At 66.3% G+C, this 56898-nt stretch carries 51 protein-coding genes, 1 tRNA gene and 1 pseudogene (2 of these 53 only partly in view); 35 read left to right on the plus strand and 18 right to left on the minus strand.

Annotation, left to right across the window (positions count from 1 at the left end; all coding sequences use genetic code 11):
- The 4 genes in view from acnA to DXK93_RS12895 are tightly spaced (at most 33 nt apart) and all read left to right on the plus strand, a layout consistent with a single transcriptional unit that may run on beyond the window.
- Window positions 1–2389 carry the 3' portion of an aconitate hydratase AcnA gene (gene acnA, locus DXK93_RS12880; RefSeq protein WP_119450232.1) on the plus strand. It extends 311 nt beyond the left edge of the window, so only the last 2389 of its 2700 coding nucleotides appear in the window; its start codon lies beyond the left edge, outside the window; it ends in the stop codon at window positions 2387–2389.
- A 29-nt stretch (window positions 2390–2418) separates the two neighbouring features.
- Window positions 2419–3780, plus strand: a complete 1362-nt coding sequence (locus DXK93_RS12885; protein ID WP_119450233.1) for a dihydroorotase family protein — start codon at window positions 2419–2421, stop codon at window positions 3778–3780.
- A gap of 33 nt (window positions 3781–3813) precedes the next feature.
- Window positions 3814–4542, plus strand: a complete 729-nt coding sequence (locus DXK93_RS12890) for an isochorismatase family protein (RefSeq protein WP_054457667.1) — start codon at window positions 3814–3816, stop codon at window positions 4540–4542.
- A 7-nt stretch (window positions 4543–4549) separates the two neighbouring features.
- Entirely contained in the window at window positions 4550–5545 is a 996-nt protein-coding gene (locus tag DXK93_RS12895; protein ID WP_119450234.1) for a GTP-binding protein, read from the plus strand.
- A gap of 25 nt (window positions 5546–5570) precedes the next feature.
- Here DXK93_RS12895 and DXK93_RS12900 read toward each other — a convergent pair whose 3' ends face one another.
- From DXK93_RS12900 to DXK93_RS12935, 8 genes are all read right to left on the minus strand, one after another.
- Window positions 5571–6374 (minus strand): N-acyl homoserine lactonase family protein, encoded by an 804-nt coding sequence (locus tag DXK93_RS12900; protein WP_119450235.1) that lies wholly within the window; start codon window positions 6372–6374, stop codon window positions 5571–5573.
- The gene (locus DXK93_RS12905) at window positions 6371–7603 is read right to left on the minus strand and encodes an alpha/beta fold hydrolase (protein ID WP_119450236.1); all 1233 of its coding nucleotides are present in this window, start codon (window positions 7601–7603) and stop codon (window positions 6371–6373) included. Before DXK93_RS12905 ends, DXK93_RS12900 begins: the two co-directional genes overlap by 4 nt.
- Window positions 7548–8291 (minus strand): GntR family transcriptional regulator, encoded by a 744-nt coding sequence (locus DXK93_RS12910; RefSeq protein ID WP_119450237.1) that lies wholly within the window; start codon window positions 8289–8291, stop codon window positions 7548–7550. Before DXK93_RS12910 ends, DXK93_RS12905 begins: the two co-directional genes overlap by 56 nt.
- Window positions 8292–8408: 117 nt before the next feature.
- Window positions 8409–9122, minus strand: coding sequence for an ABC transporter ATP-binding protein (locus tag DXK93_RS12915; RefSeq protein ID WP_119450238.1), 714 nt, complete (start codon window positions 9120–9122; stop codon window positions 8409–8411).
- Window positions 9119–9859 carry an ABC transporter ATP-binding protein gene (locus DXK93_RS12920; protein WP_119450239.1) on the minus strand — a complete coding sequence of 247 codons (741 nt, stop codon included), beginning with the start codon at window positions 9857–9859 and terminating at the stop codon, window positions 9119–9121. The genes DXK93_RS12915 and DXK93_RS12920 overlap by 4 nt, the downstream gene beginning before the upstream one ends.
- A complete protein-coding gene (locus tag DXK93_RS12925; RefSeq protein WP_119450240.1) occupies window positions 9852–10826 on the minus strand; it encodes a branched-chain amino acid ABC transporter permease in 975 nt (324 codons plus the stop codon). The genes DXK93_RS12920 and DXK93_RS12925 overlap by 8 nt, the downstream gene beginning before the upstream one ends.
- Window positions 10826–11686 (minus strand): branched-chain amino acid ABC transporter permease, encoded by an 861-nt coding sequence (locus tag DXK93_RS12930; protein ID WP_119450241.1) that lies wholly within the window; start codon window positions 11684–11686, stop codon window positions 10826–10828. Before DXK93_RS12930 ends, DXK93_RS12925 begins: the two co-directional genes overlap by 1 nt.
- A gap of 19 nt (window positions 11687–11705) precedes the next feature.
- Window positions 11706–12923 (minus strand): ABC transporter substrate-binding protein, encoded by a 1218-nt coding sequence (locus tag DXK93_RS12935; protein WP_119450242.1) that lies wholly within the window; start codon window positions 12921–12923, stop codon window positions 11706–11708.
- A gap of 205 nt (window positions 12924–13128) precedes the next feature.
- On the opposite strand from DXK93_RS12935, the gene DXK93_RS12940 reads away from it, so the two are divergent.
- The 7 genes and pseudogenes from DXK93_RS12940 to otnK all read left to right on the plus strand — a co-directional run bounded on the left by DXK93_RS12940 (window position 13129) and on the right by otnK (window position 19265).
- Window positions 13129–13542, plus strand: coding sequence for a carboxymuconolactone decarboxylase family protein (locus DXK93_RS12940; RefSeq protein WP_119450243.1), 414 nt, complete (start codon window positions 13129–13131; stop codon window positions 13540–13542).
- Window positions 13539–14456, plus strand: coding sequence for an NAD(P)-dependent oxidoreductase (locus DXK93_RS12945; RefSeq protein ID WP_054457662.1), 918 nt, complete (start codon window positions 13539–13541; stop codon window positions 14454–14456). The genes DXK93_RS12940 and DXK93_RS12945 overlap by 4 nt, the downstream gene beginning before the upstream one ends.
- 178 nt (window positions 14457–14634) lie before the next feature.
- The gene (locus DXK93_RS12950; RefSeq protein ID WP_119450244.1) at window positions 14635–15273 is read left to right on the plus strand and encodes an aldolase; all 639 of its coding nucleotides are present in this window, start codon (window positions 14635–14637) and stop codon (window positions 15271–15273) included.
- Between the two features lie 14 nt (window positions 15274–15287).
- Window positions 15288–16088, plus strand: a complete 801-nt coding sequence (gene otnI, locus DXK93_RS12955; protein WP_119450245.1) for a 2-oxo-tetronate isomerase — start codon at window positions 15288–15290, stop codon at window positions 16086–16088.
- Window positions 16085–17059, plus strand: coding sequence for a D-erythronate dehydrogenase (gene denD, locus DXK93_RS12960; RefSeq protein WP_119450246.1), 975 nt, complete (start codon window positions 16085–16087; stop codon window positions 17057–17059). Before otnI (DXK93_RS12955) ends, denD begins: the two co-directional genes overlap by 4 nt.
- 45 nt (window positions 17060–17104) lie before the next feature.
- Window positions 17105–18012: pseudogene (gene ltnD, locus DXK93_RS12965) on the plus strand (L-threonate dehydrogenase).
- The gene (gene otnK, locus DXK93_RS12970; protein ID WP_119450247.1) at window positions 18009–19265 is read left to right on the plus strand and encodes a 3-oxo-tetronate kinase; all 1257 of its coding nucleotides are present in this window, start codon (window positions 18009–18011) and stop codon (window positions 19263–19265) included. The pseudogene ltnD and the gene otnK overlap by 4 nt, the downstream one beginning before the upstream one ends.
- Before the next feature lie 36 nt (window positions 19266–19301).
- On the opposite strand, the gene DXK93_RS12975 is transcribed toward otnK, so the two are convergent.
- Complete coding sequence (locus DXK93_RS12975) at window positions 19302–20009, minus strand: FadR/GntR family transcriptional regulator (protein WP_054457656.1); 708 nt, start codon at window positions 20007–20009, stop codon at window positions 19302–19304.
- 242 nt (window positions 20010–20251) lie between these two features.
- Between DXK93_RS12975 and DXK93_RS12980 the strand changes: the two genes are divergently transcribed.
- From DXK93_RS12980 to DXK93_RS13010, 7 genes are all read left to right on the plus strand, one after another.
- On the plus strand, window positions 20252–22276 hold the full coding sequence (locus DXK93_RS12980) for a TonB-dependent receptor domain-containing protein (protein WP_370126687.1): 2025 nt from the start codon (window positions 20252–20254) through the stop codon (window positions 22274–22276).
- A gap of 171 nt (window positions 22277–22447) precedes the next feature.
- Entirely contained in the window at window positions 22448–23221 is a 774-nt protein-coding gene (locus DXK93_RS12985; protein WP_119450248.1) for an SDR family NAD(P)-dependent oxidoreductase, read from the plus strand.
- A 39-nt stretch (window positions 23222–23260) separates the two neighbouring features.
- The gene (locus tag DXK93_RS12990; protein WP_119450249.1) at window positions 23261–25471 is read left to right on the plus strand and encodes a thiamine pyrophosphate-dependent enzyme; all 2211 of its coding nucleotides are present in this window, start codon (window positions 23261–23263) and stop codon (window positions 25469–25471) included.
- Entirely contained in the window at window positions 25455–26177 is a 723-nt protein-coding gene (locus DXK93_RS12995) for an SDR family NAD(P)-dependent oxidoreductase (RefSeq protein ID WP_054457654.1), read from the plus strand. The genes DXK93_RS12990 and DXK93_RS12995 overlap by 17 nt, the downstream gene beginning before the upstream one ends.
- Window positions 26178–26183: 6 nt before the next feature.
- The gene (locus DXK93_RS13000) at window positions 26184–26885 is read left to right on the plus strand and encodes a GntR family transcriptional regulator (protein ID WP_054457653.1); all 702 of its coding nucleotides are present in this window, start codon (window positions 26184–26186) and stop codon (window positions 26883–26885) included.
- A gap of 12 nt (window positions 26886–26897) precedes the next feature.
- Window positions 26898–28130, plus strand: a complete 1233-nt coding sequence (locus DXK93_RS13005; protein WP_119450250.1) for a dihydrolipoamide acetyltransferase family protein — start codon at window positions 26898–26900, stop codon at window positions 28128–28130.
- Window positions 28131–28252: 122 nt separating this feature from the next.
- A complete protein-coding gene (locus tag DXK93_RS13010; protein WP_054457651.1) occupies window positions 28253–29449 on the plus strand; it encodes an ABC transporter substrate-binding protein in 1197 nt (398 codons plus the stop codon).
- Between the two features lie 26 nt (window positions 29450–29475).
- Here DXK93_RS13010 and DXK93_RS13015 read toward each other — a convergent pair whose 3' ends face one another.
- Window positions 29476–30366, minus strand: a complete 891-nt coding sequence (locus tag DXK93_RS13015; RefSeq protein ID WP_054457650.1) for a LysR substrate-binding domain-containing protein — start codon at window positions 30364–30366, stop codon at window positions 29476–29478.
- 191 nt (window positions 30367–30557) lie between these two features.
- Here DXK93_RS13015 and DXK93_RS13020 point away from each other — a divergent pair, with 191 nt between their 5' ends.
- From DXK93_RS13020 to DXK93_RS13070, 11 genes are all read left to right on the plus strand, one after another.
- Complete coding sequence (locus DXK93_RS13020; protein ID WP_119450251.1) at window positions 30558–32027, plus strand: NAD-dependent succinate-semialdehyde dehydrogenase; 1470 nt, start codon at window positions 30558–30560, stop codon at window positions 32025–32027.
- Between the two features lie 17 nt (window positions 32028–32044).
- On the plus strand, window positions 32045–33676 hold the full coding sequence (locus DXK93_RS13025; protein WP_054457648.1) for a GMC family oxidoreductase: 1632 nt from the start codon (window positions 32045–32047) through the stop codon (window positions 33674–33676).
- A gap of 43 nt (window positions 33677–33719) precedes the next feature.
- Window positions 33720–34922, plus strand: coding sequence for an ABC transporter substrate-binding protein (locus tag DXK93_RS13030; RefSeq protein ID WP_054457647.1), 1203 nt, complete (start codon window positions 33720–33722; stop codon window positions 34920–34922).
- Window positions 34923–35000: 78 nt separating this feature from the next.
- Window positions 35001–35915, plus strand: a complete 915-nt coding sequence (locus DXK93_RS13035; protein WP_082401234.1) for a branched-chain amino acid ABC transporter permease — start codon at window positions 35001–35003, stop codon at window positions 35913–35915.
- Window positions 35912–37678 carry an ATP-binding cassette domain-containing protein gene (locus DXK93_RS13040; RefSeq protein ID WP_119450252.1) on the plus strand — a complete coding sequence of 589 codons (1767 nt, stop codon included), beginning with the start codon at window positions 35912–35914 and terminating at the stop codon, window positions 37676–37678. The genes DXK93_RS13035 and DXK93_RS13040 overlap by 4 nt, the downstream gene beginning before the upstream one ends.
- Window positions 37679–37687: 9 nt before the next feature.
- Window positions 37688–38410 (plus strand): ABC transporter ATP-binding protein, encoded by a 723-nt coding sequence (locus DXK93_RS13045; protein ID WP_054457644.1) that lies wholly within the window; start codon window positions 37688–37690, stop codon window positions 38408–38410.
- A gap of 10 nt (window positions 38411–38420) precedes the next feature.
- Window positions 38421–39611: a CaiB/BaiF CoA-transferase family protein gene (locus DXK93_RS13050; RefSeq protein ID WP_054457643.1), complete on the plus strand. Its 1191-nt coding sequence runs from the start codon at window positions 38421–38423 to the stop codon at window positions 39609–39611.
- Between the two features lie 11 nt (window positions 39612–39622).
- A complete protein-coding gene (locus DXK93_RS13055) occupies window positions 39623–40576 on the plus strand; it encodes a hydroxymethylglutaryl-CoA lyase (RefSeq protein WP_054457642.1) in 954 nt (317 codons plus the stop codon).
- 69 nt (window positions 40577–40645) lie between these two features.
- Window positions 40646–41431, plus strand: coding sequence for a 2-oxo-tetronate isomerase (gene otnI / locus DXK93_RS13060; protein ID WP_054457641.1), 786 nt, complete (start codon window positions 40646–40648; stop codon window positions 41429–41431).
- A 112-nt stretch (window positions 41432–41543) separates the two neighbouring features.
- On the plus strand, window positions 41544–42524 hold the full coding sequence (locus DXK93_RS13065) for a tripartite tricarboxylate transporter substrate binding protein (RefSeq protein ID WP_119450253.1): 981 nt from the start codon (window positions 41544–41546) through the stop codon (window positions 42522–42524).
- Window positions 42525–42636: 112 nt separating this feature from the next.
- Window positions 42637–43212 carry a hypothetical protein gene (locus tag DXK93_RS13070; RefSeq protein WP_119450254.1) on the plus strand — a complete coding sequence of 192 codons (576 nt, stop codon included), beginning with the start codon at window positions 42637–42639 and terminating at the stop codon, window positions 43210–43212.
- A gap of 31 nt (window positions 43213–43243) precedes the next feature.
- Here the strand turns inward: DXK93_RS13070 and DXK93_RS13075 are convergent, their stop codons facing one another.
- Together DXK93_RS13075 and DXK93_RS13080 are read right to left on the minus strand one after the other, a co-directional pair.
- Window positions 43244–44149, minus strand: a complete 906-nt coding sequence (locus DXK93_RS13075) for a DMT family transporter (RefSeq protein WP_082401233.1) — start codon at window positions 44147–44149, stop codon at window positions 43244–43246.
- Window positions 44150–44192: 43 nt separating this feature from the next.
- Window positions 44193–44837, minus strand: coding sequence for a LysE family translocator (locus tag DXK93_RS13080; RefSeq protein ID WP_082401232.1), 645 nt, complete (start codon window positions 44835–44837; stop codon window positions 44193–44195).
- A 192-nt stretch (window positions 44838–45029) separates the two neighbouring features.
- Between DXK93_RS13080 and DXK93_RS13085 the strand changes: the two genes are divergently transcribed.
- The 6 genes from DXK93_RS13085 to DXK93_RS13110 all read left to right on the plus strand — a co-directional run bounded on the left by DXK93_RS13085 (window position 45030) and on the right by DXK93_RS13110 (window position 48716).
- Entirely contained in the window at window positions 45030–45491 is a 462-nt protein-coding gene (locus DXK93_RS13085) for an Lrp/AsnC family transcriptional regulator (protein WP_054457638.1), read from the plus strand.
- A gap of 117 nt (window positions 45492–45608) precedes the next feature.
- Window positions 45609–46136 carry a DUF4142 domain-containing protein gene (locus DXK93_RS13090; protein ID WP_119450255.1) on the plus strand — a complete coding sequence of 176 codons (528 nt, stop codon included), beginning with the start codon at window positions 45609–45611 and terminating at the stop codon, window positions 46134–46136.
- Entirely contained in the window at window positions 46129–46503 is a 375-nt protein-coding gene (locus tag DXK93_RS13095; protein WP_255423448.1) for a cupredoxin family copper-binding protein, read from the plus strand. The genes DXK93_RS13090 and DXK93_RS13095 overlap by 8 nt, the downstream gene beginning before the upstream one ends.
- A gap of 21 nt (window positions 46504–46524) precedes the next feature.
- Window positions 46525–47229, plus strand: a complete 705-nt coding sequence (locus tag DXK93_RS13100; protein ID WP_054457635.1) for an RNA polymerase sigma factor — start codon at window positions 46525–46527, stop codon at window positions 47227–47229.
- A 39-nt stretch (window positions 47230–47268) separates the two neighbouring features.
- Window positions 47269–47868, plus strand: coding sequence for a type IV toxin-antitoxin system AbiEi family antitoxin domain-containing protein (locus DXK93_RS13105; protein WP_119450257.1), 600 nt, complete (start codon window positions 47269–47271; stop codon window positions 47866–47868).
- Entirely contained in the window at window positions 47865–48716 is an 852-nt protein-coding gene (locus DXK93_RS13110) for a nucleotidyl transferase AbiEii/AbiGii toxin family protein (protein WP_119450258.1), read from the plus strand. Before DXK93_RS13105 ends, DXK93_RS13110 begins: the two co-directional genes overlap by 4 nt.
- A gap of 36 nt (window positions 48717–48752) precedes the next feature.
- Here DXK93_RS13110 and DXK93_RS13115 read toward each other — a convergent pair whose 3' ends face one another.
- The 6 genes from DXK93_RS13115 to DXK93_RS13140 form a co-directional block, all read right to left on the minus strand.
- Entirely contained in the window at window positions 48753–51119 is a 2367-nt protein-coding gene (locus tag DXK93_RS13115; RefSeq protein ID WP_370126661.1) for a copper-translocating P-type ATPase, read from the minus strand.
- Between the two features lie 128 nt (window positions 51120–51247).
- Complete coding sequence (locus DXK93_RS13120) at window positions 51248–51643, minus strand: hypothetical protein (protein ID WP_119450260.1); 396 nt, start codon at window positions 51641–51643, stop codon at window positions 51248–51250.
- A gap of 135 nt (window positions 51644–51778) precedes the next feature.
- Window positions 51779–52546 (minus strand): hypothetical protein, encoded by a 768-nt coding sequence (locus tag DXK93_RS13125; RefSeq protein WP_147400241.1) that lies wholly within the window; start codon window positions 52544–52546, stop codon window positions 51779–51781.
- Window positions 52547–52586: 40 nt separating this feature from the next.
- Window positions 52587–54326: an ABC transporter ATP-binding protein gene (locus DXK93_RS13130; protein ID WP_225591442.1), complete on the minus strand. Its 1740-nt coding sequence runs from the start codon at window positions 54324–54326 to the stop codon at window positions 52587–52589.
- Between the two features lie 112 nt (window positions 54327–54438).
- Window positions 54439–54514 (minus strand) — tRNA-Phe (locus tag DXK93_RS13135).
- A gap of 35 nt (window positions 54515–54549) precedes the next feature.
- Window positions 54550–56898, minus strand: the 3' portion of a protein-coding gene (locus DXK93_RS13140; protein ID WP_119450263.1) for a mechanosensitive ion channel family protein. The gene runs 150 nt beyond the window's last position; 2349 of the gene's 2499 nt are visible here — the last part of the coding sequence; its start codon lies off the right edge, out of view; the stop codon is at window positions 54550–54552.

Here is a 56898-nt window from a genome sequence, read left to right on the forward strand (position 1 = left end):
GGACGCGGCGCGGGTGGACACCCGGATTCCGGTGGACCTGATCGTGGACCATTCCCTGCAGGTCGACCATTGGGGCGACGAAGGCGCGGTGCAGCGCAACCTGCGCCGCGAGTTCGAGCGCAACGACGAACGCTACCGGTTCCTGAAATGGGCGCAGCAGGCTTATAAGGGTCTGCGGGTCATCACGCCGGGCATCGGCATCATCCATCAGGTCAACCTGGAGTACCTGGCGCCGGTGGTCATACGCCAGTCACGACCGGACGGCGACTGGGCCTATCCCGATTTCGTCATCGGCGGCGACTCGCACACGCCGATGGTCAACGCCCTGGGCGTGCTGGGCTGGGGCGTGGGCGGCATCGACGCCGAGGCGGCCCTGCTGGGCCACGCCTACACGTTCCCGATCCCGGAGGTCGTGGGGGTGCGGCTGCGCGGCGCCATCGAGGCGCCCGCGCTCACCACCGACGCCGCCCTGCTGATCACGCAGCAATTGCGCGCGGCGGGCGTGGTGGGCTGCATGGTCGAATTCTTCGGCCCTGCGGCGCAGGCGCTAGGCGTGCCGGAACGCGCCACCATCGCCAACATGGCGCCCGAGTACGGCGCCACTTGCGGCTTTTTCCCGATAGACACCCGCACGCTGGACTATGCCCGCATGACGGGGCGCAGCGACGAGCAACTGGCGCTGATCGAAGCCTATGCCCGCGCCAACAGCCTGTGGCGCGATGCCGGCGACGCGGCGCCCGCATATAGCCGGGTGATAGAGATCGACCTGTCGGCGGCGCGTCCCAGCGTGGCGGGTCCGCGACGGCCGCAAGACCGCATGGACGTGGGCGAGGTCGGGGCGGATTTCCGCCGCCGCCTGGGTCAGTCCCTGACGGAAGGCGGGTTCGGCGTGGACGCCGCCGCGCTGGCCGCGCATCCGCCCAGCCGCGCTTCCTTGGGCCATGGCTCCGTGGCGCTGGCGGCCATCACCTCTTGCACCAATACGTCCAATCCTGGCGTGATGCTGGCCGCGGGCCTGGTCGCGAAAAAGGCGCTGGCGTTGGGGCTGACGCCGCCCGCCTGGGTCAAGCGTTCGCTGGCGCCGGGATCGCGCGCCGTCACGCGCTATTTGGAATCCGCCGGCCTCCTGCAGGCCTTGCAGGCGCAGGGATTTCACGTGATCGGCTATGGCTGCACGACTTGCGGCGGCAAGTCCGGCCCCCTGGACGCCGCGGCGGCAGACGCCATCGCCGAGGGCGGCCTGGTGGCCGCGGCGGTGCTGTCCGGCAACCGCAATTTCGAAGGCCGCATTCACAAGCTGCTGCGCGCCAACTACATCGGCTCTCCGGCCATGGTGGTGCTGTATGCGCTGGCCGGCAGGATAGACCTGGACTTCGAACGCGAACCGCTGGGGCTGGGCTCCGATGGCGCGCCGATCTATCTGCGCGACGTCTGGCCCAGCCAGGAAGAGATAGCGGCCCTGTTGCCGCTGGCCGCGGATCCTGCCTTGTTCGCCGAGGTCTATGACCCGGCGAGCCTGGACAGCGCGATCTGGCGCGACCTGCCGGCGCCCTCGGGGCTGCGCTTTCCCTGGGACCCGGAATCGCAATACCTGGTCGAGCCGCCATTCTTCAAGACCGAGCCCGGCCGCGATGCCCTGGCAGACCTGGAAGCCAGCCTGAAGCACGGCCGCGTGCTGGCGGCGTTCGGCGATTCGCTGACGACCGACCACATCTCGCCCAGCGGCGAGATCCCGGCGGATACGCCGGCTGGCGCGTACCTGATCGGCAAGGGCGTGGCGCCGCGCGACTTCAATACCTATGTGGCGCGCCGCTGCAATCACCATGTGATGACCCGCGCCACCTTTGCCAACATCCGCATCAAGAATGCGCTGGTGCCGGATGTGGAGGGCGGGGTGACCCGCCATTTTCCCAGCGGGCAGCGCATGGCGGTGGTCGACGCGGCCGAAGCCTACCGCGCCGAGGGTGTGGCCAGCGTGGTCCTGGGCGGCAAGGACTACGGCATGGGCAGCAGCCGCGACTGGGCCGCCAAGGGTTCGGCGCTGCTGGGCGTGCGCGCCGTGATCGCGGAATCGTTTGAACGCATCCACCGGGCGAATCTGGTGGGCATGGGCGTGTTGCCGCTGGCTTTCGCCCCGGGCGAGGGCTGGCGCCAGTTGGGCCTGACCGGGGCGGAAACCCTGCGTTTCGACAACGTGGCTGACGGTGTGCGCAAGGGCGAGCCCATCACCGTCGTCGCCGAAGACGGCGAGCGCCGCATCGTCTTCCAGGCCTACGCCCAGGTGCTCACTCGCGCCGAACGCAAACTCATGGCAGAGGGCGGCATTCCTGCCAGCGTCCTCAACGGCTTTTTGAACGACACGCAGGCCGCTGACGCGGCCCCTCGCTGAAAACACGCATCTATCGGGAAAACCACATCATGCTGGATCTGCTGCTTACCAATGCCAGACTGTACTTGCCCCAGCAGGGGCTGACCGAAGGCGTACTCGGCGTCATCGACGGTCGCATTGCCATCATCGCCGAGCCAGGCGCGCAGTTCGAGGCCCGCGAGACCATAGATTGCCAAGGGCTTTGGGTATTGCCGGGTCTGATCGATCCGCACGTGCATTTCGGATTCGGCTCGCCCGAGACCGACTTCGAAACCGAGTCGCGCTTCGCTGCCCTCGGCGGCACGACCTCCGTGCTGTCGTTTCATCGCTCGGCGGATATCCGCGAATCCTTCGACAAGGTGCGCGACCGCGCGCTGTCGCAGAGCTGCGTCGATTTCGGCTTCCATTTCGGCATCACCAGCAATCTGCACGTGGAGACGCTGGAGGAAATTTCGCGCCGCTTCAACGTGAATTCCTACAAGCTCTACATGATGTACAAGGGCGCAGCAGGGCTGTCCAAGGGCTTTACCGATATCGACGACGGCCTGCTGTATTCGGCGTTGCGCGCTACCGCCGCGATCCCGGGCGCGATCATGGGCGTGCATTGTGAAAACGTGGAAGTGATTCCCGTCCTGCGGGATCCGCTGCGCGCCGCTGGCCGCGACGACCTGAAGGCCTGGAATGAACAGAGCCCGGACTTCCTGGAAGCGGAGAACGTGCACCGCGTCTGCTACTTCGCATCCAAGACCGGAGCCGCGGTCAACATCGTGCACCTTAGCAGCCGCGAGGCGCTGGACGAGGCGCGGCGCCACCGGCGCACGCCGGACGCGCCGCCGATCTATGTCGAGACCTGCCCGCACTACCTGTTCCTGAACGACGAATCGCCCGCCGGGACTTATGCCAAGGTCAATCCGCCGGTGCGTGGCCAGGCCGACGTGGAGGCCATGTGGGAGGGCGTGCTGGATGGTTCCATTACCACCATCGGCACCGACCACGTGCCGCGCAAGCGTGCCACCAAGGACACCGACATCTGGGCAGCCAGCAACGGCTTTCCCGGCACCGGCTTGATGTTGCCGATCCTGCTGCACGAAGGCTATCACCGCCGCGGCGTGCCGCTGGAAACGTTGATGAAAGTCAGCGCGGAGAACTCTGCCCGCATCTACCGCATGCCTGCCAAGGGCAGCATCGAGATCGGCAAGGATGCCGACCTGGTGTTGGTGGATCCGGATCTGGAGCGCACCGTCGATCCCTCCACGCTCGAATCCAATTCCGACTACTCCCCTTACAAGGGCATGACCCTGAAGGGTTGGCCCGTGCGCACCCTGGTGCGCGGGCGCACCGTGGCGCTGGACGGCCGCATTACCGATGCCGCGCGCAGCAATCCCGGCGGCCGCTATCTCAAGCGTCTTTGAACTGAACCTACTCCTCTTCTGGCAGGCACTACCATGAGCGAAACCAAGCGAATCTGGGACGACTTTCTGACTGAACGCGACAAGCAGGTGCTGGCGCAGGCCGGCTACGGCAAGCGTGGCGGCTTCGGCAAGCGTCCGGCCCTGTTCATCATCGACGTGCAGTACAACTTCTGCGGCGATACGCCCCAGGACATCCTGGAAGGCCTGAAGCAGTACCGCACCCATTGCGGCCGGGAGGCCTGGGACGCGGTGGCGCATATCGTGCCGCTGCTGGAGCTGGCGCGCGACAAGAACATACCGGTCTTCTATACCGAAAGCGGCCGCCGCGCCGACCTTCTGGACAGCGGCGTGCAAGTGGGCAAGAACCATCGCGGCGGCGAGAAGACCGTGCTGGCCAACACCCATGCCACGCAGACCGTGGAGCCGTTGGCCCCGCGGCCGCAGGACATCCGCATCACCAAGCAGAAGCCGTCCTGCTTCTTCGGCACCATCTTCATGAGCCACCTGAACTTCCTGGACGTGGACACGCTGATCCTGGTGGGTTGCACGTCTTCGGGATGCCTGCGCGCCACCACGGTGGACGCCTATTCGTACAACTTCAAGGTCATCATTCCCGAAGAGGCTGCGTTCGACCGCTTCCAGGCCAGCCATGCGATGAGCCTGTTCGACCTGAACTGCAAGTACGCCGATGTGATCCCGTCGCGCGAAGTGCAGGATTACCTGCGCAACCTGCCCGCGCCGGCCGCGGCGGAACAGGCCTGAGCCGCCCATGTCCGCGACCGCCGCCGGACCGTTGCCGGTCTACCTGCTGACGGGTTTCCTGGGCAGCGGCAAGACCACGCTGCTGTCGCGGCTGGTGCGCGGCCCGCGCTTTGCCGATACGGCGGTGGTTATCAACGAGTTCGGCGAGATCGGCCTGGACCACATGCTGGTGGGCAAGGCCGATGACACCGACGTGGTGCTGCTGGATTCCGGCTGCCTGTGCTGCGCAGCCACCAGTTCGCTGCAGGACACGCTGGAGTCGCTCTATTACCGGCGCCAGCGCGGCGAGATTCCCGCGTTCACGCGCGTGGTGGTGGAGACTTCGGGGCTGGCGGATCCTTGCCCGGTCATCAATACGCTGGCGGCGGATCCGCTCATCGCCCGCCACTACCGCTTCGGCGGCGTGGTGGCGACGGCGGACGCGCTGCATGGCCTGTCGACGCTGGACGCCTACCGCGAAGCCAGTACCCAGATCGCCATCGCCGACCGCATCGCGCTGACCAAGGCCGATCTGGCCGATGAGGCTGCGATAGACACGATGCGCGCTGCGCTGCGCGGCTACAACGCCAGTGCGCCCATTCGCGCGGTGTCGCCGGACACCGTGGACGAAGACGCGCCGGCCTTGTTCGACGGCCTGCGCGCCGGGCATCTGGACGTGGCGGCGCTGACGGCGGTGCCGGCCTCGGGGCCGCTGGCGCATGTGCTGCGCTACGGCATCGTGTCCCACTCCTTTACGCAGAGCCGGCCGGTGGGCTGGGAGGACTATGCGCGCTGGACCCGGCACATGCAGCGCCAGGTCGGAGACCGGCTGTTGCGCGCGAAAGGGCTCTTGCGCTGGACGGACGGGACGCTGCGCGCCGTCCATGGCGTGCGGCATGTCTTTTCTGTGCCCGAGCCTGTCGAGGGAGTGGAAGGCTCGCAGCGGGCGGGCGCCATGGTCCTCATCGTGCAGGACATGTCGGCGGAAGAAGTGGACGAGGCGATTCGGCCGCTGGGATTGTGATGCCGCGCCGCTGGCGCGCTGGCGTTCAGGGGCGCGCGCCGTTGCCCAGGTGCAACGCCACCACTTCCGTATCCGCGCCGGCCAGTCCCGGGTACCGTGTCCTGACCAAAGGATCGTGCCCCGGCACGATGTGGTCGGGCGATTCCGCGAACTTCAGCAGGACCTCGTAGCCCGCCAGCATGTCAGCGACGTTGTCGACGATGGGAAACGGTGCGTCCAGGCCCATGTTGTCGTAGTAGTGGCTGGCGTCCGACGCCAACACCATCCAGCCGCGCGCGGTGTGCACGCGCACCGCCTGCAGTCCGCGGGTATGGCCGCCGATGTGCAGCAGTTGCAGGCCCGGTGCGATTTCGTCGTGGCCATGGTAGAACGCCACGCGTTTGTCGTACACGCCCCGTACCACGTCGACCACGTCTTCCACTGCATAGGCGTGGCGCAGCATGTCGAAGCGCATGTTGCAGCCGCAGGCATAGTGCAGCTCGCTTTCCTGCAGATGCAGGCGGGCCTGCGGCAGCTTGCGGATGTTGCCTGCGTGGTCGTAATGCAGATGTGTGACGATGACATCGCGGATGTCCGCGGGCGCGATACCCAGCTTTTCCAATGCTTCAATCGGGCAGCGCAAGAACTCGCGGCCGCGGGCCCGGGCTGCGGCCTCGTTGAAGCCCGTATCCACCAGGTAGACGCGCTGGCCGTCGCGGATGACCCAGACGAAGTAATCCATCGGCATCGGGCCGTCGTGCGGATCCGGGGGCGTGATGAAGTTCTGGCTACGCTGCCGCGCTACCGTGGCGTAGCGCAGGGCGTAGACCTCGTAGTGGGGCAGTGTCATGCGATGGCTCCGGTTGCGCGCAGGCGGTCCAGTTCGGGGCGCAGATATTCCAGCAGGCGTTGCGGGTTCTCCACCATGGGGAAGTGGCCCAGTTCGGGCATGGCCTGAAACCGCGCGCCGGGAATCAGGGCCGCCACCCGCCTGGAATCCTCCGGGCTGGCCGAGTAGTCGTAGGCGCCGGTCAGCAACGATATGCCGAAGGCGTCGGCGTTCAGGCCCGTCAGATGGCGGGCCGCGTCGAAGTCCTCGCTGTAGAACCAGAGGTCATTGGCGTAGACATTGAAACCGCCTTGCGAATAGATCCAGGCTGCGTCGCGCCGGGCTTGCAGCGTGGCGGCGGGGCCCATCAATCCGCGCACGTAGGCGGGGTTGTGCGCGGCCTGGTTGACCTGAGGATGGCACAGCATCGGGGTGCGGCGTCCGGCCGCTTGGTACGGCGCCTCCAGCGCGACGACGCCTGCCACGTCGGCTGGGCTGTGCGCCGCCACCACCAGCGCCATTGCCGCGCCCATCGAGCAACCCAGCAGGGTCGCCGGTCCACCCGCGACCTGGCGAATCACCGCCAGGCAGGTCTGCAGATAGGCATCGCGCGAGAGGCCCGCGTCGATCCATGCCTGGCCGGGCAGCGGCATGCTGCGCCCGTGTCCGGGCATGTCGAAGGCGATCATGCGCCATTGCCGGCGCAGGCCGGGGTCCGCCATCAGCGCGTGGTACTGCCGGGAGTCCGCGCCCGCCGTGTGCAGCATCAGCAGCGCCGGCCCGACCGCCAGTCCGCTGGTTTCATAGTAGATGGAAGTCTGCGCCGCGCCGATATCAATGGTCGCATAGGAGCCGGCAATCGCGCTGCGGTCGAGCAGGTCCGGCGTGGCGTCAAGCTGGCCCCGGAGGATTTCGAAAAGCCGCTCCAGCGGGTGCAGGGCCTGGGCGATGGCCAGCGCATCGCCCGTGACTCGCAGGCCTTGGGCCTGGCGGCGGGCAGCGGTGAAGGAGTGGTAGCCCGGAGGCGGGGTGTCGCTGAGCAGCTTGCGCCAGGTTTCCGGCGGCGCGCTGATGGTGATGCATTGCGACGGTGCGGTGGGCTGGCCGGCCCAGGCGGTTACACGCTCTTGCGCCGCGGCGCCGGCCTGCAGCCAGAGGGCGCAGGGCAGGCCGCGCGCGGCCAGGATGAACTCGCTATCCTGCTGCGCCAGGGCCGCCGCGGCTCTTAGCTTCTGAACGATCGCGTTCACTGTCGGATGTCTCCTGTTGCTGGCGCCTGAGCACGTCGAGCGCGGTGCGTTCGGCGTTGACGATATGGCTTTGTGCGGCGTCTTGCGCGCCTTGCGGATCGCGGGCGTGGATGCGCTCGTAGATCAGGTCGATTTCGGCCATGCTTTCCGGCAGGCGTTCGGGGCGCGCGAACGAGGTGGCGCGCAGCAGATTGATGCGGGATAGCAGGCCGGGCAGCATGTCCTTGACCAGATCGTTGTCGCAGCCGCCCAGCAGCACGTCGTAGAAATCGCGCTTTGCCGCCAGCAACGCCGACTTGTTGCTGCCCTTGGCCTGGCGGTGCAGGGCATCCACGGCCTTGCGCAGGCGCTCGACATCGGCGTCGCTCGCCAGGCGCGCGAATTCATGCGCGGCATAGCCTTCCAGCAGGGCGCGCAGGGCGTAGAGATCGCGGGCGGCCTTTTCGGTGATGCGCATCACGGTAGGACCGCGGTGCGGCTCGATCGTGATCAGGCGTTCGGCTTCCAGCGTGCGCAGCGCTTCGCGCAGGGTGCTGCGGCTGATCCCGAGTTGCTCGCACAGTTCCTGCTCGCGCAGGCGTTCCCCGCCCTTGATCCGTCCGTCCGTGATGGACGCGCGCAGGAATTCCTCCACGCGGGTGCGCAGGGTGCCGGGTTTTTCGAATACCGCGCCGGTCGGGCTGGCCATGGCTGTCTCTCGCTTATGCTGGCGGCGAATCCGTCCGTTGGCGCAGGCTCATGGCCGCGCCGCGGCGAACCGCCGTGTCTACGTAAAGACGCAATATATCCCGTCGGCGCGCCATGGCTACAGTCCGAGGTAGGCCGCCCGCACGCGGCTGTCCTGCAGCAGCGTGCCACTGGGGCCCGACAGCACCAGGGAGCCGGATTGCAGCACGTAGGCGTATTCCGCCACCGACAGCGCCAGACGTGTGTTCTGCTCCACCAGCAGGATGGTCAGGCCGCTGCGGTGGATGTCGATCATGGCCTGGTGCATCTCCTCGACGATCTTGGGCGCCAGGCCGTGGCTGGGTTCGTCCAGCAACAGCAGTCGCGGTTCCAGCATCAGCGCGCGGCCGAATGCCACCATCTGTTGTTCGCCGCCGGAAAGCGTACCGGCCTGCTGGCGGCGCCGTTCCAGCAAGCGGGGAAACAGCGCGTAGATGCGGTCGCAGCCGCGCTTGACCGCGGCCATGTCCCCGCGTCGGGTGTACGCGCCCAGGTAGAGGTTTTCCTCGACCGTCATTTCCGGAAAGACATGGCGGCCTTCCGGAACGTGGGCGATGCCCAGTTCAGGGATGCGGTGCGGGGGCAGGCGCAGGATCTCTTCCCCGTCGAACCGGATGCTGCCCCCAACCTTGTCCAGAAGGCCGGATATGCAGCGCAGCAGCGTGCTCTTGCCCGCTGTATTGGCGCCGACCACGGCAATGAAACCGCCTTCGGGCACATCCAGCGACACGTCGTGCAGCACCGGGCTGCGGTTGTATGCGGCGGTCAGTCCCTCGATATGCAGGAGGCTCATGCCAGTTCCTCCACCTGTTCCAGCGACTTGCCGAGATAGACCTCGATTACCGTGGGATCGGCCGCGATCTCCGCCGGGCTGCCTTCTGCGATCTTCTGGCCGAACGACAGCACCAGGATGCGATTGCACAGGCGCATGATGGCGCGCATGTGGTGTTCCACCACGATGAAGGTGATGCCCGAGTCGTCGCGCAGGGCACGGATCAGATCCAGCAGCGCGTCCATTTCGGATTCGTTCAGCGCCGCCATCACCTCATCCAGCAGCAAGACCTTGGGATCGGTGCACAGCGCGCGGGCCAGCTCCACCCGCGCCTGTTCGGGAAACGAGAGCTCGCCGGCCGGCTTGCGCGCGATGCCGGCCAGGCCGACGCGCTCGAGGTTGCCCAGCGCCAGCTGGCGCGCGCGGCTTACGTCATGGCGCAGCAGTCCGCCGACCAGCACATTGTCCAGCACCGTCATTTCAGGAAACAGCGCCACGTTCTGGAAGGTCTTGGTCATGCCGAGCGCGGCGATCTGGTGGGGCCGCAGGCCGCTGATGTCGCGGCCCTCCAGTTCGATGCGTCCGCCGTTGCCGCGGTACAACCCGACCAGCAGGTTGAATAGAGTGGTCTTGCCCGCGCCATTGGGGCCGATGAGGCCCAGGATATCGCCGCGCGCCACGTTGAACGACACGTCGTCCACGGCTTTCAGGCCGCCAAAGCGGCGCTGGATGCGGGAAACGTTCAGGATGTCAGGCATGCTGGCCTCGTGTCAGGTTGCGCAGCCGGGTCCACAACGCCGACAGGCCACGCGGCTCGATCAGGATGATGGCGATGAGGATCAGCCCGAAAGCCAGCTGCGACGCGCCCGCCGTATGGCCGGACAGCCAGTCGTTGAACAGTTCCTCCAGCGGGATGATGACTAGCGCGCCGATCAGCGGCCCGGCCACGGTGCCCACGCCGCCGATGATGCAGATCAGCGCCACGCGCACCGAAACGCCGACCAGCGAGAAGACGGTGTCCGGGTCGAAGAAGTAGATGAACTGCGCGTACAGCGTGCCGCAGGCGCCCATCAATGCGGCCGAGATGACGGCGGCGAGAATGCGGGTGCGGGCGGTGTTCACGCCGATCACCTCGGCGGCCTGGGGATTGGCCTTGACCGCGCGCAGCCGGTAGCCCAGGCGCGAACGGCTGATCAGCGCGAACACCGCCGAGGTGATCACCGCGGCCCCCAGCATCAGGTAGTAGTAGGGGATGCTGGACTTGAACTGCATCTGCGCCAAGCCTTCCGAGAACGGGATCGACACGCCCACCGGTCCGCCGGTCACAGAGGCCCAGGTGTTGGCGATGGCGCGCAGCACTTCGCCAAAGGCCAGCGTGGCCAGTGCGAAGTAGTGTCCGCGCAGGCGCATGGTAGGCAGACTGAGCAGGGCGCCCGCAGCCGCGGCCACCGCCATGGCTGCGACAATGCCCAGCCAGGGCGAAATGCCGTAGCGCATGAGCAGCAGGGTCGAGGTGTAGGCACCCAGCCCGAAGAACGCCGCGTGTCCGAGGGAGATCTGGTTCGCCAGCCCTCCCACGATGTTCCAGGACTGGCCCATGGCGGCAAACAGCAGCACCAGCGTCATGACGCGGATGCCGTAGCCCTGATCCTGCATCAGCCATGGCGCGATCAGGGCCGCCGCCAGCGGCAGCGCCCACAGCAGGAGTTGTCGGTTGCTAGTCATCAGCCCGCCCTTTTCAAAAGACCTTCCGGGCGCACGGCCAGCACCAGGATGAAGATGGCGAACAGCGCCAGGTTCTGCAACTGCATGGGCAGCACGAGCGAAGACAGCGACTGGATCACCCCGACCGCCACGCCGCCCACCACCGCGCCTATCACGCTGCCCAGTCCGCCCAGTACCACCGCGGTAAACATCAGCACGCTGAACTGCGCGCCGACCGTGGTCGAGGCCGTGAGGTAGGGCAGGATGATGCCGCCGCCCAGCGCCGTCATGCCCACGCCCAGGCCGAACGCCAGCTGGTGCACCCGGTGGGTCGAAATGCCGGACAGCCTGGCGGCCATGGGGTCCTGAGCGGTAGCGCGCACCGCCATGCCCCACCAGGTTTTCTTGAGCACCCACCACAGCGCCAGGCCGGCCACCGAGGCCACCACGAATGCCAGCAGGTAGGGCGCGCTGAGGAGGATGGGCCCCACGGCCAGCGCAGTCATCTGGTAGGGCGTCTGCACCGAGCGGAACTCGGAGCCGAACAGGATCAGCGCCAGGTTCTCCATGACGATGAGCAGGCCCACCGTCAGGAAGATCTGCGCCACGGCTGGCGCCTTCAGCACCCGGTCGATCAGGTATTTCTGCGTCAGCACGCCGAGCACGAATGCCACCGCGAACGACAGCAGCGACCCCAGCAACGGATCCAGTCCGAGCAGCTTCCAGGCGAAGTACGCCACGAACATGCCCACCATCAGGAATTCGGCCTGGGCGAAGTTGACGATGGAGACGACTCCGAAGACGAGCGTGAGCCCGATGGAGATCACCGCGTAAACCCCGCCCAGCAGAATGCCGTCCACCAGCGCCTGGAGGAATTGCATGACTGTTCTCCGCGCGGACTCAGGCAGCCGCGATGACGCGGCCCTTGGCCAATGCCTGCGGCCAGACCGAGACCAGTTCGCCCTTTTGCCACTGGACCATGATGGGCTGCGCCATGGTGTTCAGGCCATTGGCGTCGAAATGCACGCCGCCACCGGACATCACGCCTGCCCAACCCTGGTCGTACTTTTTCGCGCGCAGGGCCTGGCTTACGGCTTCCGGCTTGTCGGACGCGGCGACTTCCAGCGCTTGCGCCAGCACGCCCGCGCAGACGGCATGCTCCAGCGCCTCGTGCGGCATGAAGGTGCCGAAGCGCTTGCGGTAGCGTTCGGTGTATTCGGGCGCCTGGTCGTAGTTGGCCGGAGCGATCGAGAGCACCGCTTCGGAATACTGGCCCAATGCCTTGGCGAAGTCGGGGATCACGTACCCCGCCGCGCCTCCCACGATGGGCACGGTCAGGCGTTGCTGCCGCATGACGCGGATGATCAGGAGGCTGTCGTTCAGGTAGGAGATAGGGAAAACGATCTGGGCATCGGACCCGCGCAACTTGCTGATTAGCGGCGTGACGTCGGTGATGCCCAGCGGATAGGCTTCGTCCAGCACGATCTGAGTGCCGGCGGCCTTGGCTGCATTGCGCACGCCGACCGCCTGCGAGGTGCCATAGGCCGTATCTTCGTAGAGCAACGCGATCTTCTTGATGTCCGAGGCGCCCGCCACGACCGATGCCGCGTAGTCGTATTGCGCGCGGCCCAGCACCGAGCCCTTGGAGACCACCTGGAAGATGTGCTTGAAGCCGCGCTCCGTGAGCACATCGGAGAACGACATCGTGAGCAGGGGGATGCCGCGGCGCTCGGTCACTTCCGACACGGCCAGCGTCAGCGACGAGGCGTAGGCGCCGATGATGGCCACGCAGCGGTTCTGCGTGATCAGGCGCTGCGCCACGGTGGCTGCGGTGGTGGGCTGGGAAGTGGCGTCGGCGACGATGAGTTTGAGCTTGGCGCCGCCCATGGCCTTGATGCCGCCGGCCGCGTTGATTTCATCGGCGGCCAGTTCCAGCCCTTGCCGCGAGTTGATGCCGAACTGCGCGTTGGCGCCTGACAGCGGCAGGATCACGCCTACGTTGACTTCCGACGGCGCGGCCAGCGCACGGCCGGGCAGGCTGGCGGCCAGTGCGGCGGCGCCCAGTCCAGCGACGAATTCCCTGCGCCCGCGGCGCATGGCCTGTTGGGGTCTTGTCATGTCTGTCTCCTGGCTTTTTTGGGTGTGGCGCAAGGCTGCCGGCCCGGCGCTCTGCGGCACATTATTGTGCTCAAATTTTAAGCAGTCAAGAAGATTGTCAGACAATCAGACTATTGACGATCGCGGGAAAATTGCCGGACAATCAGACAAAACAGTGGGCGTAAATCCCCTGCAAAGCCCGTCACCCCATCACAAAGAGGAACTCATGGCAGACATCAAATCCGAAACCCAGGCCCTGTTCGACCAAGGCCTGAACCTGCGCCGCGAAGTGCTGGGCACGGAATACGTGGACGGCTCCATCGGCCGCGCCAACGAATTCATGATGGCCTTCCAGCACATCACCACCGAATGGTGCTGGGGCTATACCTGGGGCCGTCCCGGTCTGGAAAAGAAGACCCGCAGCATGCTCAACCTGGCCATGCTGACCGCGCTGAACCGCCCGGCCGAGATCAAGCTGCACGTCAAGGGCGCGCTGAACAACGGCGTGACGGTCGAGGAGATCAAGGAAATCCTGCTGCAGGCCACGGTCTACTGCGGCATCCCGGCGGGGCTGGACGCGTTCAAGGTCGCCAACCAGGTGCTGGAAGAAGAGGGCGCTTTCAAGGAGTCCAAGGCATGAACGCCCCGCAAGAGCGGGTGGGCCTGATCGGCATCGGCAGCATGGGTTGGCCCATGGCGGCCCGCCTGGTGCAGGCCGGCTTTGCGGTCACGGTGTTCGACGCCGTGCCCGGCCAGGCCGCCAAGTTCGCCCAGGAAGTAGGCGGCCAGGCCGCAGCCACCTGCGCCGAATTGGCCGCGCAGTCCGACATCATCTTCACCATGCTGCCCACCAGCGCGATCGTCGAGCAGGTGCTGAACGGCGAACAGGGCGTGCTGGCGGGTTTGCACCAGGGTAGCGTGGTCGTGGACATGAGTTCCGGCGTGCCGGCGCATACCCAGCGCCTGGCGCAGGCCGTGGCCGCCGCTGGCGGCGTCATGGTCGACGCGCCGGTCTCCGGCGGCGTGCCGCGCGCCCGCACGGGCGAACTGGCCATCATGTACGGCGGACCCGCGGCGACGCTGGAGCGGGTGCGTCCGGCCCTGTCCAGCATGGGCACGACGATCACGCCCGTGGGTGAGGTGGGCAGCGCCCATGCCATGAAGGCGTTGAACAACCTGGTGTCGGCAGGCGGCTTCCTGATCGGCGTCGAGGCCATGCTGATCGGCCAGCAATTCGGCCTCGATCCGAACGTTATCGTCGACGTACTCAACGCGTCGACCGGCATGAACAATTCCACCCAGAAGAAGTTCAAGCAGTTCGTGCTGTCGCGCCAGTTCAATTCGGGCTTCGGCCTGGACCTGATGGTCAAGGACCTGGGCATTGCGCTAGGCATCGCGACCGACACCGGCACGCCCACGCCGTTTGCCTCGCTGTGCCGCGAACTTTGGGCCTCGGCCGGCAAGACGCTGGGCAAGGGTCAGGACCACACCGCCGTCGCCCGCCTGTCCGAGCAACTGGCCGGCGTGGAGCTGGGCGCCAGGCAGCAAGACTGAAACCGTTGCGGCCGGGTTGGCGTCCGGCCGCGTCCTATCGCTCAGTGTTTACCCTGGCACTGTGCTTTACGGCAAATTTGTATGATGACATTATGACTTCACTCCTGGAAGGCAACGTCGTCATGTCCTTGGCATCTACATTACGCATGCTCGCCCCTTGTCTGGCCGGCGGGCGTCCATGACCGAAGAATCCCGCATCCGCGAAGAGATCTGCGCCGTCGGCGCCAGCCTCTACAACCGTGGCTATACCGTGGGCGCCGCCGGCAACATCAGCGCGCGCCTGGACGATGGCTGGCTGATCACGCCGACCGATGCCTGCCTGGGCAGGCTGGATCCCGTCCAACTGTCCAAGGTCGATGCGGCGGGCAGGCATGTTTCGGGCGGCAAGCCGTCCAAGACGCTGGAGCTGCATCGCGGCATCTACCAGGCCAGTCCCGGCGCTCGCGGCATCGTGCATACGCATTCCACGCATCTGGTGGCGCTGACGCTCGCGGGCGTATGGCGGCCCGATCAAGTGCTGCCGCCGATCACGCCCTATCAGGTCATGAAGGTCGGCAGGATTCCGCTGATCCCCTATCGCCGTCCCGGCGACCCCCAGGCCGCAGCCGAGGTCGCCGCCGTGGCCGGCGAGGTGCGCGGGGCACTATTCGAGCGCCTGGGGCCGGTGGTGTGGGAGCGTTCCGTGGCGCATGCGGCTTACGCGCTGGAAGAACTGGAAGAAACCGCCCGCCTGTGGCTGATGAGCGATCCCCGGCCGGCGCCATTGAGCGCGGCGGCGATCGACGAACTGCGCGACGTGTTCGGCGCGCGCTATTGAATCAAGGAATCGCGATGCCGCGCCTGGCCGCCAATCTCAGCATGATGTACACCGAGCATCCTTTCCTGGACCGGTTTGCCGCGGCCGCGGGGGACGGATTCGCGGGAGTGGAGTTCCTGTTTCCCTACGAGTACCCGGCAGCCGAACTCAAGGCGCGGCTGCAAGCGCAAGGGTTGACCCAGGCGCTGTTCAACGCGCCGCCCGGCGATTGGGCCGCGGGCGAGCGCGGCACAGCCTCGCTGCCAGGCCGTGAAAGCGAGTTTCGGCGCGGAGTCGACCAAGCCTTGGAATATGCCGCTGCGCTGGGCAACCGCAAGCTGCATCTGATGGCTGGGCTGATACAGCCCGGACAGGACCGCGCGGCGCATCGCGCGGTCTATCTGGAGAACCTTGCGTGGGCCGCGCGCGCTGCGGCATCCGCCGACGTGACGGTGGTGATCGAGCCGATCAACACGCGCGACATTCCGGGATTCTTTCTCAACCGCCAGGACGAGGCCCAAGCCGTCTGTGCCGAAGTCGGCGCAGACAATCTGAAAGTCCAGTTCGACATCTACCACTGCCAGATCGTGGAAGGCGATATCGCGGTCAAGCTCAAGCGCGACATGGCGGGCATCGGCCACATCCAGATCGCGGGCGTGCCCGACCGCCACGAGCCGGACCTGGGAGAGCTGAACTATCCATATCTGTTCGAACAGATCGATGCGTTGGGTTATGCCGGCTGGATCGGTTGCGAATACCGGCCCCGGGCCGGCACCTCCGCCGGGCTGGGCTGGGCCCGGCCCTATCTGACACACACGGGGCATACCGCGATATGAAGATACTCATCACCGGCGGCGCCGGATTCCTGGGGCAGCGCCTGGCCCGCAAGCTGCTGGAGCGCGGCACGCTGGCATTGGATGGCGGCAAGCCCGAAGCCATCACGCGGATCGACCTGCTGGATGTGGTGCAGGCGCAGGGGCCGGACGATCCGCGCATCCATGCGCAGCTTGGCGATATCGCCGACCCCGCGATGCTGCCGCAGGCCATTGACACGCAAACCCGCGCCATCTTCCATCTGGCCGCCATCGTCAGCGGGCAGGCTGAGGCGGACTTCGACCTGGGGATGCGCATCAACCTGGACGCGTCGCGCGCGCTGCTCGAAACCTGCCGCGCGCTGGGCCACAAGCCGCGGGTAATCTTCACCAGTTCGGTCGCGGTGTACGGCGGCGCGCTGCCCGACACCGTGCGCGACGATACCGCGCTCAATCCCCAATCGTCCTACGGCACGCAGAAGGCCATTGCCGAACTGCTGCTGGCGGACTACACGCGGCGCGGCTACGTGGACGGGCGCGTGCTGCGCCTGCCCACCATCAGCGTGCGTCCGGGGCGGCCCAATGCGGCGGCGTCGTCGTTTGCCAGCGGCATCATCCGCGAACCATTGAACGGCTTGGAGGCCGCCTGCCCGGTCAGCGCCGATACGCGCCTGTGGCTGCTGTCGCCGCGCGGCGCGATACAGGCCCTGATCGCCGGCTGCGAGCTCGAGACGGCCGCCGTCGCGGACCGCGCTCCCATCAATTTGCCTGGCGTGTCGGTCACGGCAAGCGAAATGGTGCAAGCGCTGCGAGAGGTCGCGGGCGAGGAGGTCGCCGGCCGTGTCGGCTGGAAGCCTGACGAGCGCGTCGAGCGCATCGTGGGCAGCTGGCCTGGACGCTGGGACACCGCTCGGGCCGAGCGCCTGGGCCTGCGCGGCGACGCTGACTTCGCGGACATCATCCGCGCCTACATGGCCGACGACCTGCCGCGCTGAGCGCCGGCAGCTCTCCATTCCTACCGTAGCCGGGCCGCCAACGATATGAGCAATCCTCAAACCCCATCCCGCCGCGTCGGCGTCATCGGCCTGGGCGCCATGGGCGCGGGCATCGCGCAAAGCCTGCGCCGGGCGGGCCACGACGTGCACGTGTACGACATCCGCAAGGAAGCTTGCGCGGCATTCGCGGCGCAGGGCGGCGTGGCCTGCGCCACCCTGGCCGACATGGCGGCCGCCTGCGACATCGTCATCAGCGTGGTCGTCAACGCCCAGCAGACCGAGGAGGTGCTGTACGGGGAAGGCGGCCTTGCCGCCGCGCTGCGCCGGGGGCGGTGTTCGTGATGTGTTCCACCGTGGATCCCAATTGGTCCATCGCGCTGGAGGCGCGGCTCGAAGCGCAGGGCATCCTGTACCTGGACGCGCCCATCTCGGGCGGCGCCGCGCGCGCGGCTTCGGGCGAGATGACGATGATGACCGCCGGGCGCGCGGCGGCCTATGACGCCTGCGGCGCGGTGCTGGAATCCATGGCCGGCAAGGTCTACCGCCTGGGCGACCGCGCCGGCGCGGGCAGCAAGGTCAAGATCATCAACCAGCTGCTGGCGGGCGTGCACATCGCAGCGGCGGCCGAGGCCATGGCGCTGGGACTGCGCGAAGGCGTGGACGCGGACGCCCTGTATGAAGTGATCACGCATAGCGCGGGCAATAGCTGGATGTTCGAGAACCGCATGGCCCATGTGCTGGCCGGCGACTACACGCCGCTCTCCGCGGTCGACATCTTCGTCAAGGACCTGGGGCTGGTGCTGGACACCGCCCGGCATACCCGCTTTCCCTTGCCGCTGGCCTCCACCGCGCATCAGATGTTCATGCAGGCCTCCAGCGCCGGCCACGGCCGCGAGGACGACAGCGCGGTGATCAAGATATTCCCGGGCATCGCCCTGCCGGAGGCCAAATGAGCATCAAACTGGGCTGCATCGCCGATGACTTCACCGGCGCCACCGATCTGGCCAACAACCTTGTGCGCGCCGGCATGCGCACCGTGCAGACCGTAGGCATACCGGGCGAACCCCTGCGCGGCGCGGCGGATGCGGTGGTGGTGGCGCTCAAGACCCGCACGCTGCCCGCGGCCGAGGCGGTGGCGCAGTCGTTGGCGGCGCTGGAGTGGCTGCTGGCGCAGGGCGCGGAACAGATCTACTTCAAGTATTGCTCCACTTTCGACAGCACGCCCGAGGGCAACATCGGGCCAGTCGCCGATGCGCTGATGACGCGGCTGGACACGGATTTCACCATTGCCACGCCGGCCTTTCCGGACAACAAGCGCACGGTGTTCAAAGGCTATCTGTTCGCAGGGGATGTGCTGCTGAACGAATCGGGCATGCAGCACCATCCGCTGACGCCCATGACCGACCCGAATCTGGTGCGCGTTCTGTCCGCGCAGACATCCCGCCGAGTCGGGTTGATCGACTACAGCGTCGTGGCGCGCGGTAGCGAGGCCATCCGCGCCCGCATTCAAGAGTTGCAGGCGCAGGGTGTGGGGATCGCCATCGTGGACGCCGTGTCCAATGACGACCTGCTGGCCTTGGGCCCCGCGCTTGCCGGCATGCCGCTGGTGACGGCGGGGTCGGGCGTGGCGATCGGACTGCCCGGCAACTGGGGACTGGCGGCGGCGTCCGCGGACGCCCGGCAACCGCGCCAGCGCGGCTTGCAGGCGGTGGTGGCGGGCAGTTGCTCGGCGGCAACCAATGGCCAGGTGGCTGCATTCATTGAAAGCGGCCGGCCGGCGTTGGCGCTGGATCCGCGGCGGCTGGCTGCGGGTCACGACGTCGTGGGCGAGGCGCTGGCTTGGGCCGATGCGCGCATGCACGATGGCCCCGTGCTGATCTACTCCACCGCGCAGCCCGCGCAGGTGAGGCAGGCGCAGAGCGAACTTGGCGCTGCGCGCGCGGGCGCCATGATCGAGGACGCCATCGCGCGCATCGCGGCGGGTCTGGTCGAACGCGGCGTGCGGCAACTGATCGTGGCGGGCGGCGAGACCTCGGGGGCGGTGGTGCAGGCGTTGGGACTGCAGCAGATCGCCATCGGTGAGCAGATCGATCCCGGCGTTCCCTGGTGCTCCGGTCATGCGCCCGCGGCACAAGGCGACATCAGCATCGCGCTGAAATCAGGCAACTTCGGCACGCGGGATTTCTTCATCAAGGCATTCGGCTAGGCGCCGGCCGCAGCGCATGCGCCGCGGCGCACCCGTCTAGCGGTGCGCCTGGCTCAACCGCTTGGCCGCATTCACCATATGGATGCGCGCGGCCTCGCGCGCGCCGTCCACGTCCCTGCCGCGTATGGCTTCGACGATGGCGATGTGTTCCTGCAGTACGTCGCGCATCAGGCTGGCGTGGCGCGCCTCGTTGGCGCGCGTGACGCGCGTGGCCGCTTCCAGGAACTGGCTGACGAAGGCCAGGGTTGTCAGGAAATAGGGGTTGCCGGTGGCGCGGGCGATGCTGCGATGGAAGGCGACGTCTTCCTGCACGCCGTCGCCGCCGTTTTCCACAGCCTGCGAAATGGCGGCCAGCGCGGCGTCGATCTCCGCCATGTCCTGCTTTTTCCGCACTGCCGCGGCTTGCGCGGCGATCTCGGTTTCCAGCGCGCGGCGCAGATCCACGATATGCAGCACGGCGTCCAGCGAGGACAGATCGGCGGCGTCGATGCGCAGAGCGCGGTTGCCGGCGTGGCCGGTGACGTACACGCCGCTGCCTTGCCGCGCTTCGACGATGCCGTCCTGCCGCAGCCGCGAAACCGCTTCGCGGATGACCGTGCGGCTGACGCCGAACTGCTCCGCCAGCGCGCTTTCCGTAGGCAATTTTTCCCCGGGCGGCACGCGACCTCCGTCGATCTCGGCGAGCAGGCGCTTGGCGACGGTGTCGGTCAGCGTGGGAGGAGTCGGAAGTCGGGGGAACACCATCGCCCTATGATACGCGCGCCCGTGCCGGCCCGGCCATGAGCGGCAGCGGCACATTCACTGCGTCTGCAAGCTTGCGTCATTTTCGAAATGTTATATCATTCGTCAATTATTTGGTACGTTATAACATTTGAAAGAGGGCGATGATGAATGGCAAGAAACTGGGGTGGCAGAGGGAACGCGGCGGCAGGGTTGCCCTGCGGGCGGGCCGCCGGGGCGCGCTGAAACCCCTGGTCTGCGCGCTGATGCTGGCTGCGCCCGCCGCGCAGGCCGACGAAGCCGCGGAAGCCGCGGCGGAACGCTCGGCCGCCAGGACGCTGGCGCCGATCACGGTTTCCGCCAACCCGCTGGGGCTGGACCTGAACAGCACCACCTTGCCGGCCTCGGTGCTGGAAGGCGACGCGCTGATCGAGCAGCGCAACGGCACCCTGGGCGACACACTGAAGAACCTGCCCGGCGTCAACAGCGACACCTTCGGCGGCGGCGCCAGCCGCCCCGTGATCCGCGGCCAGACTGCGCCGCGGGTGAAGGTGCTGTCCGACGGCTCCGAGGTGATGGACGCGTCCAGCATCTCTCCTGACCATGCGGTGACGGTGGAGCCGCTATTGGCCGAACGCATCGAAGTGCTGCGCGGTCCGGCCACGCTGCTGTATGGCGGCGGCGCGATCGGCGGCGTGGTCAATGTGGTGGACAAGAAGATCCCGACGGCGGTGCCGGAAAAAGGCATAGAAGCCGAGGCCGAGCTGCGCGGCGCCACGGGCACCAAGGAACGTGCGGGTGCGGTGGGTATCACCGCGGGCGAAGGACAGTTCGCGGTGCGCGTGGAAGGCCTGAAGCGCCGCACCAGCGACTATGACGTGCCGGATTGGCCGGGCGGCAAGCTGGAAGGTTCGTACAGCGAGTCGACGCAGGGTACGGTGGGCATGTCTTGGATCACGCCGCGCGGCTACGTCGGCCTGGCGTTCACGCATCTGGAAAGCAAGTACGGCCTGCCCGGACATAACCACGAATACGAAGGCTGCCATCCGCACGGTACTCATCTGCATTGCGGCGGCCATGATCATGACCACGACGAAGACGGCCACGATCACGACCATGAGCACGAACACGGCGGCGTGCCTTACGTGAAGCTGCGCAGCAACCGCCTCGATCTGCGCGCCGAGTACCAGGATCCATTTGCGGGCTTCGAGAAAATCCGCGTGCGCGGCGGCCTGACCGACTACCAGCACGACGAAATCGAAGGCGGCGAGGTGGGCACTCGCTTCAAGAACAAGGGCTACGACCTGCGCGTGGAAATGCAGCACAAGCCCATCGCAGGCTGGCGCGGCGTGGTGGGCGTGCAGAATGCCTACAGCGATTTCCGCGCCGATGGCGAAGAGGCGTTCCTGCCGCGCAGCAAGACGCGCTCTTATGGCCTGTTCGTGCTGGAGGAGTATCAGCTGAACGACTGGCGCTTCGAACTGGGCGCGCGGCAGGACTGGCAGCGCATCTCGCCCACGGGCGGCGCGCAGCGCAGCAGCCTGTCCGGCACGTCCTTGTCGGCCGCGGCCATCTGGGACTTCGCGCCGCAGTATTCGGTGGCCCTGTCCCTGTCGCGCTCGCAGCGCCTGCCCACCGCGCAAGAACTGTATGCGGACGGCGTGCACCTGGCCACCAACACCTACGAACTGGGCAATCCGGACCTGGGCCGCGAGACCTCGCACAACATCGACCTTACCTTGCGCAAGCACTCGGGCGATACGACGTTCTCGGCCAGCGTGTTCCACAATCGCGTGAAGAACTACATCTATGCCAACACGCTGGACCGCTACGAAGACTTTCGTCTGATCGAGTACACCCAGCGCGACGCAGAGTTCACGGGCGTGGAAGGCGAACTGCGCCACCAGTTCACCCCGGTGTTTTCGGCTGCGGTATTCGGCGACTACGTGCGCGGCAAGCTGACGGGCGGCGATGGCAACCTGCCGCGCATCCCGGCAGCGCGCGCCGGCGTGCGCGCGGATATGAAGTGGCAGCAGTGGTCGGGCGGCGTCGAGTACGCGCGCGTGTTTGCGCAGAAGGACATCGCTGCCTACGAGGAGACCACGCCTGGCTACAACATGGTCAATGCGGTGGTGGCCTACCGCGGCCAATATGGCGCCACGGGCTATGAGGTCTACCTGCGCGGCACGAATCTGCTGAACAAGCTGGCGTACAACCACGCGTCCTTCATTTCGACGGTGGCGCCGCTGCCCGGGCGCAGCGTGCTGCTGGGCGTGCGCATGACGTATTGATTTTTCCAGCCATTGGCGGATGCCTCCAAGGCGGAATGGGCATGTCCCCGTTCCGCCATTTTTTTCGTTCTACGGGTAGACCCCGATGGCAGGCATGTTGACGGCCTCCGAAGCCGTTCCTAGAATTTGATTTGTGATCACATATCAAAAATAGCAAACAAGGGACGCAGCATGGCCCAGCACGAACTGTTCGATCTCGAAGGCAGGATTGTCTTGATCACCGGCGCGGCAGGCGGTATCGGCGCCGCGCTCAGCCGGGCGTATGCCCAGGCGGGCGCGACGCTGGTGCTGACCGACCTGGCGGGGGAAAAGCTCGACGCGCTGGCGTCCGAGTTGCGCGGATCCGGCGCCAAGACCGGAAGCTACGCGCTGCAGGTGGAGGATCGCGCCGCGTGCGCCGCGGTGGTGGACGAGGCGGTGGCCGCCTTCGGCGGGGTGGACGTGCTGGTGAACTGCGCCGGCGTCAATACCCGCATGCGTCCGGAGCAGTACGCCGAAGACGTCTGGGACCGCATTATCGACATCAATCTGAAGGGCAGCTTCAACATGTGCCAGGCCGTGCACGCATCCATGCAGGTGCGCCGCAAGGGCAAGATCATCAACATCGGCTCCATCCTGGCACTGGCGTCCAACGCCATGACCGCGGCCTATTCGGCCAGCAAGGGAGGGGTGCTGCAGCTGACCCGTTCGCTGGCCTGCGCCTGGGCGGCCGATGGCATCACCGTCAACGTGATCCAGCCCGGCTGGATCGACACGGCGCTGTCGCGCCAGGCGCGAGTAGACATTCCTGGCCACGCGGAACGCGTCGTGGCGACCACGCCCATGGGCCGCTGGGGCGAACCGGAAGACATGGTCGGACCCGCCCTGTTCCTGGCCAGCGCCGCGTCCGACTTCATGACGGGCGCCAGCGTGGTGGTGGACGGCGGCGTGACCGCGCATATCTGAACGCCGCGCGGCGGCCGCAAAGCACAACGAGGGGACGGCATGCAACTCGAAGAAATCCGGCAGAAGACGCCGGTGCACGAACTGGTGGTGGAAGAGAGCGACTGGGCGCAGCTGACACGCGCCGAGGCCCTGCGCCTGACGACGCTGTTCCTGGCCGCGCGCCGCTTCGAGGAAAAAATCCTGCAGCTGGACAAGCTGAACCTGGTGCACGGGCCGGCGCATTCCAGCATCGGCCAGGAAGGCGCCGCGGCCGGTTGTATCGCCGCATTGCCCGTCGACACGCTGATGAATGGCACGCACCGCGCGCATCACCAGTGCATTGCCAAGGCCATCAACGCGCTCTACGACGGCGGCCTGGACCCCTCGGCGGCCGGCCTGACGCTGCGCATGCGCCAGGAAATCCAGGGAATGATGCACGAGATCCTGGGTTTGAAGGACGGCTGGACCGGCGGCCGTGGCGGTTCCATGCACCTGCGCCGCGCGGAGCTCGGCATCATGGGCACGAATGCCATCGTCGCGGGCGGCATTCCCATCGCTTGCGGCCACGCCTACGCGGAAAAGCAGCGTGGCTCGGGCAAGACCATGGTCACGTTTTTCGGCGACGGCGCGGTGCACCAGGGCGCCACCCACGAAGCCATGAACCTGGCGGCGCTGTACGGCCTGCCCATGATCTTCTTCCTGGAGAACAACAAGTACGCCGTCTCCATGAGCGTGGAGCAATCCACTTTCGAGACGGAATTGCTGACCCGGCCGCAGGGCCACGGCATCGCCGGAGTCAAGGTGGACGGCATGAACCCGTTCGCCACCTGGCTGGCCACGCGCTGGGCGCAAGACCATATCGTCCGCACCGGGCGCCCGGCCTTCGTCCTGGCAGAGGTGTACCGTTACTACCACCAGAGTTCTTCGATTCCGGGCAGCGCTTTCGGCTACCGCACGCGCGAAGAGGAAAACGCGTGGAAGGCACGCGATCCCTGGCTGTTCCTGCAACAGGAACTGAAGGCGCGCGGCATTCTGCGCGAGGAAGAGTTGGCGGCCGTCGACGCCGCGGTGACGGACGCGGTGGAAGCGGCCGCCGCCTCCTGCATCGAAGGCGCAGGTTCGTCGGCCCGCATACGCGCCGGCCTTTGGCCGGCGGCGGCCAGCGTGGACGAACACCTCAATAGCGACATGTCGGAGTTCGATGGCGTGCGCTACGCCGAGGCGGAGGACTATGCCGCCGAAGAGATGGAACCCCTGTCCTACATCGAGGCGATCTCGCGGGCCATGGGCGCGCGCATGGCCGAAGACGAAACAATCCACGTGTTCGGCGAGGACGTGGCCAACATGGGCGGGGGCACCGTGGGCGCCACCCGCGGACTGACGGAGACATACGCCGGCCGGCTGGTGAATACTCCGATCACTGAGAACGGATTCTGCGGCCTGGCCACCGGCGCAGCGCTGTCGGGCCTGAAGCCCGTGGTCGAGCTGATGTACAGCGACTTCTTCCTCGTGGCGGGCGACCAGCTGCTGAACCAGGCTGGCAAGATCCGTCACTTGTTCAATGGCACGGCCGAAGTGCCGTTGGTGCTGCGCGCGCGCATCCCCGGGCCGGAAGGCTATGGCTCGCAGCATTCCATGGACCCGGCAGGCGTGTTCGCGCTGTTTCCCGGGTGGCGCATCGTGGCGCCGTCCAATGCTTTCGAATACGTGGGCCTGATGAACTCGGCGCTGCGCTGCAAAGACCCAGTGCTGGTCATCGAGCCGCAGCAGCTGCACAAGCGCAAGACGCTGGTGCCCAAGGACCTGGACTACTACATCCCCATCGGCCGCGCCAAGCGCGTACGCGAGGGGGACCAGATCACACTGCTGACGACCCTGACCATGGTGGATGAATGCTGCCGCATGGTGGAAGAGGCGGGCATACGCGCCGACGTCATCGACCTGCGCACCTTGTCGCAGCGGGACATTGATTACGAAACCATCGGCCGGTCCGTCATGAAGACGGGCCGCGTCGCCATCGTCGAACAGACCACGCGCGGCGCCAGCCTGGGTGCGCTGATCGCCGACGAGATCCAGCGGCGCTACTTCGACTACCTGGACCAGCCGGTCAAGCGCGTCACCGGCCGCTGGGCGCCTCCCGTGGTGTCGCAGGCGCTGGAGCGCGCGGCGCTGGCGGGAGAGGACGACATCCGTGCCCTGATTCGTGAAATGCAGGCCGACAGTGCGCTCTCGGTCGGCCAACAGGAGCAAGCTCATGCCGCGCGCGCTTGAGGGCAAGACCGTGTTGATCACCGGCGCGGCCGGCGGCATCGGCCGCGCGACCGCCGAAGTCTGCGGCGAGCAGGGCGCATCGCTGGTGCTGGCCGATCGCGAACCACCGCAGGAACTGGTTGCGCAGTTGCAAGCCAAGGGCGTGCCGGCGCGCGCCATCGCCTTCGACGTGACGGACCGGGCCGCCGCCGAGGCGGCCGTGGCCGACATCGGGCGCCTGGACGCGCTGGTGGCCAATGCGGGCTATTGCCCCTGGGACGACTGGCACGAGGCGGGCTGGGACGAGGTCTTCCACCATGTCATCGACGTCAATCTGCTGGGGCTGATGCACCTGACGCGCGCCGTGCTGGCGAAGATGAGCGCGCAGGGCGCCGGCCGCATGGTGCTGGTGTCTTCCGTCGCCGCGCGCATGGGAGGGCTGGCCGCCAGTCCACACTACGTTGCGGCCAAGGGCGGCACGCAGGCTTTCGTCAAATGGCTGGCCCGCAAGGCGGCCGATTCCGGCGTCACCGTCAATAGCGTCGCGCCAGGCGCGACCGAGACGGGAATGACCCGTGGGCAGGCCTTCGATGCGAATAGAATTCCGCTGCGGCGCATTGCCCGGCCTCGCGAAATCGCCTTGCCCATCGCCTTTCTCTGTTCCGATGGCGCGAGCTACATCTGCGGCGCCACCCTGGACGTGAACGGTGGCGTCTACATGAATTGAGACGACATGGACAACAGCACACTGGAAGGCCTGCTCGAAAAGCAGGAACGCGTCACCGTCGCGGATCAGATCTATCAACGGACCCGTGAACTCCTGATGAGCGGCGCCGTGCCGCCGGGAGAGAAAGTCACCTTGCGCGGGCTGGCCTCGGTGCTTAACACCAGTCCCATGCCGGTACGCGAAGCGGTCAACAAACTTGTCGCCGAAGGGGCGTTGGAAATGTTGCCCAGCCGTGGCCTGCGCGTGCCCAAGCCCGGCCTGACCAAGTTCCGCGAGATCGTGCGCATCCGCTGCTGCATGGAAGGCTTCGCGGCGGCCGAGGCGGCCCAGATCATGACGGATGCGACCGTGGCGCGCATACAGCGCTACGCCGACGAGTTCGACAAACTTGGGCATCAACGCAAGATCGATACCTTGAAGACCATCGAGGCCAACCGCAATCTGCATTTCACGCTGTATGAGGCGGCCGGAATGCCTCTGTTGGTCACGATGATAGAGAACATCTGGCTGCAGATCGCGCCGCTGTTTTCACTCAGCATGGGCAGCAAGGACCGCAAGTCCGAAAGCTGGGAATCCTTCAGCCACCACGCCGCCTTGTTGGACGCCTTGAAGCGCCGCGACGGCGAAGCTGCGCGCGCGGCCATCGTGGCGGACATATCGGACGCAGCCCTGTACATCGAGAAGACAGGCAATCTGGCCAACACATAGAGCGAGTAAGACATGGATATCGAGGTCGTGATGCCCGCCATAGGCGCGGGCACGACGCAGGGCAAGATACTGCAGTGGCTGAAGCAGTCCGGCGACACGGTCAAGGTGGGCGATATCCTGGCCGAGATCGAGACCGACAAGGCCGTCATAGAACTGGAAGCCCTGGACGATGGGGTGCTGGACCGCATCCATGTGCCCGCGGGCGATGCCGAGGTACCGGTAGGCGGCGTCATCGCGACGCTGCTGCGCCGGGGCGGTGCGATGCAGCCGGCCGCCAGTCCGCCACCGGCAATCGCGAACCCGCCAGCAGCGGCTCCCCAGGCCGTCACGCGTCCTGCCCTTGCGGCCGACCTGCCATCCGGGGATCGTTCGGGCCTGGCGGAGCAGCGCCTGTTCGCCAGCCCATCCGCGCGACGCCTGGCGCGCGCGCTGGGCGTGGACCTGCACACGCTTTCCGGCAGCGGCCCGAACGGCCGCATCGTGCGGATCGACATCGAGAATGCCGCCGCGGCATCCGCGCAATCCGGGGCTACCCCCGCCGCGCCGGTCTCCAGCGCCGGCTTGCAGCCGCACAGTTCCATGCGCGCCACCATCGCGCGCCGCCTGGTGCAGTCCAAGCAGCAGGTGCCGCACTTTTACCTGACGGTGGATTGCCGCATGGACGCGCTGCTGGCCGCCCGTGCCGCATTGAATGAGCGCAGCGAGTCTGCGCGTGAGCCCATGCGCCATTCCCTTAACGACCTGCTGTCGATGGCGGTGGCACGGGCGGCCGGCCAAGTCCCGGGCATCAATGCGCAATGGACGGACGAAGGCATCGTGCAGCTGGGCCAGGTGGACCTGAGCATCGCCGTGGCGCTGGAGTCCGGACTTATCACGCCCATCGTGCGCAACGCGAACCGGAAATCCCTGCGCGAGCTCTCCACCGAGATCGCGCAGTTGGCGGAACAGGCGCGCCGTGGCCGTTTGCGACCCGAACAATACGAAGGCGGCAGCCTCACGCTGTCGAATCTGGGCATGCATGGCGTGCGCGAGTTTGCCGCCATCATCAATCCTCCCCAAAGCGTCATCCTGGCCGCGGGCGCCGTGGTCAGGCAGCCGGTGGTCGACGGCGACGACATCCGCGTGGGCCACGTCATGAGCCTTACGTTGTCGGCGGATCACCGCGTGGTGGACGGCGCGCTGGGCGCGCGCTTCCTGGGGGCGGTAAAGCAATTGCTGGAGAATCCGATCGAATTGATTCTCTAGCGTCCTGGGCGGGACCTGGACGATTTCCACGGCATCAGCGCGCAGGGTGGACCGCGAACGGCGCACAGACCGATGGCGGAAGCAAGTCGAAGCAGCATTACATCTAGTCAGGAGACAAAGTAATGAGTAAGCAGAAGCAGCTAATCCGCATTGCCTGCGCGGCGGCCTTCGTGGCCCTGGCGCCGGGCGCCTGGGCGCAGGCCGACATCAAGATTGGCTACAACAGCGATATGTCCGCCAGCGGCTCCGCCGACTTCGGCGTGTCGGCCCTCTCCGGGGCGCGGCAGGCCGCCGAGGAGATCAATGCGGCGGGCGGGGTGCTGGGCCGCAAGCTGGTCATCGTGCCGCGCGACGACGTGGGTTCGCCGCCCAAGTCGATCCAGAACACCAACGAACTCGTGGACAACGAGAAGGTCGTGGCAATGCTGGGTGGGGTGAACTCCGGCAATATGCTGGCCTGGCTGCACATCGTGCAGCAGAAGAAGGTGCCGACGATTTCGCCGTCGGCCACGGCCACGGAGATCACCAACCGCTATGGCAAGGAGCCGGCCAACTACGTCTTCCGCGTGTCCATGCGCGACCTGGACCAGATCACGCTCCTGGCGGCCTACGCCGCCAAGGCCACCAAGAACAAGAAGATCGCCATCATCGCCGACACCACCGGGTACGGGCAGCAGGGCGCCAAGGATGCGGCGCATGTGCTGAGCCTGTACGGCATCACGCCCGTGGCCAACGAGAAGTTCGGTCCCAAGGACACGGACATGTCGTCGCAGCTGAACAAGATCAAGGCCGCGGGCGCGGACACGGTCATCGTGTATGCGCTGGCTGACGCCAACGGCCACCTGATGCGCAGCCAGGAAAAGATCAATTACTTCCCGGTCACGCTCGGCTCCTGGGCCAACCTCAGTCCGCCGTTCTTGCGTATCGCGGGGCCGGAGCTGGCCAAGAAGATGATCTTCACCGCCTCCATCACCGAGGATTCCACGCCGCAATCGCGCGCGCTCTACGACGCCATCATCAAGAAGGACGGCAAGCTGCCGACATATGTGTTCGCGGCGCACGCTTATGACTCGGTCAAGATCCTGGCGGCGGCGATGACGCAGGCCAATTCCACCGACGGCGAGAAGGTGCAGCAGGCGCTGGACAAGCTGGGTAAGGTAGACGGCGTGATCAAGACCTACGCGCCGGCCTTCACCAAGGAAAACCACGAAGCGCTGTCGTACCGCGATTTTCGTCTGGTGCGCTGGATCGATGGCAAGGTGGTCACGGTCGACGACGAAGTCAGCCGCAGCATCAAGCCGGACGAACTCAAGCAGTAGGGTGGCAGGCAGGCGCCGGCCCGGGTTCAGGGCTGGCGCTTGCTCAGGTGGTTCACGAAGAGCTTGGCAGCCGTGGGCAGGGCGTCGAAGGAGCGCACGCAGATCTGGATCTGGCGCCGCGCCCAGGGTTCGGTCAGGGGAATGATGCGGATGTCGAACATGGCCGAGTAGCGGCGCGCGATGTCCAGCGGCAGCACGCCTATGCCCAGCCCCGAATTCACCATGAAGCACAGCGCGTCGAAGCCGGTGACCTGCACCTTGAGCTGGATGTTGCGCTTTTCATCGCTGGCGGCGTTGGACAGGATGCGGTTGATGGCGCTGCCGCGGTGCAAGCCGACGAAATCGTGTTCCAGCGCGTCGGCGAAGCGAAAGCCCGGCCTGTCCCGCAGGGGATGGTCGGCGGGCACCACCAGCGCCAGCGTGTCCTCGCGGTAGGGGTGGATTTCCACGTCGTGGTCTGGCGCGGTGCCGGAAAAGATGCCTACGTCGGCTGCGTTTTCGGCGACCGACTTGATGATGGTCGAGGTGATTTTCTCTTCCAGGTCGACCTGCACGTTGGGGTAGTCGTTCAGGAAGAGCTTGATGTCCTGGGGCAGGAACTGGGTGATCGCGGAAATATTGGCGTGCACCCGGATGAAGCCCCGCAGGCCGCGCGAGTAGTCGCGCATGTGGACCGAGATTTCATCCAGTTCGTGCAGGGCGCGCCGCGCCATGGTGGACAGCGCGACGCCGGCCGGCGTGGGACGGATGCCCTTGTTGGTGCGGATGAGCAGCCGGATCTTGAGGTTCTCTTCCAGCTCGCTGATCCGCTTGCTGATGGCGGCCGCGGCGATGTGCTCGTGTTCGGCCGCTGCGGCGATGGTGCCTTGCTCGACCACGCTGATGAAGAGCTTGAGGGAGGTGGGATCGAGACGCATGGCGGGACGGGCGGGAAAGCGGACGAGAAGTTCCATTGTAGCCATGGGCAGGCTTGTCATCGCGGATGGTGATGGCGGCATCGCTAATGACTGCTGTTGCGCAGGCGGGCGCCAGGGCTATTCTCCCCAAAAAATTTCGCCCGGCCCCCAGCGCGGACCGTGCGGAGCATGATGGATGGAGCGCGAGACAAATGAATCTGCAGAATAGCCAGCTGCTGCGGCAGCAGGCCTACATCGGCGGCGCCTGGTGCGACGCCGACAATGGCGCCACCATTACGGTGCGCAATCCCTTTGACGCCAGCGTGCTGGGTGCGGTGCCTAATCTGGGCCAGGCCGAGACGGCCCGCGCCATCGCGGCCGCCGATGACGCCCTGCCGGCCTGGCGGGCCAGGACGGGCAAGGAGCGCGGCGCCATCCTGCGGAAATGGCATGCCCTGATCGAGGCGCACGCCGACGACCTGGCGCTGCTGCTGACGCTGGAGCAGGGCAAGCCGCTGGCCGAAGCCCGCGGCGAGCTGAATTACGCCTTGTCCTTCGTCGAATGGTTCGCGGAAGAGGCCAAGCGCGTGTATGGCGACGTGCTGCCCCATACCCGCGGCGACCAACGCATGCTGGCCATCCGGCAACCCGTGGGCGTGTGCGCGGCGATCATCGCCTGGAACTTTCCCTCGGCCCTGGTCACGCGCAAGGTCAGTCCGGCGCTGGCCGCCGGTTGCACGGTGGTGCTCAAGCCGTCCGAGCTGACGCCGTTCACTGCGCTGGCGCTGGCCTGGCTGGGCGAGCAGGCCGGCATCCCGCCCGGCGTGCTCAACGTGGTCATCGGCGACCCCGCGCCCATCGGCACGGAGCTGACGCAGAACCCCACGGTGCGCAAGCTGACCTTCACCGGTTCCACCCAGACGGGCCGGCTGCTGATGCAGCAAAGCGCTTCCAACATCAAGAAGCTGTCGCTGGAACTGGGCGGCAACGCGCCCTTCATCGTGTTCGAGGACGCCGATCTGGACGAGGCCGTGCAAGGCCTGGTGCAGTCCAAGTTCCGCAACGCCGGCCAGACCTGCGTATGCGCCAACCGCGTCTACGTCCATGCCAGCGTCGCAGACGCCTTCAACGACAAGCTGCTGGCGGAAATGCGCCGCATGAAGGTGGGCGGCGGGCTGGAAGAAGGCGTTACGCAAGGACCGCTGATCGACCAGCGCGCGGTGGACAAGGTGGCCCGCCTGGTGGACGACGCCACGGCGTGCGGCGCGCGCCTCCTGGCGGGCGGCAAGCTGCGCGAGCCGGGCACGCTGCTGTATGAGCCGACCCTGCTGGCCGGCATCACGGATGCCATGGAACTGGCGCACGAAGAGATCTTCGGCCCGGTGGTGGGCATCAGTACCTTCGAATCCGAAGCCGCCGTGCTGGCGCGCGCCAACGATAGCGCCTCGGGCCTGGCCGCCTATTTCTACACCGCCAACCTGGAGCGGGTCTGGCGCATGATGGAAGGGCTGGAATACGGCATTGTCGGCGTGAACACCGGCGCCGTGTCCAATGAGGTCGGCCCCTTCGGCGGCATCAAGGAGTCGGGCGTGGGCCGCGAGGGTTCCAAGTACGGCATCGAAGAGTTCCTGGAAATCAAGTACGTCTGCCTTGCCGGCAAGTCGTTCAACGCGATTCCCTGACGCCCGCGGATCCAGACATGAGCCAAGCACAGCCTTCCCTCCGCGACGCGGATCAGTTCGACTATGTGATCGTGGGATCCGGCGCGGCCGGCTCCATCCTGGCCAACCGCCTGAGCGCGGACGGCTCGACGGTCTGCGTGCTGGAGGCCGGCCCGCCGGACCGCAGTCCCTACCTGCACATACCCGCCGGCTTCATCAAGGCGGTCTTCAACAAGAAGTACGCCTGGCAGTTCTCCAGCGAAGGCACGGCGCAGACCAACGGACGGCGCGTGCCGATTCCGCAGGGCCGAACCTTGGGCGGGTCTACTTCCATCAACGGCCTGGTCTACAACCGCGGCCAGGCGGCCGACTTCGACCACTGGGCCGCGCTGGGCAATACCGGCTGGTCCTATGACGAGGTGCTGCCGTACTTCAAGTCCATGGAGCGACGCGTGGGCGGCGACGACCGCTACCGCGGCCGCAAGGGCGAACTGCCGGTCACGGACATAGACTGGATCCACCCGCTGTGCGAGGCCTTCATCGCCGGCGCGGTGGAACAGGGCATCCCGCGCAACCCCGACTACAACGGCGCGGATCAGGCCGGCGTGGGCTACTTCCAGCGCACCATCGACCGCGGCTGGCGCATGAGCACGGCCAAGTGCTTCCTCAAGCCCGCCATGGGCCGCAAGAACCTGGAAGTGCGTACCTACGCGCAGGCAACCCGCATCCTGTTCGATGGCGGCAAGGCTGCTGGCGTGGCCTATTGCCACCCGGCCCACCCTTCGCAGGTCCGCGCGGTGCGCGCGCGCCGCGAAGTGATCGTGTCCTGCGGCGCGATCAACACGCCCAAGCTGCTGCAGCTGTCGGGCCTGGGACCGGCGGACCTGCTGCGCCAGCACAACATCGACGTGGTGTGCGACCTGCCGGGCGTGGGGGAAAACCTGAGCGACCACTATTCGGTGCGGGTCGTGGCGCGCGTGAAGAACAGCCAGACCATGAACCAGCTGGTCAAGGGCCTGAGCCTGGCCGGCCAGATCAGCCGCTGGATGATGAAGCGTCCCAGCATCATGGCGCTGAGCCCGTCGCTGCTGCATTACTTCTGGAAGTCCACGCCTGACCTCGCCTTGCCTGACCTGCAGGGCGTGTTCACGCCCGCCAGCTACAAGGAAGGCTATGTGGGCATGCTGGATGACTTCCCCGGCATGACCGCGGGCGTCTGGCAGCACCGGCCCGAGAGCCGCGGCCAGGTGCGCATCCGTTCGGCGGACCCGCTGCAGGACCCCGTGATCCTGGCCAACTACCTCGAAAACGAGCGCGACCAGATGACGCTGGTACGCGGCATCCGATTGGCGCGTCAGCTGCTGCGTTCGCAGGCGCTTTCGCAGTATTTCGACAGCGAAGTGCTGCCCGGTCCGCTGTGCGAATCCGATTCCGAATTGCTGGACTTCGCGCGCCGCTATGGCGTGTCGTCGTATCACGTCAACGGCACTGCCCGCATGGGCCAGGCCGATGACAAGTACGCAGTGGTCGACCCGCAGTTGCGGGTGCACGGCGTGGGCAATCTGCGCGTCATCGATTCCTCGGTGATGCCGGCCATGCCATCGGCCAACATCTGCGCGGCCACCATGATGATCGGCAACAAGGCCGCCGACCTCATCAAACAATCCTGAATTGCCAATCAGCGGTCACCAGAGTGATCCAGAAGGAGACAAGATGTACTTCAAGCATTTCCCCAAGACCATGAAGTCCCTGCTGCTGGCGGCGGCGCTGGCGGGCGCCAGCGGCGCCGCGCTGGCCGACGACATCAAGATCGGCTTCAACAGCGACATGTCTGCCACCGGCTCGGCGGACTTCGGCATTTCCGCGCTGGCCGGCGCGCGCCAGGCGGCCGATGAGCTGAACGCGGCTGGCGGCGTGCTGGGCAAGAAGGTCGTCATCGTCGAGCGCGATGATGTTGGCGCGCCGCCCAAGGCCATCCAGAACACCAACGAACTGGTCGACAACGTCAAGGTCAACGCCATGCTGGGCGGAGTCAACTCCGGCAACATGCTGGCCTGGCTGCACCTGGTGCAGCAGAAGAAGATTCCGACGATCTCGCCCGTGGCTACCGCCACCGACATTACCGGCCGCTACGCCAAGTCGCCCGCCAACTACGTGTTCCGCGTGTCCATGCGCGACCGCGACCAGATCGCGCTGCTGGCGGCCTACGCCGCCCGCGCCAGCAAGAACGGCAAGGTCGCCATCATCGCCGACACCACCGGCTACGGCCAGCAAGGCGCCAAGGACGCGGTCGAGATCCTGGCGCTGCACAAGATCACGCCCGTGGCCAACGAGAAGTTCGGTCCCAAGGACACGGACATGTCGTCGCAGCTGAACAAGATCAAGAGTTCGGGCGCCGACACGCTGATCGTCTACGCGCTGGCGGATTCCAACGCGCACGTCATGCGCAGCCTCGAGAAGATCAGCTACTTCCCGACCACGCTGGCTTCCTGGGCCAACCTGAGCTCGCCGTTCCTGCGCATCGCGGGTCCCGAGCTGGCCAGCAAGATGATCTTCACGGCGTCGATCACCGAAGACTCCTCGCCCGAGTCCAAGGCGCTGTATGACACGCTGATGAAGCGCGACGGCCGCGTGCCGACCTACGTCATGGCCGCGCAGGCCTATGACTCGGTCAAGCTCATCGCCGCCGCCATGGAGCAGGCCAAGTCGACCGAAGGCGAAGCCGTGCAAGCCGCGCTGCAGAACCTGGCGCAGGCCAAGGGCGTCATCAAGACCTACGAGAAGCCGTTCACAGCGGAAAGCCACGAAGCCCTGTCGGTGAAGGACTTCCGCCTGGTGCGCTGGATCGACGGCAAGGTGGTGTCGGTGGATGACGAATACACCCGCGCCATCAAGCCGGAAGACCTGAAGCTGTAAGAAGGCGCGGCAACGAGAAAGATCTCTCCCCGGTGCGCGGAGGCGCGCCGGGGAGTCGTCAATAGGGGGGCATCCAGCATGCAAATACTACAAGCCATCTTGAGCGGGCTGGCCATGGGCAGCGTCTATGCCCTGGTCGCGTTCGGGTTCAGCATCACGTACACCACGACCAAGACCTTCAACTTCGGACAGGGCGCATTCCTGGCGCTGGCCGGCCTGATCGGCATTAGCGCCATCCTGCTGGTCAGCCAGGGCAAGCTGATCGGTTTTCCGAATCCGGAGGACGTAACCTGGGGCACGTTCCTGTTCGCCCTGCTGGCCGCCATGCTGGTCCTGAGCCTGCTGGGCTACGTGCTCTACATCACCGCCATCCGCCACTTCGTGGGCGAGGCGGGGCTGTCCTGGGTGATGAGCACCATCGGCTTTGGCATCATCATCCAGAACCTGGCGCTGCTGGTCTGGGGCCCGGCGCCCATCGCGGTGGCGTCGCCGCTGGGCGAGGGCATCATCACGGTCCTGGGTACCGGCGTGCGGCCGCAGGAAATCCTGGTGTTCGGCACCACGCTGGCGCTGATGATCGTGTTCGACTGGGCCTTGCACAAGACCAAGATGGGCAAGGCGGTGCGCGCGGTCGCGTTCAGCAAGACCGCCGCCAGCCTGATGGGCATCAATGCCAACGCGGTGGCGATTGCCGTGTTCGCGATCAGTTCGGCGCTGGCCGCGATCGCCGGCGTCATGGTCGCGCCGATTGCCACCGCCTCGGTGTTCGTGGGCACGCTGCTGTCGCTCAAGGCCTTTTCGGCCGCAATCCTGGGCGGGCTGGAGAATCCGCGCGGCTGCATTTTTGGCGGCTTTCTGATCGGGCTGCTGGAATCGCTGATCGGCCTCTGGTATTCGAACCTGCGCGAGATCGCGGTGTTCGCGCTGATCATCGTGGTGCTGTATTTCCGCCCGGCCGGCATCCTCGGTCGCGTGCATGCGGAGAAAGTATGAAGCTCTCCAAAATCCTCGTTCCGCTGGTCATCGCGGCGCTTGCCATCGGCTACGCCTATTCGGGCCTGAATGACTTCTATCTGCTGATCCTGTTCAACATCGGGGTCTATTACATCGCTGCCACCGGCTTCAACATCCTGGTCGGCCAGACCGGGCAGAAGTCGCTGGGCCATGCCGGCCTGTTCGGCGTCGGCGCCTACACGGTGGCGCTCCTGACCGTGAACTACCAGGTCGATCCCTGGCTGGCGCTGGGCTGCGCCGCGGTTGTTTCAGCGGTCTTCGGCGTGGTGATCGCCATTCCGGCGCTGAAGGTCAAGGGGCCGAGCCTGGCGATGGTGACCATCGCCTTTGGCCTTCTGATCGAAAAGATCGTGTCCGAATGGACCGACGTGTTCAAGGGGCAGGAAGGCTTCTACGGCATCACCGGCCTGACCTTCGGCGGCGCCACTCTGGACAGCCGCCAGTGGGTGGTGGTGGTCGTGGTGTTGGGCCTGGCGCTGCACGCCATGACCTCGCTGCTGTTGAACGGCCGTTTCGGCCGCGGCTTCGCCGCGGTGCGCACGTCCGAGATTGCGGCGGAGAGCGTGGGCATCAGCGTTTACCGCTTCAAGATCCTGGCCTTCGCCATCAGCGCCATCACCTGCGGCATCGCGGGCGGCCTGGTGGCGCAGCAGAACCAGTACATCAATTCGGACTTCGTCAATTTCAACCTGTCGGTGTTCTTCCTGGTGCTGGTGCTGTTCGGCGGCCGCACGCCGGGGGGCTCTTTCCTGGGCGCGGTGGTGCTGACGGTGATCGACGCCATGCTGGCGCGCTGGCCGGAAGTGCAGCATTTCGCCTATGGTCTGATCCTGCTGTTCGCGCTGTACGCCATGCCGGAAGGGCTGGCGGGCCTGCTGGCCAAGGTGCTGCCCAAGCGCGGCCAGCGCGAGGCGCTGGCTGCCGAGGCGGGCGCCGCCGACTGGACGCCGGCGCCTCCTGCCGACCGCGGCGGCGCGGCGTCCGGCTTCCTGGAAGTGAAGGACCTGTACAAAGCCTTCGGCGGCGTGGTGCCTACCAACAAGGTGTCGTTCTCGCTGGAGCGCGGTTCCGTCGTGTCGCTGATCGGCCCCAATGGCGCCGGCAAGACCACCACCCTGAACCTGCTGTCGGGCCTGGTGGTGCCGGACGCCGGCAGCATCCGCTTCAAGAACCGCCAGATGGTCGGCTTGTCGCCCAATGAGATCGCTGCGTCCGGCATCGGCCGCACGTTCCAGAACCTGAAGCTGTTCGACGGGCTGAGCGCGCTGGAGAACGTGATGGTGGGCTTCTACCGGGTGCAGAAGTCCAGCTTCTTCTCCAACCTGCTGGGCTTGCCCGGCAGCCTGGCCGAAGAGCGGCGCATCCGCCGCCAAGCCTACGCCATTCTCCGGTTTTTCGAGCTGGATCGCTACGCGGACGATGCCGCCAACAGCCTGCCTTACGGCCTGCAGCGCCGCCTGGAAATCGCCCGCGCGGTGGCGGCCATGCCGGACCTCCTGTTGCTGGACGAGCCTGCCGCAGGCCTGAATCCAGCGGAAACCGACCAGCTTACGGACCTGATCGTGAAGCTCAAGAACATGGGCCTGACCATCCTGCTGATCGAGCACCACATGGATCTGGTCATGGCCATTTCCGACCATATCGTGGTGCTGGACTACGGCGTGAAGATCGCTTCGGGCCTGCCGAACCACATCCAGGAGAATCCGAAAGTCATCGAAGCCTACCTGGGCGCGCCGGCATAGGAGACCGCAATGAGCCGTTTACTGGACATCAAGAACCTGGCGGTCAGCTATGGCGCCGTCAATGCCCTGAAGCAGGTGTCGCTGCATGTGGACACGAACGAGATCGTGACCATCATCGGTGGCAACGGCGCGGGCAAGAGCACCATGATGCGCGCGCTGTCGGGCATCGAAAAATCCACTGGCGACATCGCGTTCGCCGGGCAGGATCTGGGCGGGATCAGTGCGCACAAGCGGGTGGGGCTGGGTATCGCCCACGTGCCGGAAGGGCGCCAGGTGTTCCCCGACCAGACCGTCTACGACAACCTGATGCTGGGCGCGTTCCTGCGCAAGGAATCGCCCGCTGAACTGGCTGCGGAGATCGAGCAGTGCTTTGCGATGTTCCCGCGTCTGAAGGAGCGGCGCGCGCAATACGCGGGCACGCTTTCTGGCGGCGAGCAGCAGATGCTGGCCATCTGCCGCGCCTTGATGAGCAAGCCGCGCATCCTGATGCTGGACGAGCCCTCGCTCGGACTGGCGCCGCTGATCGTGGCCGAGATCTTCAAGATCATCAAGTCGCTGAAAGAGCGCGGCATGACGATCCTGCTGGTCGAACAGATGGCCAACCAGGCGTTGGCGATCTCCGACCGCGCATATGTCCTGGAAGTGGGCTCCATCGTGATGGAGGGCACGGGCCAGGAGTTGTTGGCCAGCGAGCGCGTGCGCGAGGCCTATCTGGGCAAACACAAGAGCTGACGAGGCAATCATGTCATCCAAACCATTGAGCGGGATCCGAGTGCTGGAGTTGGGCCAGCTGATCGCCGGACCGTTCGCCGCCAAGATGCTGGGCGAATTCGGCGCCGAGGTCATCAAGATCGAACCGCCCGGCAAGGGCGATCCGCTACGCAACTGGCGCCTGATCCACGACGGCACTTCCGTCTGGTGGCAAGTGCAGTCGCGCAACAAGAAGTCGGTCAGCCTGGACCTGCGCAAGCCCGAGGCGCAAGACCTGATCCGGTCCCTGGTCAAGGACATCGACGTGGTGGTCGAGAACTTCAAGCCCGGCACCATGGAAGGCTGGGGCCTGGGCTGGGAAGAACTGCGCGCCATCAACCCGCGGCTGGTGATGCTGCGCGTGTCCGGCTACGGCCAGACGGGTCCGTACCGCGATCTGCCCGGGTTCGGCGCCATCGGCGAGGCCATGGGCGGCCTGCGCCACCTCAGCGGCGAGCCTGACCGCACGCCGGTGCGCGTGGGCGTGTCCATCGGCGATTCGCTGTCGGCGTTGCACGGCGTCATCGGCATCCTGCTGGCGCTGCGCGCGCGCGACCAGAATGGCACGGGCCAGATGATCGATGTGGCGCTGTATGAATCCGTCTTCAACATGATGGAGAGCCTGCTGCCCGAGTATTCGGTGTTCGGCGAGATCCGCCAGCCGGCCGGCAGCAGCCTGCCGGGCATCGCGCCCAGCAACGCCTACCGCTGCCAGGACAACAAGTACGTGCTGATCGCCGGCAATGGCGACAGCATCTTCAAGCGCCTGATGGGCGTGATCGGCCGGCCCGATCTGGCCGATGCGCCGGAACTGGCGAACAACGCCGGGCGCGTGAAGCACGTGGTCATGCTGGACGACGCGATTTCGCAATGGACCGGCCAGCATCCGCTGGACCTGGTGCTGGAGCGCTTGAATGACGGCCAGATTCCCGCGGGCAAGATCTATGACGTGGCCGATATCGCGGCCGACCCGCACTACCAGGCGCGCGGCATGATCCTGGACGGCACGCTGCCTGACGGCACGCCCGTGCAGGTGCCGGGCATCGTGCCCAAGCTGTCGGAAACTCCGGGCGAAGTGCGCAGCCCGGCGCCCGCCCTGGGCCAGGACACCGACCAGGTGCTGGCCGGGCTGGGCATCGGCGAGGCGCAGCGCCAGGACTGGCGCGCGCGCGGCATCATCTGAGGAAGGCAGCCATGAATGTGACCAACCCCGGAACCACTGCCAGCCGCCCGCGGCTGTACATCCAGGAAGTCGCGCCGCGCGACGGCTTCCAGAACGAAAAGCAGTTCATCGAAACCCAGGACAAGATTGCCTTCATCAACCGGCTGTCCGCCAGCGGATTCGCCAAGATCGAGGCCACGTCCTTTACCTCGCCCAAGGCCATTCCCGCCTTGCGCGACGCCGAGATCGTGATGCACGAGATCGAGCGCAATCCGGACGTCGTCTACACCGTGCTGGTGCCCAATGTGCGCGGCGCGCAGCGGGCGCTGGAGTGCAAGGTGGACGAGGTCAACCTGGTGATGTCGGTCAGCGAGACCCATAACCGCGCCAACCTGCGCATGACGCGGGAGCAGTCGTTCGAGCAATTGAGCGATGTGGTCAATGCGGTGCGCGGCAGCCGCGTCGCCATCAACGTGTCGCTGTCCACCGTGTTCGGCTGCCCGATGGAAGGCGACATCAATGCTTTCGAGGTGTTCGAACTGGTGGGACGCTTCGCGGCGCTGGGGGTGGACGGGGTGACGCTATGCGACACCACCGGCATGGCCTATCCCACGCAGGTCGGCAAAATCGGGCGCGAGGTCCGCAAGCTGTTCCCGGGACTGACCACCACCATGCACTTCCACAACACGCGCGGCATGGCGCTGGCCAATACGCTGATGGCCATCGAGGCCGGCATCGACCGCTTCGACGCATCGCTGGGCGGATTGGGCGGCTGCCCGTACGCGCCGGGGGCCAGCGGCAACGTCTGCACCGAGGAACTGGTGCACATGCTGGAACTGATGGGCTACGACACCGGCGTGGACCTGGACGCCATACTTGGCGTATCGGCGACCTTGCCCGCGCTGGTGGGGCACGACATTCCCAGCCAGCTGCTCAAGGCGGGACCGCGGCTGACGCTGCACCCGGCGCCCGACTTCGGCGCCTAGCGCGCGGCGATGGCGGGGCGGGCGGTTGTGCTAATTTCCATGCATGCCGACCGGTCCGGAGCCTCCGCCATGTTGAAGTTCGCCGCCAATCTTTCGATGATGTACACGGAACACGCGTTCCTGGACCGCTACGCGGCCGCTGCGGCGGACGGGTACGCCGGCGTGGAATGCATGTTTCCCTACGAGGCTCCGGCCGCCTTCGTGCGCGAACGCATGGACGCAGCCGGCGTGACGCAGGTGCTCTTCAACGCGCCGCCCGGCGTGGCCGCCCGCGGCGATCGCGGACTGGCCGCGCAACCGGGACGGCAGGCGGAATTCCAGGCGGGCATCGAACAGGCGCTGTCCTACGCTACCGCGCTGGCCTGCCCGAATCTCCATGTGATGGCGGGCCTGGTCCAACCCGGCGCATCGCGCGAGGCCATGCTGGATTGCTATCGCGAGAACCTGGACTGGGCCGCGCGCCAGGCGCGTTCGGCGGGCGTCACCGTGTTGATCGAACCCATCAACACCCGCGACATACCCGGCTATTTCCTGAACCGCCAGGACGAGGCGCATGCCGTGGTGCAGGCGGTCAATGCGTCCAACCTGAAAGTGCAGATGGATCTCTACCACTGCCAGATCGTCGAGGGCGACCTCACCATGAAGCTGCGCGAATACCTGCCCACGGGGCGGGTCGGCCATCTGCAGATCGCCGGCGTGCCGCTGCGCCAGGAGCCTGACCGGGGCGAACTGGACTATGGCTGGGTGTTCAATGTGCTGCGCGAACTGGAATACGGCGGCTGGATAGGCTGCGAGTACCGGCCGGCCGCCGGCACGTCGGCCGGCTTGCGCTGGCTTGCCGCCGCGCGCACCTGACGCCGGTCCTGATGCTTGGACTGCGGGTTTTTCCTGTGATGTGCGCCAGCGTCCTGCGTCCGATAATAAATCATTAATATGTTAAATAAATAGGCAGGCGAGGAGAGCGCACATGTTCAAAGGCATACTGCATCGCGCCTTGCTGGCGGCGGCGCTGGCAGGGGCTGCAATCGTCCCGGGCCAGGCTGCGGCGGACGGGTTTCCCGATCATCCGATCCGCTGGCTGGTGCCGTTCAGCGCGGGCGGGGGCAGCGACATCGCCACCCGCATCGTCGCCAAGCACGTGGGCGACGCGCTGGGCCAGCCGGTGGTGGTGGAAAACCGTCCGGGCGCGGCCACGATCGTCGCCGCCCAGGAAACCGCCCGCGCCGCGCCTGACGGCTACACCCTGCTGACGGCGGGGATGAGCACCCTGGCGCTGAACCCCTGGCTGTATCAGAAGCTGCCCTACGATCCAGGGAAGGACCTGACCCCCGTTTCCACGCTCGTGTCGCTGCCCATCGTGCTGGTGGTGTCGCCCGATACCCAGATGCATACGCTGGCCGACGTGAAGGCATACCTCAAGCGCGACAAACCGGGCAGCTATGCGTCCCTGGGCGTGGGCAGCCCCCATCACCTGGCCATGGAGCTGTTCCTGGATACCGTCCAGGGCCGCGCCACGGCCATTCCCTACAAGGGCACGCCGCCCGCCCTGCAGGACGTGGCGTCCGGCGTGGTGCCGATGATGATGGCCGATCTGGCCGCCGCCCGCCCGCTGATCCAGGCGGGCAAGCTGCGCGCTATCGCGGTGCCGGCCGCGCAGCGCTCCGGGCAATTGCCCCAGGTGCCGACCTTCGCCGAGGCGGGCGGCCCGGCATTCGAGGCTGCTGCCTGGCAGGGCGTGGTGGCGCCCGCGGGCACGCCGGCGCCGGTGGTGGAGAAACTCAGCCAGGCCATCGAGCAGGCCTTGCGTTCGCCAGAGGTGGCCGAGCAATTGAAGCTGCAGGGCATGGAGCCCACGGGCAGCACGCCGCAGGCCTTCGCGGACTATGCGCGCAAGGAATACGAGCGTTGGGGCGCGGTGATCCGGAGCAAGAACATTTCCGCCAACTGACGGCGGACGGTAACAGCCGCCGCAAGGTGTAACCGGCGCGTTCGCGCCCGCGCCGCGGGCGTACGATAAAGACACGTATATCCTGCCCGGCAGCCCGGGCAAGGAGCACATCATGTCTCTGATCGTAGCAGCCCGGTTCGAGGGTTTCGAAGCGGCGAACGCCGCGGCCGAGCGCCTGTCCGCCAGCGGTTTTCCAGACTGGGACATCCATACCTTCTACGTCAATCCGGCCGGCGAGCACGGCCGCTACCCCTTGGGCGGCGACCGCCGTTCCGACCCGGACTCGGGACGCGCCGATATCGGCGCTTTTCTGGGGGCGGGCGGGGTGGGCGCAGGTTTCGCGGTGTTTGGCGGGTTCGTGATGTCCGAGATCAGCGATTCCACGCCACTGATCCTGGCCGCGGCCGGGGTCGGCGCCTATCTGGGATCGCTCTTCGGCGCGCTTTGGGTGACGGGCCACGGCAGCACCCAGCATGGCCACTTCAATCCTGATTCCCATGCCGAGATCCGGCAGGCCGGCGTGATGGTTGCCGTGCGCACGCGGCCGCAGCGCGAAATGCTGGCGTGCCGCATCCTGCGCGATGCCGGCGGCGCGGACGTGGAACACGCCAACGGCCGCTGGCGCAACAACCACTGGGAAGACTTCGATCCGCTGGCGCCGCCCCGCCGCGAGATCGGATTCGGCTGAAGCAGCCTCGGGCGGCGGCGCGCGTCCGCGCTCAGTCCGGCGCGGGCGTGGGGGCGGTGTTTTGCCGGCGGGCGGTGGCCGCGCAGCCTGCGGAAGCGACGATGATCCCGCAGATGGCCAGCCATTGCGTTTGCGACAGCTGCTCGTTCAGCACGATCACGCCGGCCAGCGCGCCCATGGCGGGCTCCATGCTGAGCAGCACGCCGAAGGTCTTTTGCGGCAGGCGCCGTAACGCCACCATTTCCAGCGAATAGGGCAAGGCGCTGGATAGCACGCCCACCGCGATGCCGGCCAGGATCAGGGTCGGATCCAGCAGGGCGGCGCCGGCATGCGCTGCACCTATGGGCAGCGCCACCAGCGTCGCCGCGGTCAGCCCGAGCGACGTGGCCTGTCCGCCATGCACGTTGCCGGCCATCTTGCCGAAGATGATGTAGAGCGCCCAGCACACCGCCGCACCCAGCGCAAAGGCGATGCCGACCGGATCCAGGTCATGCACCGATTGCCCCGTGGGAATCAGCAGCACCAGGCCGGCGATGGCGCAGCCGATCCAGACGAAGTCGATGGCGCGACGCGACAGCGCCACCGCCAGGGTCAACGGGCCGATGAATTCGATGGCAATGGCCACGCCCAGAGGCAGCGTGCGCAAGGCCATGTAAAACAGCAGGTTCATGCAGGCCAGCGTCACGCCATACAGCGCGATCTTGGCCGCCGCCTGGCGCGTCAGCGGAAAGCGCCACGGGCGCCAGATCGCCACCAGGATCAGCGCGCCGATGGCGATGCGGTAGGCAGTCGTGCCCTGCGCGCCGACCATCGGGAAGAGGGACTTGGCGAACGAGGTGCCGACGCATAGCGAGGCCATCGCGCCGATCAACGACAGGATGGGGAGCAGGGTGGAGGACGACGCGTTGCGTCCGGTATTCAGGGTTGCGGCGGTCATGGCGATGGCGGAAAAGCGGAATGCGTAGGGAACGGCGGCAGGTTCAGGGCGTCAGGTGTGCGGCGGTGGAGTAAAGCACATACAGCGCCAGCCCAAGCATGACGGCGCCAAGCAGGCCTTGCTGCATGCGCAGGAACCAGGGATTGCGCCCCACCCAGCCGCGGATGCGCGAGGCGCCGTAGGCAAAGAAACTGCCGTAGGGCAGGCTCAACACTTTCATCGTCACGCCCAGCACCAGCATCTGCACCCAGACCGGCCCGTTGTCCGGCGTGGTGAACTGCGGCAGGAAGGCGATCATGAACAGCAACACCTTGGGGTTCAGCAGATTGGTCGTGAATCCTTGCCAGAAGGCGTCGCGCGCATCCCCGGGGCGTGCGGCCAGCGATACGTCGGCCGAGCGCGCGCAGCGGACGATGGCCTTGATGCCCAGGTAGCCCAGGTACAGGCCGCCAGCGGCCTTGATGCCCATGAACAGCGACGGAAACGCCTGCAGCACCGAGGCCAGGCCCAGCACCACCGCCGGCACCTGGATGAATCCGGCGGCGACGTTGCCCAGGACACTGTGGAAGGCGGGCCGGAAGCCCTGCGTCATGCCTCGGGACAGGGTCAGCGCCATGTCGGGGCCGGGCGTGAGCTTGAGCGCCGCGTCGGCGGCGAGGAACAGCAGGAAAAGCTGGAGTGACGGCATGATACGAGGGGCGGACGTACCCGCGGCGCGGGCAGAGGGCTCTCAGTGTAAGCAAGCCTGCTGAATAATTCCTGCATCGCGGGACGCGGAAATGAAGTTTCCCGTCAAAATGGGGCCGGATTCCGGCGCGGCCGGGCTTAGAATCTGTTGGCGAGCCCTTTCCAGCCCGTTTCCAGCCGTTCCGAGACCCTTATGGAACTAGACGATTTCGACCTCCAGATCCTGCAAAGCCTGCAGGAAGACAACCAGCGCACCAGCCAGGAAGTCGCGCAGCGCGTGAACCTGTCGCCGGTTTCCTGCCTGCGCCGCATGAAGCGGCTGCGCGAATCCAAGGTGGTGCTGGGTGACGTTTCCGTGGTCGATCCCGCCGCCGTGGGCCGCGGCATCATGATGGTCGTGCTGGTGACGCTGGAGAGCGAACGCGCCGACAAGCTCGACCAGTTCAAGCGCGCCATGCAGTCCGCGCCGGAAATCATGCAGTGCCTGTCGGTGACGGGCGAGGTGGATTTCGTCCTGACCATCACCATGCGCGACATGGCCGAATACGAGGCCTTCGCCCAGCGCAATTTCTGGGGCAATCCCAACGTCAAGCGCTTTTCCACGCTGGTGGTGCTGAACCGCGCCAAGTACGGCATGGCGGTGCCGGTGGGCTGATTTCCCCGTATGTTTTCTGCGCCGGAACGCGGCGCGTTTTCGCGACATCCAACCCCATAAGCAGGCAAGATTCCTGGCCATTCCGGCCGCGCCTGCATCGAGGGTTTGGGGGATGAGATGAAAGCGATTCAAGCAAGATGGTTCTATGCGCTGACCCTGGTGAGCTGCGGGGTATTTGCCCATGGCAACGGGCCGACGGATCCGCAGATCGCGGCGATCGTGGTGGTGGCCAACCAGGTCGACATCGACGCCGGCAAGCTGGCGCAGGATAAGACCGGCAACAAGGATGTCCGCGAGTTCGCCACGCTGATGGTGACCGACCATGCCGCCGTCAACAAGTCGGCCGGCGAACTGGTGCAGAAGCTGAAGGTCACCCCCGAACCGAACCCGACCAGCGACAGCCTGCAGCAGGGCGGCGACAAGAACCTTGCCGCGCTCAAGGGCATGAGCGGCGCCGCCTTCGACAAGGCTTATGTGGACCACGAAGTGGCCTATCACGAGGCGGTGATCCAGGCGCTGGACACGACCCTGATTCCGGGCGCCCACAACGCGGAGTTGAAGGCCTTGCTGGTCAAGGTGCGGCCCGCGTTCATCGCGCACCTGGAGCATGCCAAATCCCTGCAAAAGAGGCTCAACGGTGGCTGAAAGAACGACCCCCGGAGCGCGCGGGTCCGGACGCGCAAGCCTGGCCGCGCTGGCTGCGGGCCTGTTGCTGGCGGGCGGGTTGGCCGCCGCCCAACAGAACCCAGCCGGCACCCGGCTGGCCGAACATGTGGTGACCATCGAAGGGATGCAGTTCACGCCCGCGACGCTGGCCGTCAAGCGGGGCGACAAGGTGACGTGGATCAACAAGGACCTGGTCCCGCATACCGCCACCGCCGTTTCCAAGGCGTTCGACTCAGGGCTTATCGCCGCCGGCGCCTCCTGGACCTACACTGTCCGGGAGGAGGGCAGCAGCGCCTACGTCTGCCTGTTCCATCCGACGATGCAGGGCACCTTGATTGCGCAATGACGCATGGCGGAGGTCAGACTCATGACTGCACTTGCGGCGCTGGCGTTACGGCGGGCCGAGGATGAAGACCTGGCGCTCGCGCACCGTATCGCGGCAGGCGAGCAGACCGCGTTCGAATTGATGATGCGGCGGCACAACCGGCGGCTTTACCGCCTGGCGCGCGCCACCCTGCGCAACGATGCCGACGCCGAAGATGCCTTGCAGGAAGCCTACCTGGCAGCCTATCGGAACATGGCCGCGTTCCGAGGCGAGTCGACGCTGTACACCTGGCTGACACGGCTCTTGCTCAACGAATGCTACGGCCGGCTGCGCAAGCACAGCCGCCGCGAGGCGCTGTTGCCCATCGCCGACGACATCGAGAAAGAGGTTGATGCGATGACCATCAACGACTTCAACCCGCCTTACCACGCCGCTGCCCGAGCCGAGCTCAGGGGCCTGCTCGAAGCGCGGCTGGACGCCTTGCCGGTCTCGTTCCGGACCGTGTTCGTGCTGCGCTCGGTCGAGGAACTGTCCGTCGAGGAAACGGCGCACTGCCTGGGCATTCCCGAGGCCACCGTCCGCAGCCGCCATTTCCGGGCCAATGCGCTGCTGCGCGAGGCGCTGTCGCGGGATATCGGGGTGGCGGAGAAGAGCTTGTTCGAGTTCGATGGGGATGATTGCGACAGGGTGGTGGCGAGGACGCTGGCGCGGTTGGGCGGGGGTGTTGGTGTTCCAAAAAATCGGTAATTATTGACATATACCTATTTATTGGAACATCATCGCCGGATGACGAGCGCCACTGAAAAACTTCTGGCCTTGGCCCGCGACGAGGGGCTGATCCGCGCCCGGGACTTGGTCCCGCAAGGCATTGCCCGCGTGACGCTTACCCGTGCCGTGCGCCAGGGCCAATTGCAGCGCATAGGCCGTGGACTGTATGGCTTGTCATCCCGCCGGATTTCCGAGCACGCGACACTGGCCGAGACGGCCCGGCGCGTACCCAAGGGAGTCGTTTGTCTGCTGTCGGCACTCCGCTTTCATGGCCTTACGACCCAGGCGCCGAGTGAAGTGTGGCTTGCCATCGGCAACAAAGCGGCGGCCCCGAAGCTTGACTATCCGCCATTGCGTGTTCTGCGGTTTTCCACAATTGCGCTGGCCGCAGGGGTAGAGGAGCATGTGGTTGATGGTGTACTCATCCACGTCACGGGAGTCGCCAAGACCGTGGCAGATTGCTTCAAGTTCCGCAATAAGATTGGCCTGGACGTTGCCCTGGAGGCGTTGCGTGAAGCGTGGCGCGAAAAACGCATGACCAGCGATGAAATGTGGCGCTATGCGAAGCTATGCAGGGTGGCCAACGTAATGCGCCCCTATCTTGAAAGTCTGGAATGACTGTCGCTCGCAATATCGCGGCATCGGTGCGGGCGCGGCTGCTCAACAAGGCGCGCGCGGACAAGCAGAATTTCAACCTGCTGCTCACCCGCTATGCGTTGGAGCGCATTCTGTATCGCCTGAGTGTCTCACCCTACCGCGAGCAGTTCTTGTTGAAGGGTTCGTTGCTGTTTGACCTGTGGTTTGACATGCCGCATCGTCCGACGCACGATGCCGATCTTCTCGGATTCACGCTCGCGGAAGTGCCGCACTTGATGGCCGTGTTTCAAGAGATCAGCGCCATCGCCTGCGAGGACGGCATGACCTTTCGGCCTGAGTCGGTAAGGGCTGCCGAAATTCGCAAAGAAGCCAACTATGCGGGCATACGCGTAAATCTGGCCGGCTCTCTGGACGGCGCACGATGTCCGGTACAGATCGATATAGGCTTTGGAGATGCGGTCGTTCCTGGGCCGGAAGAGGCGCAGTATCCCGTCATCTTCGGCGACATGCCTGCGCCACGCCTGCAGGTTTATCCCCAGTACACAGTTGTCGCAGAAAAGCTGGAGGCTATCGTTTCACTGGGCATGGGCAATACACGCATGAAGGATTACTTCGATCTTTGGGTGATGGCGCGGCGCGCAGAACTCGATGATGGGATGCTCGCACGCGCGGTGCGCGCGACGTTTGCACGCCGCGAAACACCGCTTCCGACAGATTTCCCTTTGGGATTGGCTGACGAATTCGTCCAAGACGAAAGAAAGGTGCAACAGTGGGATGCCTTTCTGCGCAAGAATGGGTTGGCGAAAGTGTCGTTGAACGAAGCCGTGGGGGCGATACGGCCGCTATGGCTGGCAGCACTGAAAAAGTAACCTTGATATCGCGCGGCTGCGGTTGTCCTGGACCGCTCATTTCGCACCCCGCAACCTCAACGCATTGAATATCACCGAAGCCGAACTCAAACTCATCGCCAGCGCCGCGATCATCGGCGACAGCAGCCAACCCGTGAACGGATACAGGACGCCCGCCGCTATCGGCACGCCGATGCCGTTGTAGACAAAGGCGAACATCAGGTTCTGCCGCATGTTGCGCACGGTGTCGATCGAGATCTGGCGCGAGGCGGCGATGCCGCGCAGGTCGCCCTTGACCAGGGTCACCTGGCCGCTGTTCATGGCTACATCGGTGCCCGTGCCCATGGCCACGCCCACGTCGGCGCGCGCCAGCGCGGGGGCGTCGTTGATGCCGTCGCCCGCCATCGCCACCACGTGGCCGTCCTTCTGCAGTTTTTCCACCAGCGCCAGCTTGTCGGCCGGTTTGACCTCGCCGTGCACCTCGTCGATGCGCAGCGCGGCGCCGACGGCGCGGGCGGTGGTCAGGCCGTCGCCTGTCGCCATCACGATGCGCAGGCCGCTGTCGTGCAGGTTCTGGATGGCTTCATGCGTGCTGGGCTTGATCGGGTCGGTCACCGCCAGGATGCCGGCGAACTGGCCGTCCACGGCCAAATGCATGATGCTGGCGCCTTCGCCGCGCAGGCGCTCGCCGTCCGCGCGCAGCGCGTCCACTCGCACGCCTTCCTGCTCCATCAGGGCGGTGTTGCCCAGCGCCAGGCGCTTGCCTTCCACCGTGCCGCGCACGCCTATGCCGCTGCCGGAATCGAAGTCCCCGGCCTTGGCCAGCGCCAGGCCCTGGGCGCGCGCCGCGCTGACGATGGCGTCGGCCAGCGGGTGTTCGCTGCCCTGGTCCAGGCTGGCCGCCAGGCGCAGCACTTCGTCGGGGGTGTATCCCGGGGCCGCGATCGCGGTGTCGAAGGCCGGTTTGCCCTCGGTCAGGGTGCCGGTCTTGTCCACGATCAGCGTGTCCACCTCGCGCATTTTCTCGATCGCGCCAGCGTCGCGGAACAGCACGCCCTGCGCCGCGGCGCGGCCCGTGGCCACCATGACCGACATGGGCGTGGCCAGCCCCAGCGCGCAGGGGCAGGCGATGATCAGCACCGCGACCGCGTTGATCAGGCCGTACACCCAGCTAGGCTCCGGCCCGAAAAAGCCCCACACCAGCAGTGTGGAGATCGCCACCAGCACCACGGCAATGACGAACTTGCCCGCCACCACGTCCGCCATGCGCTGCATGGGCGCCTTGGAGCGCTGGGCGTTGGCGACCATCTGCACGATCTGCGCCAGCATGGTGGCCGCGCCGACCTTCTCCGATCGCATCACCAGGGTGCCGCTGGTGTTGAGGGTGGCGCCGATCAGCTTGTCGTTCTCGCGCTTGCTGACGGGCACGGGCTCGCCGGTAAGCATGGACTCGTCCACGGCGCTGCGGCCTTCGGTGACGATGCCGTCCACCGGGATCTTCTCGCCGGGCCGCACGCGCAGCAGGTCGCCCACATGCACATGGTTCAGCGGCACGTCTTCCTCGCTGCCGTCAGCGTTGATACGCCGCGCCGTCTTGGGCGCCAGGCCGAGCAAGGCCTTGATCGCGGCGGACGTCTGCGAACGCGCCTTCAGCTCCAGGATCTGTCCCAGCATGGTCAGCGAAATGATGACCACGGCGGCTTCGAAGTACACCGCCACGCGGCCCATCGATACAAAGGAATCCGGGAATACGCCCGGCGCCAGCGTGGCGACCACGCTGTAGATGAAAGCCGCCGCCGTGCCCAGGCTGATCAAGGTCCACATGTTCGGGCTGCGATGCACAAGGGATTGCCAGCCGCGCACGAAGAAGGGCCAACCCGTCCAGAACACCACCGGCAGGGATAGCGCCAGCTCCAGCCAGCTCTGGGTCGCCATGTCGAACCAGCCCAGACGATGGCCAAACATGGCCATCACGGCGACGATGAGGGTCAGGGGCAACGTCCACCAGAAGCGGTGCTGGAAGTCCTTGAGTTCGCTGTTGTCTTCCTCGTCCAGCGGGATGAGCGGTTCGAGCGTCATGCCGCATTTGGGGCAGTTCCCGGGGTGATCCTGGCGGATCTCCGGGTGCATGGGGCAGGTGTAGATCGTGCCCGCGGGGACATCGGTGGGGGCATCGGCGGGCGCGGCTGGGAGCGCGGTGGCATCGTCGTGGCCCGCGTGGCGCTTGCCGTGATCGTGATGCTGGTGCGCATCATGGCCGCCGTATGCATGCGCAGCCTGATCCCCTGGCTGTCCCTGCGGCACCAGATGCATCTGGCACTTCGGACAGCGTCCCGGATGGTTCTGGCGGATTTCCGGGTGCATGGGACACACGTAGGGCGTGCCGTCTTTCGATGCCGCGTCGCCGTGACGAGAGTGATTCATACCCATCCCTTTCGAGTACTGGTGTGATCCTTCGTGCGCCTATTATGCCCAGGCTGGGGTGTTTGCGGTGCAACCGCTGGCCGCAGTGGTATCGCTGCGGAGCCGGCCGCAGCGATGGCCCATGGCGATCAGCCCTTGGCCGCCGGGGAAGTCGCGGGTTCCGCCGCCGAGGGTGCATCACCCGCCGGGTTCATCATCGATCCCATCATCTGGCGGCAACCTTGCATGTCGGCGCCATTGGCGGGCATGGACTTCATGTGGGCGGCCATCAAGGCCTGGCGCTCTTCGGGCGTCTGGGCGGCGGCCATTTTCTGGTGCATGCCGTTCATGGCCTGCATATGCGCCTCCATGTTCTTCATCATGCCGGCGTCCGGCGCCATTTGCGGCTTCGTGGCTGATTCGCCCGCCGCAGGCGACGCGGGATGATGCGTGGCATGGTCGCCGTTCCCCGCCTGCGCGTGGGCCGCGCCGAGCAATCCCAGGCTCAACGCGCACGCGCTGAACAAGGTGGTCGGGGTCTTCATGGTCAGCTCCTTTCTGTGGTCTGGAAGTGCATTAACTCCAGTTTGGAGTGCTGACCGGGGCGAGGAGGTTACGCGCGGATTACTTTTTTGTAATGTTGCGGGGCAGGCGGGCGTACATCCGACACGATGTGGCGGTCATTGGATATCAGGCCATCGCGTAAAAATCGCATCCTGCTCCAGCGCGCGCTTGCGCCAAGCATTGAGCAGGTCGGCCAAAGCTTCGTGGGTCAGCCCGTAAGTTTCACCCAGGCTGGAATTGCGGCCGACGAAATGCTTGTTGAGCCCGGCAGTGCCGCTGCGTTCGACAGCAGCATCGTCGAAGACAATCAGCTTGGGCACCGCGCGGCTGGCTCTGATCACGTTGAACTCGCTGGTGTCTTGCCAGCGTATTGTCCTGCCGTTCCACACCTGTCGCGCTTGAAAGCCGTCGCGCCCCAGGCGCAGGCCGATGTCGTCCTTGGCGGCGCGCACCAGCAGCATGACCGCGCCGAGCAGAAAGAATGCGGCGCCCGGCCAGAGGATCAATTGCTTGAGAGGCGGTAGCGATTCCTGCAGCAGCATCCACAGGATCACGCCACCGAAGCCCGCGGACAGCAGCGAGAACGCCAGCAGCTTGCCTTTCGCGGCCTTGAGTTCCAGGGGGCCTGGGTACCGCGCCAGCAGTGTTGCGGCCGAGCGCGAGTCGCGCTGCAGCAGTTGCGGCCAGATCTGCAGGACGGCAGTCGCGGCGCAGACGCCGAAGAACAGCGTGACGGGAATGCCTGCATCGGCGCCGTCCCGGATCATTTGCGAGCCCAGGTAGACGAACGTCAGGCTGATCGCCAGGCAGACATAGAAGAGCAGATTCGCGAGCCGTCGACTGGGCTGGCGCTGTGCAGTTGGGGTGGCGGGCGGCTGTGTCATGGATGCTGAGTGTAGACGCCTGGTCGGCAGAGGGAGTTCATCAGGGCTGATGCCGGGCCAGCACTTCGTCGCGGGGGCCCGCATCCACCACGCGTCCGGCTTCCATCACCACGATGGTATCGAAACGGCTGAGCAGGCTGGGCCGGTGCACCGAGGCCACGATGCAAGCGGTCGGAAACGCGGCGTACATGCGGTCGAACACCCGGCCTTCGGCTTGCGGGTCGAGCGCGCTGGTGGGCTCGTCCAGCAGCAGCAAGGAGCTGCCCTGCGCAGCCAGCGCCCCGCGCGACAGGGCCAGGCGTTGGCGTTGCCCGCCGGACAGGTTGCTGCCCCGTTCATTCATCGGACTGGCGAGACCCTCGGGCATGCGTTGCAGCACTTCGTCGAACACGCCGGTATGCACGGCGGCTTGCAGCGCGGCCGCGTCGGCGGGTTCGCCGAAGGTGAGGTTTTCCTGCACGCTGGCTTCGAAGACTTCAGCTTCCTGCGGAATCAGCGTGGCCAGCGTGCGCAGTTCTGCCCAGTCCACCGGCTTGCCGTCCCGCAGCAGTTCGCCGTGTTGCGGCGGATAGAGTCCGGCAAGGGTGCGCAGCAGCGTGCTCTTGCCGCCGCCGCTGGCGCCGATCAGCGCGACGCGCGAGCCGCGCCGCAGCACCAGGTCGACGCCATGCAGGCCGCCGCGTCCTTCGTCCGAATAGCGCCAGGTGGCGCCGCGCAACTCCAGGGTCTGCCAAGGCGCGTCGGCTTGGACCGCGGGGACGGCGGCATTGGGGTTGCCCGGGGCCTGCCAGATGGGTTCGGCGCTGCTGTAGTCGGTGTGCATGCGCGCGAAGCTCTGGAAGTTGGAGGCGATGGCGCTGACCACGGACGCGGCCTGCTGGGCATATTGGTAGATCATGAAGATGGTGCCTAGCAATAGCGCCTGCCCGGGCTCGCGGTGCCGCAGCACGTACTCCACGACGAGGATCCAGGTGAGGCACATGCCCGCCAGGTCCACCACGCACCATTTCACTTCGTTGATCCACAGGGCACGGCGCAGGGGCTTCATGACCGCCTGCAGGCGGCGGCCCAGGATCTTGCGCGAGGCGGCTTGCAGCCGCAGGCCGATCACGGTGCCGGCGTTGCTGACGAAATCGAGCAGCGCCGCGACGTAGCGGCGTTCCTGGTCGTTTTCGTCGCGGGCCAGCCGCATCAGCGCGAGGTCGAAGCGCAAGGTGACCAGGGCGATGATCAGGTAACCGCTTACGGCGATGATGCCGCTGACGTGGGACAGCAAGGTCAGCGCCACCAGCGGGCCGATGAAGTTCAAGGCGCTGTGCAGGTAGCCGTACATGCTGCGGGCAAAAGCGGCCAGTGCGCGGCTGGATTGCAATACGCGATGCTGCAGGTCGCCGGAATGCCTGCCGTCGCGCCAGGTCAACGGGGCGGCAGCGATGCGGGCATAAAGATCGTCGGCCTGCCGTTCGCGGACATGCACGCCCACATTGCCTTCGAGGACGCGTCCGGGGCCGTGGAATACCCAGGACATCATGTAGCTGCCAACCAGGAACAGGATCCACAAGCCGGCGGTGGGCATGTCGTTCTGCTGCAAGGCATTGATGGCGTGCGAGGCCAGCCAGGGCAGGGTCAGCTTGACCAGTTGCGCGCCCGACAGCAGCGCGATGGCGCCCATCAGCTGCCGCCGCGCGCCGTCGGCATAGTGCCAGAGCGCGCGACACAGCACGATCGCCGCGCGGCCCATGCCGACGGAGGAAGAGGGGGAAGAAGAATCAGGCTTCATCGCGTGGAGGGGAAGTCAGGGGGGGCACGGCATGATTATGCTATCCGACAGGCGCCACCGCGCTCCAAAGCAAAAAGCCCCGCCAAAGGCGGGGCCAAGTGCTTGAATTCATTGGTGGCCTGGGGCGGAATCGAACCACCGACACAAGGATTTTCAATCCTCTGCTCTACCGACTGAGCTACCAGGCCAACGCGAAAGTCCGCCACTATACACAATATCCGCGTCACGTGGGCGGCGGCCCGCCATCGGGCGCCGCGCGGCGGGCTTGCGCGAGGACGGCGCCGGCTTCCGGGGAAATGCTGCGCAGGTGCAGGTCGGTCTGCGGATAGGGGATCTCGATGCCGGCCTGCGTCAGCGCCTCGTACATCCGCGACAGCATGTCGCTGCGGATGGACATCCACTGATCGAAATCCGGCGTCCAGGCGCGGATGCTGAAATCCAGCGTGCTGGCGCCAAATCCCATGAAGAGCGCGATCGGAGCCGGCTGGGTAGAGACCCCCAGGGTGCCGCGCGCCACGGAGCCCAGCAGTTCGATGGCCTGCGCCGGGTCCGTGCCGTAGGCCAGGCCCACGTTGATCTCGATGCGGCGGTTGCGGTCCAGCATGGTCCAGTTGGTCAGTTTTTCCGACAGCAGGGTGCCGTTGGGGACCACCACGTCGGCGCCTTCGAAAGTCCTGATGCGGGTCGCGCGCATCCCGATCTCGCGTACCTGACCGGAGGTTTCGCCGATTTCCACCACATCGCCGGGCTGGATGGGGCGCTCGAACATCAGGATCAGGCCCGACACGAAGTTGTTGACCACGTTCTGCAGGCCGAAGCCGATGCCCACGCCCAGGGCGCCCAGCACCAGGGCCAATTGGCTGGTCCTGACTCCGGCGGCCGACAGCGCCACTGCCAGTCCCAGCAGCAGCACCGAGTAGTAGGTCAGCGAGGCGATGCTGTTGCCCACGCCGCGCGGCAGCGGCATGCGCGCCAGCACTTCGTCGTGCAGCACCAGGCGGATCGCGCGCGCGGCCCAGAACGCGATCAGCACCGAGATCGCGAACACCAGGATGTTGCCCAGGCTGATGGTGATGTCGCCGAGCGCCAGCGTGTACGAAAGCACCTTCGTGGTGAAGGCGTAGGTCGCGCGCAGGATGCGGAAACGGTCCATCGTGTAGATGGCCCACCCCGCGACCGCGCTGGCCATCACCAGGCGGATCAACAATTGCACCAGCGGAGGAGCATGCTCGCGCGCGATGCGAAAGCGCGACACGCCGGGCCGCGCCAGCATCAGTTGCAGCAGGGTGACGATGATGGTGACCCCGGCGTAGAGCATCAGCCCGAAATAGCCGCTGCTGATGACGGCGCTGGTCAGCATCTCGGCCATCGACAGGTTGCCGATCAGGTTGGCGACGCCGGCAATGGCCAGCAGCGCCACCGCGGCCCAGGCGCCGATGCGCACGGCCCGGTGCAGCCGGCCGGGAGCCTGGGCAGCGCTGCCGCGGCGCTTGGCCCGGGCATGCAGCCACAGCGCCGTGGCCAGGGCCAGCAGGGTGATGACGAGGTTGTGCAGCCGGTACAGCGTTTCGCTGGCCAGGAAGAAAATGCCCAGCCGCTCGGCCAGATACAGGCCGGTGATGGCATAGGGCCACAGGTCCAACTGCTCGCGCGCGGTTGGCGGCAGCAGGCGCAGTACCGGGACGACCGCCAGCAGCAGGGCGATCTGCAGCACGATCAGCGGCGCGTCCGACTCCAGCAGCTGCACGCCCATCATGGCCAGCAGCAGCCAGGCTGACAGCGGGCGCCCAAGCACCCGCGCGGCCGTCTCGCTCATTTCGCCGGCCCGGATCGCGTGGCGGCTGTGCCAGGCCAGCCATAGCAACAGGGGTAGCAGCACCACTTGCAGCACGTGCAGGGCGAGCTGGTTGCCGGTATCGGCCGCCGCGTACTGGCGGGCGAAGCGCAATTCCATGTCCAGGCCGCTGCGCAGGTAGGCCTTTGCATCGCTGCGGGCGGTGGGCGTGAAGGTGGCGGCCCACAGCGGCGGTCCGTCCAGTTCGAGCAGGCGGGCATCGATGTAACGGATGGCGTCGGCCACCGAGCGCTGTCCGGCCTGGATGCGCTCTTCGACGGAGTTGGCGCGTTGGCCCAGCGCAATCTGGCGGCCCAGCGGCACCGATAACGCCTGTTCGGCCCGAGCCAATTGCGCGATGACCGAGTCCATCCGCGCGGTCAGGGCCGGCGGCAGATCGGCGGCGCCGGGGGCTCCCTTGAGCGCCTGCCAGGCTTCGCGGCGGCGCGCCAGCTCGGCGGCATCGCTGGCGTAGGCGGCGGTCGCCTGGCGCATGTCCTCCTGCCAGTCGGCGAAACGTCTCGCATCGAACATCCAGTGCCGCTCCAGGCTTTCCAGCCGCATGATCGGCAGGGTGCGCAATTGGGCCGGCAGGAATTGCTGGAGCTTTTCGTCCACGGACCGGGAAATCGATTCCAGGCGCGGCGCCAGCGAGTCGGTGGGGTCGGCCCCCGTGATGCGCTCCATGACGCTTTCGGCATAGCGGTGGTCGGTGTCCGCGCGCAGCGGGATCTCTGC

Origin of the sequence: Achromobacter sp. K91 (assembly GCF_003576205.1) — a bacterium.
In the GTDB taxonomy this organism is placed as follows: Bacteria; Pseudomonadota; Gammaproteobacteria; order Burkholderiales; family Burkholderiaceae_B; genus Achromobacter; species Achromobacter aegrifaciens.

Excerpts from the sequence above, each read along its gene's own strand:
- DXK93_RS12885 (WP_119450233.1), top strand. The coding sequence starts at position 2,419 with ATGCTGGATCTGCTGCTTACCAATGCCAGACTGTACTTGCCCCAGCAG.
- DXK93_RS12890 (WP_054457667.1), top strand. The coding sequence starts at position 3,814 with ATGAGCGAAACCAAGCGAATCTGGGACGACTTTCTGACTGAACGCGAC.
- DXK93_RS12895 (WP_119450234.1), top strand. The coding sequence starts at position 4,550 with ATGTCCGCGACCGCCGCCGGACCGTTGCCGGTCTACCTGCTGACGGGT.
- DXK93_RS12900 (WP_119450235.1), bottom strand. The coding sequence starts at position 6,374 with ATGACACTGCCCCACTACGAGGTCTACGCCCTGCGCTACGCCACGGTA.
- DXK93_RS12910 (WP_119450237.1), bottom strand. The coding sequence starts at position 8,291 with ATGGCCAGCCCGACCGGCGCGGTATTCGAAAAACCCGGCACCCTGCGC.
- DXK93_RS12915 (WP_119450238.1), bottom strand. The coding sequence starts at position 9,122 with ATGAGCCTCCTGCATATCGAGGGACTGACCGCCGCATACAACCGCAGC.
- DXK93_RS12920 (WP_119450239.1), bottom strand. The coding sequence starts at position 9,859 with ATGCCTGACATCCTGAACGTTTCCCGCATCCAGCGCCGCTTTGGCGGC.
- DXK93_RS12925 (WP_119450240.1), bottom strand. The coding sequence starts at position 10,826 with ATGACTAGCAACCGACAACTCCTGCTGTGGGCGCTGCCGCTGGCGGCG.
- DXK93_RS12930 (WP_119450241.1), bottom strand. The coding sequence starts at position 11,686 with ATGCAATTCCTCCAGGCGCTGGTGGACGGCATTCTGCTGGGCGGGGTT.
- DXK93_RS12935 (WP_119450242.1), bottom strand. The coding sequence starts at position 12,923 with ATGACAAGACCCCAACAGGCCATGCGCCGCGGGCGCAGGGAATTCGTC.
- DXK93_RS12940 (WP_119450243.1), top strand. The coding sequence starts at position 13,129 with ATGGCAGACATCAAATCCGAAACCCAGGCCCTGTTCGACCAAGGCCTG.
- DXK93_RS12945 (WP_054457662.1), top strand. The coding sequence starts at position 13,539 with ATGAACGCCCCGCAAGAGCGGGTGGGCCTGATCGGCATCGGCAGCATG.
- DXK93_RS12950 (WP_119450244.1), top strand. The coding sequence starts at position 14,635 with ATGACCGAAGAATCCCGCATCCGCGAAGAGATCTGCGCCGTCGGCGCC.
- otnI (WP_119450245.1), top strand. The coding sequence starts at position 15,288 with ATGCCGCGCCTGGCCGCCAATCTCAGCATGATGTACACCGAGCATCCT.
- denD (WP_119450246.1), top strand. The coding sequence starts at position 16,085 with ATGAAGATACTCATCACCGGCGGCGCCGGATTCCTGGGGCAGCGCCTG.
- otnK (WP_119450247.1), top strand. The coding sequence starts at position 18,009 with ATGAGCATCAAACTGGGCTGCATCGCCGATGACTTCACCGGCGCCACC.
- DXK93_RS12975 (WP_054457656.1), bottom strand. The coding sequence starts at position 20,009 with ATGGTGTTCCCCCGACTTCCGACTCCTCCCACGCTGACCGACACCGTC.
- DXK93_RS12980 (WP_370126687.1), top strand. The coding sequence starts at position 20,252 with ATGCTGGCTGCGCCCGCCGCGCAGGCCGACGAAGCCGCGGAAGCCGCG.
- DXK93_RS12985 (WP_119450248.1), top strand. The coding sequence starts at position 22,448 with ATGGCCCAGCACGAACTGTTCGATCTCGAAGGCAGGATTGTCTTGATC.
- DXK93_RS12990 (WP_119450249.1), top strand. The coding sequence starts at position 23,261 with ATGCAACTCGAAGAAATCCGGCAGAAGACGCCGGTGCACGAACTGGTG.
- DXK93_RS12995 (WP_054457654.1), top strand. The coding sequence starts at position 25,455 with ATGCCGCGCGCGCTTGAGGGCAAGACCGTGTTGATCACCGGCGCGGCC.
- DXK93_RS13000 (WP_054457653.1), top strand. The coding sequence starts at position 26,184 with ATGGACAACAGCACACTGGAAGGCCTGCTCGAAAAGCAGGAACGCGTC.
- DXK93_RS13005 (WP_119450250.1), top strand. The coding sequence starts at position 26,898 with ATGGATATCGAGGTCGTGATGCCCGCCATAGGCGCGGGCACGACGCAG.
- DXK93_RS13010 (WP_054457651.1), top strand. The coding sequence starts at position 28,253 with ATGAGTAAGCAGAAGCAGCTAATCCGCATTGCCTGCGCGGCGGCCTTC.
- DXK93_RS13015 (WP_054457650.1), bottom strand. The coding sequence starts at position 30,366 with ATGCGTCTCGATCCCACCTCCCTCAAGCTCTTCATCAGCGTGGTCGAG.
- DXK93_RS13020 (WP_119450251.1), top strand. The coding sequence starts at position 30,558 with ATGAATCTGCAGAATAGCCAGCTGCTGCGGCAGCAGGCCTACATCGGC.
- DXK93_RS13025 (WP_054457648.1), top strand. The coding sequence starts at position 32,045 with ATGAGCCAAGCACAGCCTTCCCTCCGCGACGCGGATCAGTTCGACTAT.
- DXK93_RS13030 (WP_054457647.1), top strand. The coding sequence starts at position 33,720 with ATGTACTTCAAGCATTTCCCCAAGACCATGAAGTCCCTGCTGCTGGCG.
- DXK93_RS13035 (WP_082401234.1), top strand. The coding sequence starts at position 35,001 with ATGCAAATACTACAAGCCATCTTGAGCGGGCTGGCCATGGGCAGCGTC.
- DXK93_RS13040 (WP_119450252.1), top strand. The coding sequence starts at position 35,912 with ATGAAGCTCTCCAAAATCCTCGTTCCGCTGGTCATCGCGGCGCTTGCC.
- DXK93_RS13045 (WP_054457644.1), top strand. The coding sequence starts at position 37,688 with ATGAGCCGTTTACTGGACATCAAGAACCTGGCGGTCAGCTATGGCGCC.
- DXK93_RS13050 (WP_054457643.1), top strand. The coding sequence starts at position 38,421 with ATGTCATCCAAACCATTGAGCGGGATCCGAGTGCTGGAGTTGGGCCAG.
- DXK93_RS13055 (WP_054457642.1), top strand. The coding sequence starts at position 39,623 with ATGAATGTGACCAACCCCGGAACCACTGCCAGCCGCCCGCGGCTGTAC.
- otnI (WP_054457641.1), top strand. The coding sequence starts at position 40,646 with ATGTTGAAGTTCGCCGCCAATCTTTCGATGATGTACACGGAACACGCG.
- DXK93_RS13065 (WP_119450253.1), top strand. The coding sequence starts at position 41,544 with ATGTTCAAAGGCATACTGCATCGCGCCTTGCTGGCGGCGGCGCTGGCA.
- DXK93_RS13070 (WP_119450254.1), top strand. The coding sequence starts at position 42,637 with ATGTCTCTGATCGTAGCAGCCCGGTTCGAGGGTTTCGAAGCGGCGAAC.
- DXK93_RS13075 (WP_082401233.1), bottom strand. The coding sequence starts at position 44,149 with ATGACCGCCGCAACCCTGAATACCGGACGCAACGCGTCGTCCTCCACC.
- DXK93_RS13080 (WP_082401232.1), bottom strand. The coding sequence starts at position 44,837 with ATGCCGTCACTCCAGCTTTTCCTGCTGTTCCTCGCCGCCGACGCGGCG.
- DXK93_RS13085 (WP_054457638.1), top strand. The coding sequence starts at position 45,030 with ATGGAACTAGACGATTTCGACCTCCAGATCCTGCAAAGCCTGCAGGAA.
- DXK93_RS13090 (WP_119450255.1), top strand. The coding sequence starts at position 45,609 with ATGAAAGCGATTCAAGCAAGATGGTTCTATGCGCTGACCCTGGTGAGC.
- DXK93_RS13100 (WP_054457635.1), top strand. The coding sequence starts at position 46,525 with ATGACTGCACTTGCGGCGCTGGCGTTACGGCGGGCCGAGGATGAAGAC.
- DXK93_RS13105 (WP_119450257.1), top strand. The coding sequence starts at position 47,269 with ATGACGAGCGCCACTGAAAAACTTCTGGCCTTGGCCCGCGACGAGGGG.
- DXK93_RS13110 (WP_119450258.1), top strand. The coding sequence starts at position 47,865 with ATGACTGTCGCTCGCAATATCGCGGCATCGGTGCGGGCGCGGCTGCTC.
- DXK93_RS13115 (WP_370126661.1), bottom strand. The coding sequence starts at position 51,119 with ATGAATCACTCTCGTCACGGCGACGCGGCATCGAAAGACGGCACGCCC.
- DXK93_RS13120 (WP_119450260.1), bottom strand. The coding sequence starts at position 51,643 with ATGAAGACCCCGACCACCTTGTTCAGCGCGTGCGCGTTGAGCCTGGGA.
- DXK93_RS13125 (WP_147400241.1), bottom strand. The coding sequence starts at position 52,546 with ATGACACAGCCGCCCGCCACCCCAACTGCACAGCGCCAGCCCAGTCGA.
- DXK93_RS13130 (WP_225591442.1), bottom strand. The coding sequence starts at position 54,326 with ATGAAGCCTGATTCTTCTTCCCCCTCTTCCTCCGTCGGCATGGGCCGC.